Below are 44,577 nucleotides of genomic sequence, written 5' to 3' on the forward strand. Positions count from 1 at the left end.
GGATCGCGTTGTCCGGACGGGCCGTCGGCGCGCTTCTTCTGGCGCTTATGGCGCTGCAGCTGCTGCGGCAGCGTGTGCCTGTCGGCGAGGTCGGGCTGGGACGCGGCGAAGGTCCGGTGTTCGTCGCTTTCGGGGCAGGGCTCTGCATCGCTGCCACCAACCCGTTGACCGGCGCGTTCTTCCTGTCGCAATTCCTGGTCATGGCGACACAGCTGCCCGGGCCGGCGCAGACTTGCGTGCTGCTGATGGTGCCGCTGGAGGCGCTCGGCGTCGCCCTGCTGGCGGTATCGCTACTCGGCAGCTCCCGGGCCAGGCGCGCGGCGCGGTCTTGGCACCGGCCGATCCGCTTCCTCGCCGCTGGCGCGCTCCTGGCTCTGGCGGCACGGTCTTTTTATTCGCTCGTCGGGTAGGGGTGACCGGTCTTGGTGCATCTTCCTTCGGCCGGGCTGGCCGGAGGCCACCGGATCCATTGGGTTAGGGCGGTGTCCGCTTTGGAGAGCCGGGTGCGATGACCGCATTTGGCGCAATCCGGCAAACCCCGAGCCATTTCAGAGGGCAAATTTCTAAGAGTGCCAAGGCTGACGCGACTCGCGTCACGCGGCCGCCGGAACCTGCATCCCTTCTACGAGGAACTGCAGAAGAGGTTGTACCAGCGACTTCTCAGCATTGTCATCCCCGAGCACAATGATTTCGGTCATCGGCAGGGGCGGCCAATAGTCCGGCACCTTCACCACCTGCATGCCATCCTGAATGAAGGAGCGGCCGAGCAGTGTAATCCCGAGCCCCCCTGCGACGGCGGCCTGCACGCCCATCAAGCTGCTAACGGTGCAGGCCGTGACCCAGTCCTGCCGCGCCGTGTCGAGCGTGGTGAACATCAGCTCCCTGTAGCTGCAGGGGGGCCTGAGCATGACCAGAGGCAACGGCCGTTTCAGATCAAAGCGGAAGTCGGACGCAGCAAACCAGACCATGGGCTCGCGCCAGATGACACGTCCTCGATCGGAGGACTGCCTCGTCGCGATGACAAGGTCGAGGTTGCCTTCGTCGAACTCCTGCAGCAGATCGTGGGTGAGGCTCGTGTTGACGTCCAGATGGACGGCCGGATGCAGCCGCAGGAACCGGGCCAGCAGCCGTGAGAGCTGCAGCGGGACGAAGTCCTCGCAGATGCCCACGCGCAGCCGGCCGGCGGTCCGAGGCGCCTGCAGCGACCGAACGACGTCGTCGTTGAGGTCCAGCAGGCGTCGCGCCCCAACAAGAAGCTGCCCGCCCGCACCGGTCAGGGACAGGGAGCGACTCGTTCGATCGAAGACAGGATATCCGATTAGGTCTTCGAGCCGCCGGATCTTCTGGCTCACGGCGGATTGAGATCGGCCCACCACATCGGCGGCGCCGGTGAAGCTCCCGGCGTCCGCCACCGCGACGAAAGCCCGTAACAGGTCGATGTCGAGATCGGGCATGGGAGATCTAGAAGGCTTGCTACTGGGTCCATTCAAACTATGCGTTTTTCTTCATTTGGCCAAGCATCGATAGTTCCGCCGACCCGATGGATCGGTGTCGCCTGCTCTGGCCAGGCACACGGATCCTCAGGGAGACACGTCATCAGTCGGAATCGAACGCCATGCAGCTCCATCTTTGGAAGGGAGTATCAGTCCATCTCCTGGATCGCGGCAGCTCGATGACTGGGTTCTTGACCTCTACGTCAAATGCCGAAGGACGCCCCGTCGTCTGACGGCTGCGCCAGGCTTCGCATCGGACCGGCAACGGCCACCTCGAACTGACATTCCCATGATCGGCGTCCTGCCGACCAGACCACTCGCGTCGACGCCGTTTCGGCGGAAGGAGCGTTCATGTCGTCAACCAACGTCCCGTTGAAGCTGAAGGCCGTACGAAGCCGCGCCGTCCTCGTTCCGCTGCGACGGCCGGTCATCGCCGGCATCGGCCGATTCGATCTCTGGCCTCTCGTCCTCGTCGATGTGGAAACAGTCGGGGGCGTCGTCGGCAGCAGTTATGTCGCGCCATATCGTGCTGCCGCCGTTCCATCCGTCATCGCCGAGATCCGGGACCTCGCCACCGCGCTGAAGAGCACGGCGACCGGCCCGTTCGATGCCTTCGAAACGGCCATGAAGGGCCTCAACGTCATCGGCGTCTCCGGCGTGTCGACCATTGCCACCTCCGCCATCGACATGGCGCTGTGGGACGCTTTGGCAAAATCCGCCGGGCTGCCCCTGGCGGTGTATCTGGGCGGCTCGCTCGGGCCGATCCGCGCCTACAACAGCAACGGCCTCTGGCGGCACGCGGTCTCGACACTCGCTTCAGAGGCCAGGGATCTCCGGGCGGAGGGCGGCTTCTCGGCGATGAAGCTGCGCCTGGGCAACACCCATCTCGCCGACGATCTCGCCGCAATCCGAGCGGTTCGCGAAGGGGTCGGGGAGAGCGTCGATCTGATGGTGGACTTCAACCAGGCGCTCGGGCTGGGAGATGCCATCCGTCGCTGCCATGAACTGGATGACCAGGGCCTGTACTGGTTCGAGGAACCCATCGCCTACGACAACGTCCGTGGCTACGCGCAACTGGCGCATCAGGTCCGCACGCCACTGCAGATGGGCGAGAACTACTACGGCGCGCGGGACCTGTTCACGTTCCTCGCCGCCGGCGCCGTGCACTACGCCATGGCCGACCTGATGCGGATCGGCGGCGTCACCGGCTGGCTGCGGGCGGCAAGCCTGGCCGGGGCCGCGGGCGTTCAGCTCAGCAATCACCTCTATCCCGAAATCTGCGCGCACCTGATGCGGGTGACGCCGACTGCGCATTGGCTGGAATGGGTCGACTGGGCCAGCCCGATCCTGGCGGAGCCGATGCAGCCGGTGGACGGGCATCTGACGGCGCCGGACCGACCCGGCACCGGCATCGCGTGGGACGAGACGGCCGTCAGCAAATACGCGGTCGCGACGTAGCGCCGGTCGCGCCGGCTGCAGCGAGGCGGTGGAGCTGACTCAGGCCCGGCCGCCAGATCCGAGAACACGGAGACCGAGATGGCGTACCAGACAATCAGTCCGGCCACGGGAGAGATGGTCCGCACCTTTCCCGACATTTCCGATGCCGAGCTTGAGGCAGCGGTCGGGCAGGCCCAGGCCACCTATGAGACCGATTGGCGGCACCGCGCCGTCGTCGACCGGGCGCGCATCGTTGCCGCAGCCGCAGCGACGCTCCGCGAGCATGCGGAGGAATATGCCGGCTACCTGACGCTCGAGATGGGCAAGCTGATCGCCGAGGCTCGTGCTGAGGTCTCGCTATCCGCGGATATCCTCGACTATTACGCCGAGAGGGCGGAACGGTACCTGACGCCGCAGCCGATTGCGGAAGCCCCCGGCAGCATCGTGGAAACCCTCCCGCTCGGGCTCATTCTCGGTGTGGAGCCCTGGAACTTCCCATACTACCAGCTCGCGCGGGTCGCCGGCCCACAGCTGATGGTCGGCAATGTCGTGATGATCAAGCACGCCGGGAACGTGCCGCAATCTGCCCTTGCCTTCGCTCGCCTGTTTGAGACGGTTGGTGCCCCTGCCGGCGCCTACACGAACGTCTTCGCCAGCATCGACCAGGTCGCGCGCCTGATCGACGACCCGCGCGTCCGAGGCGTGACTGTCACGGGCAGCGAGCGGGCGGGTGCCGCCGTCGCCGAGCGGGCCGGGCGCAACCTGAAGAAGTCCGTCATGGAACTAGGGGGGAGCGACCCGTTCATCGTGCTCGAGGACGCGCCGCTCGAACCAACTCTCGACAATGCGCTGTGGGGTCGGATGAACAACACCGGCCAGAGCTGCGTCGCGGCCAAGCGCTTCATCGTCATCGGGAAGGAGCGCGGAGCGGTCTTCCTGAAGGGCCTGTCGGAGCGGATGAGTGCCCTCAGGACCGGCGATCCCGGCGATCCGGCCACGACCCTGGGACCGGTCTCCTCGGAGAGCGCCATGAACGGGCTGCTGCGGCAGATCTTGGCCGCGAAGGCGGCCGGGGCGCGGGTCGTGATCGGCGGAGGCCGCGTCGACCGCCCCGGCTTCTATGTCGACGCGACGATCCTGGCCGACATTTCCAGCAACAACCCTGTCTACACCCAAGAGCTGTTCGGCCCGGTCGCGAGCTTCTACGTCGTCGACACCGAGGATGAGGCGGTGGCCCTGGCGAACGCGACCCCGTTCGGGCTCGGCGGCTCGGTCTTCACAGGGGACCTCGACCGGGGCCGCAGGGTCGCGGCCCGGATCGACAGCGGCATGGTCTTCGTCAACCATCCCACCTGGACCGCCCCCGCTCTGCCCTTTGGCGGCATCAAGAATTCCGGATATGGCCGCGAACTCTCGGACCTCGGGTTCGGCGAATTCGTCAACCGACGCCTGCTGAGCGTTTCGCCCGTCGGCGCGCCGCCCCCCAGCGTCGATCAGGCCGGCTGACCCACATCCACCTGGAGACCCCCATGAAGACGGTTCAGGATGCCTTCTTCGACGTCGCTCGGCGTCTGAAGTTGACCACGATCTTTGGCAATCCCGGTTCGACCGAGGAGACGCTGCTCAAAAACTTTCCCAAGGATTTCCGCTACGTGCTCGCGCTGCAGGAAGCGCCGGCGGTGGCGATGGCCGATGGCTATGCCCAGGCGACCGGTGAAGCGGTGCTGGTGAACCTGCACACCGCCGCGGGCATGGGCAACGCCTTGGGCAACATCGAGAGCGCTTGGTACAACCGCGCGCCCCTGATCATCACGGCCGGGCAGCAGACGCGCGAGATGCTGCTGATCGAGCCCTACCTGACGAACACGCAGCCGCTGGAGATCCCGAAGCCCTTCGTGAAGTGGGCGTATGAGCCGGCTCGTGCGGAGGACGTCCCCGGCGCGCTCATGCGGGCTTATGCGATGGCGGTCCAGCCGCCGGCCGGCCCTGTCTTCCTCTCCATCCCCATGGACGACGTTGATAAGCCTTGCCCGGCTCTACCGGAGATTCGGACGATCGGCCGCCGGCTGGGTGCCGACCCGCTCTATCTCGCACCAGTGATCAGCGCTCTCGCCGCCGCGAGATCGCCCGTCCTTGTCATTGGTGGTGCTGTCGATCAGAGCGGGGGCTGGGATGATGCTGTCCGGCTGGCCGAGCGGCTGCGCTGCAAGGTCTGGGCGGCCCCGGCCGAGGGACGGCCAGGCTTTCCCGAGACACACCCCCTTTACCAGGGCATGTTGACGAGTGCCATCGGCCCGCTCTGCAACGAGTTGGAGGGGCACGACGTGATCGTCGTCATCGGAGCGCCGGTCTTCCGTTACTATCCTTATGTCGCCGGTAGCTACCTCCCGGCAGGCTCACGCCTGTTCCACATCACCGACGACCCCAACGAGGCCGGGCGCGCGCCGGTGGGGGAAAGCGTGCTGGCCGATCCCGGCAGGGCCTGCGCGGTGCTCGCGGAGCATGTCCCGACCTCCGATCGCTCGGGGCCGCCCATCCGGGCGAAGCTCAGCCCGCCTGCGGCCGGGCCCGTCATCACGGCCGAGCACCTCTACCATGCCATCGACGAATTGCGTCCTGCGGACAGCGTGATCGTCCAGGAGTCGCTGTCGACCCTCAAGTGGCTGCGGCAACGGCTGCCGACCAGCCGGTCGCGGTCCTTCTTCTCGATGTCGAGCGGGGTGCTGGGCTACGGGCTGCCGGCTGCTGTCGGCGTTGCCCTGGCGGAGCGCGACCGCGGCACCAACCGCAAGGTGATCGACATCGTCGGCGACGGTGCGGCCAACTATGTGATCCAGGCACTGTGGACGGCAGTCCAGCACAAGCTGCCCATCCTCTTCATCATTCCGCGCAACGGTGCCTACAACATCCTGAAGGCGTTTGCCCGCCAGCTCGACACACCGAATGTGCCGGGCCTGGATCTGCCCGGGCTGGACTTCGTGTCGCTGGCGGCTGGTTACGGCCTCACGGCCGAACGCGTGTCGGCCGCGGCCGACCTTCCGGCTGCACTTCGGCGCGGAATTGCCTCCAACGTTCCACACCTGGTTGAGGTCGAGATCGACCCGACCGTTCCGCCGCTGATCTGAGTCCTCGACAATGGCCTCCGCAGCACGATGCCGGACGGCCTGCCGAGAGCCGCCCGCGCGTATTAGAGAAAGTCCGATGTCCAAGAGACAAAAGTTCCAATCCCGCGGCCCGGCACTGCGCCGGGCCACAAGGGTCCATTGCCGGGGCCTGGCCCGTCTCTGCCTCCCCGTTGCACTCGCCCTGCTGGCGTCATCCGCCGGCGCTGCGGACGCCGTCGCGCCCGCACTCTCGGGGCCGCCGGCGGTTCTCGACGCCCCAGGGCGGGGAATCCAGGGCAGCGCCAGCGGGCATTCAGCTATCCTGCCGACGCTCTACCAACTCGATGCCCAGCCGATCGAACAGATCTCCCCGCTGGTTCAGCGGCAGATGCTGCATGGCACGCAATCCACGCTCGTCCGCTGGATCGTGAAGAAGGGTGGTGTCTTCCCGCTGCACCATCATTCGAACGAACAGATCACCTGGATCACCCAGGGCCGGTGCGAGGTCTATTCGCAGGGCAAAGAGTTCGTGATGACGGCGGGGACCGTCCTGGTCATCCCGCCGAACACGCCGCACGAATTCGTCTGCACCGAAGACACCGTCGACATCGATTTCTTCTCGCCGCAGCGTCAGGACTGGATCGACGGGGCGCCTTCGGTGGCGGCTGCTTCCAAATGACGGGTCGGGAGCGGGCTGACAGCCATCCACCGGAGACAGCCGAATGACCAGAATTCGCGTGGGGCACATCGACCTCTCGTTCCATGATGCCAGCGCCCTCGAGGTCGAGGCGGTCCTTCAACGACACGGCCATGCCATCGAACGCTCCGCGGCGCCCCACGAAGAGACGTTCCGGCGGATGGGACGCGGTGAGATCGACGTTCTCGTCTCCGCTTGGCTTCCGGCCAGCCATGGCCGCTATCTCGCGCCATTCCGTAGCGAGGTGCGCGAGATCACGGTTCTCTATGAGCCGTACTGCATCTGGGGTGTACCCGACTACGTGCCAGCGTCGATTGCAGGCGTGGCGGACCTGCTGATGCCGCCTGCACTCGACCGAATGGAGAGGCTGATCCAAGGAATCAACCCCGGGGCGGGCATCAGCCGCTTCTCCGAAGCCATGATCGTGGAGTACGGCCTGGCAGCCGCCGGATACCATTTCCGGACCGGCACGGAGCAGGATTGCTTCGGCCGGTTCGGGGACGCGGTCGCCGCATCGCGCTGGGTGGTCATCCCTCTCTGGCATCCGCAGGCGCTGCATCACCGTCATCGGATCCGGGCGCTGGAAGAACCGAAAGGGCTCCTCGGCGGCGTGGACAAGGCCACGCTGATTGTTCGGCGGGACGCCGAAGCCAATATAGGCCAAGCCGCGCTCGCGGAGCTGGCGATGCTTCATCTCGGCAATGATCGTCTGAGTGCGCTGGACGATGCCCTCCGCAGTGCGTACGGCCTCGACGCGCAACCGCCGGCGCCAGGCCGGCCGGCCGACACCGCCACAGACCTCTAGCCCATCACGCACGGGGACCAGATATGTCCACACCCTCCCTTATTCGGAACAGCCGGCAGCTGACCTACGCTGCCGCCGCCATCGCTATCGAAGCCGCGGTTGCGAAATCCCGGGAGCTGGCAGCTCCCGAATGCATCGCCATGGTCGATGCCGGCGGCAATCTCTTGGCATTCGCGCGGGTGGATGGCGCGGCCGTCCTGGCCCGAGATCCCGCGATCGCCAAGGCCGCCACCAGCGCATCCCTGGGCGCGCCCACCGGCGGAATCCCGTTCGAGTTCGGGGCCAATCTCGGCCTTGCCAGCCATGGCGGCATCGTCAACCTCGGCGGTGGGCTGCCGATCGTCTTCCAGGGCGCTGTCCTCGGGGCGATCGGCGTCGGTTCCGGAAGCACCGAGCAAGACGTCGCGGTGGCCGAGGCAGGGCGCGACGCCGTCCTAGCGGCGCTCGGCGCCTCGTCAGCATGACGCCCCGGATCGCCGGCAGGCGCCGGTCCGCCCGCTTTGCCCGGACAGTGGCCTGGAGCAGAATAGTCATCATCATTGCCACAGCCGCCGCCTTCGAGCCGGCAGCGGCCGTCGCGCAGAAACAGGGAGAGCCGCAATTGCCGTCCACCACATCATCGGCATCCGGCGCGACCGAGCGCCTCGCCAGCGACCGCCCGATCGGCCGGATCGAGCCGGTCTTCGAGTTCCACGAGGCGATGCCGACCGGCGTCACGGTCGCCGCCGGTGGCCGCATCTTCGTCAATTTTCCCCGTTGGGGCGACGAGGTTCCCTTTACGGTCGGCGAGATCCGAGCCGGCCGCGTGGTCCCGTATCCGGACGCGGCCATCAACCGGTTTGATCCGGGCAGGCCTGGCGAAACCCTCGGCAGCGTGCAAAGCGTGGTGGTCGACCCGGCCAACCGGCTCTGGATCCTCGACACGGCGGCACCCGACTTCTCGGCGCCAGTCGCCGGCGGCGCGAAGCTGGTGGCGGTCGACCTCGCGACCGACAAGGTGGTGAAGACCATCGTCCTGTCCGCCTCGACCGTCCTGTCGACGACCTACATCAACGACGTGCGCTTCGACCTCCGCCAGGGCAAGGCGGGCGTCGCCTACATCACCGATTCCTCGGTCAGTGGCCCGGGCGGCATCATTGTGGTCGATCTCGACAGTGGCGAGAGCTGGCGGAAGCTCACCGGACACCCGTCGACCTCCCCGGACCCGGCATTCATCCCGGTCGTGGAAGGCGAACGGCTTGCGGTCCGGCAAACGGGCAAGCCACCGGCGCCGTTCAACGTCGCCTCCGACGGGATTGCCATCTCGGCGGACGGTGCGACCCTCTACTACTGCCCGTTGTCGAGCCGGCACCTGTATTCCATTCCGACCGCCCTGTTGCTGGATCGCTCGGCCCCCGAAGCCACGGTCGCTGCGGCCGTTGTCGACCTGGGCGAAAAGGGCGCATCGGACGGCCTGGAAGCGGACGACAAGGGCCGGATCTACGCCGGCGACTATGAGCGCAACAGCGTTCGCCGGCGCGAGACCGACGGCGAGTGGACGACCATAGCCCATGACCCGAGGATCCTGTGGCCCGACACGCTGTCGGTGGCGTCCGACGGCTACATGTACTTCACGGCCAACCAGCTGCACCGGCAGGCCCAGTTCCACGAGGGCCGCGATCTGCGCGAGAAGCCCTACACGCTGTTCCGGGTGAAGATCGACGCCGGCCCTGTGCTCCTCAAGTGACCCAAGGCTTCACGTTCCACCAATCCTTCCGGAGGTTTTCGATGCAGTCTTGGTTCGGGCGTCCGATTGCACTGTCTTTCGCCGCGATGCTTGCCCTCGCGGCACCGCTTGCCGTCGCTGCCGACGGCACCGTGGTTCTGGTGCATGGCGCCTTCGCCGACGGCTTCAGCTGGAGCAAGGTCATCCCGCTGCTCGAGGCGAAGGGCCTGCGTGTGATCGCCGTCCAGCTGCCGATGACGTCGCTGGCCGACGATGTTGCCGTGACGACGCGCGCCATCGATCGCGCCTCGGGGCCGGTGACGCTGGTCGGGCACAGTTGGGGCGGCACCGTCATCACCGAAGCCGGCACCGCCGAGAAGGTCAGGTCGCTGGTCTATGTGGCCGCCTTCGCCAATGATCCGGGCGAAAGCGACCAGGATCTTCTCAAGGGGTATCCGGACGCGCCGGGCGGGGCCGCCATCCAGGTCGACCCGTCGGGCTTCGCCCATCTCTCAGATGACGGCGTGACAAAGGATTTCGCGCCGGATCTTCCTGCCAGCGAGCGGCGGCTCATTGCCGCCACGCAGGGACCTATCCGGGCCGCGAATTTCGGCGAGAAGACGACCGCTGCGGCCTGGGCCACCAAGCCGAGCTGGTTTGTCGTCGCCGCCGACGACCGCATGATCCCGCCGGCGCTCGAGGAGGCGATGGCCCGGAAGATCAAGGCCAGTATGACGACGCTGAAGAGCAGCCACGTGGCGATGCTGGCCCAGCCGGAGGCGGTGGCCAAGGTGATCGAAGCCGCCGCTGGCTTTCGGTAGGCCGGCATGCCATGTCCACCACGCTCGATGTTCCTCGTTCTCCTGCTTGCGGCGTGGCCCGCAATGGCGGACCAAGTGCCTGACCTGATGCCGGAATTCGAATCGGACACGCTGATCGTCAACGGCGTCGCGACGACAGCCGACGGACGGCGCTTTGCGGTCGTCCAGCCGCAACAGGCCGGTCAGCCCGAGGTCGTCGAAATCACCACGGGCTCGGCCAGGCCCTATCCAGACTCGCGTTGGAATGGTTGGCGGGACGGCCAGGACGGGCATGCCGCCTTCGTCGGCGTGAACTCGTTGCGGGTCGGCCCCGACGGCGGGTTATGGGCCGTTGATCGCGGTAAGCCCGGCATCGAAGGGACGCTGGTTGCGGGCGGCCCTAAGCTGGTCCGCATCGATCCTGGCACTGACCAGGTGACCCGCATCTACGATCTCTCCTCGGTCGCCCAGGGTGAGAGCTTCGTCGACGACGTTCGGTTCAACGGCGGCCATGCCTACTTCACCGACGCCGGCCGTCCGGGCCTGATCGTGCTGGACTTGGCGACGGGCCGGGCCCGCCGGGTCCTGGACGGCCATCCTTCGACGGTGGCGGCCCGGCCACTGGTGGCGGAGGGCCGGGCGCTCGTGGACGCCGCGGGAAAGGCAATCGTCATCCATGCTGATCAGCTGGAAGTTTCGAATGACGGGCGCTGGCTCTACTACCAGCCCTGTTCCGGTCCAATGTCGCGGATCGAGACGCGCTATCTCGATGACCCGTCACTCGCCGAAGCGGCGCTGGTCAGTCATGTCGAACCTTTCGCAGACACGCCTTCGACCGGCGGCACCGCAATCGATGCCGCCGGGACGATCTATGTCAGCGATACGGATCGGTCTCGGATCCTGGCCATTTCGCCGGATGGCCGGATTTCGATCTTACTCGCCGATCCTCGACTTGCCTGGGTGGATGCCATGTGGATCAGTGATGACGGCAAGCTGTGGCTGCCCGCCGCGCAGCTTAACCGCACTCCAGGCCTCAACCACGGCCAGGATGCCGTCTGGCGGCCCGTGACCGTCTACTCGATCGCTCTTGGCCTCAAGCCGGTAAAGCGGTGACAGCCCAGCCCGCGCTCCGGGCGGACGCCTTCGCCACCGCTTCTATTTTCTGGAATGGCACCGTCTGACGCATTGAGCATGGAAGGACAGATAGTGTCAGCGTCTGTTGTCCGAACAACTTGGTTCGGCAAGGGCGGTGTCCGGTTCGGGGAACCGCGTGAAAGGGCCGGTTTAGGCTACGGCTCGCCGGCCGGTTGGGCGGGAGATGGGCCGGCTTCCTCGGCTTCGGTCAATGTCCGGTATCAAGCCGCATCCGCACTGACCGCTTATGGCGCAGTCCAGTCGGCGTTTAGCCGGTCGGAATTGGTACGGAAGCTCAACGAAGCTACTCTACTGCCGGCTCTGCCACCCGATGCTGGCGCTGCCACAAACCGGCGTAGACTTCGCCCCGGGCGACCAGCGCAGCGTGGCTGCCGCGCTCGGCGATCCGGCCGCGCTCCAGCACCAGGATCTCGTCGGCGTTGACCATGGTCGACAGCCGGTGGGCGATGATCAGGGTCGAGGTGCCGCGCGACGCCTCGGCCAGCCGTTCCTGGATCGCCTGCTCGGTGGTGCTGTCGAGCGATGAGGTCGCCTCGTCGAAGATGAAAAGTCGCGGCTGCTTCAGTACGGCGCGGGCGATCGCGACGCGCTGCTTCTCGCCGCCCGACAGTTTCAGCCCGCGCTCGCCGACCCGGGTGTCCCAGCCATCCGGCAGCCCGGCGACGAAACGATCTAACTGGGCAATCCGCGCCGCCGCCTCGACTTCTTCGCGCGTCGCCTCGGGCCGGCCGAAGACCAAGTTGTCAAACAGCGTCTCGTTCAGCAGCACCGTGTCCTGCGGCACCACGGCGATGCCGGCCCGCAGCGACGCCTGGGTAAGGTCGCGCAGGTCCTGGCCGTCCATCAGAATCCGGCCGTCGGACGGGTCGTAGAATCGGAACAGCAGCCGGGCAATGGTCGATTTGCCCGCGCCCGAGGCGCCGACCACCGCCACGGTCCGACCGGCCGGCAGGGTGAAGGACACGTCGCACAGGATCGGCCGGCGCGGGTCGTAGGCGAAGGAGACGTGCTCGAAGACCAACTCGCCGCGGCCGGGCGGCAGCGGCCCCGCACCCGGCGCGTCCGTGACCTCGGGTCTTTCGTCGAGCATGGCGAGCATTTGCTCGACCGAAGTGAGGGAGTTTCGGATCGTCCGGTACAGCCGGCTCAGCTGCTCCAGCGGTCGGGCTAGGCGTAGGAAATAAGTGTTTAGCAGCACCAGGTCGCCGACCGTCATGGTGCCGGCTTCGACCTCCCGGCCGCCGAGGATGACGAGGATGGCGAGACCGACGCTTAGCACCATCCCCTGGACGACGGCGTTCAGGTTATGCAGCGCCAAGCTGCGCGCCGCCAGGAGCTCCACCGCCTCCAGCCGCTCATCGTGGCGGCGGCCGATCGCATCTTCGGCACCGAAGCACTTCACCGTCTCGTAGTTGAGCAGACTGTCGATGGCGACCGCCTGGGCGCCGCGGCGCTCCTGCTGCATTGCTTTCAGGGCGGTGCGCAGGTTTTCGGCGCCTATTCTCATCGCCCACACGAAGGCGGCCAGGGTGCCAGCGGTGACCAGGGCATAGAAGGGCGGCAGATGCGCCAATAGGATGATGCAGGTGACGGCAATCTCGAACGCCAGGGGCAGGACGCTGAAGGCGGCGCTGTAGATCAGCTCGCGGATGCCGGTCAGGCCGCGTGCCAGGTCGTCGCTGATTGCGCCGGTATGGCGGGTGAGGTGAAACCGCAGCGACAGCCCGTGCAGATGCCTGAAGAAGGTGCGGCTCAGCCTCCTCTCCAGGCGATGTTCGATCGGCACGTACAGCCGCATCTGCAGCATGCCTAGGAGGCGTGCGGCCCAGGTCGCGGCGGCATAGGCGGAGATGACGCCTAGCGCTCCGATCGCCCAGGGGTTGCCGTGGCCAGCATAGGTATCGATCGCCACTGAAAACAGGAGGGGCACGAATGCCACGGCGAAGGAGGACAGGAATGTCAGCCCGATGCAGGCCATGATGCGCAGCCGGGCGCCCCAGCCTTCGCCCTGCCACAGGAAGGGCATGACCCGGGCCAGTGTGGTCAGGTCGCTCCGCGCGCCGCTCTCCGCTCGAGGCGGTGTCCTCGACATGCCTCGGTTTCCGTTCCCTCCGACTCCGGCATTCCCGGTTGGGATAGGTTTCACAAGCACCCTCTGATCCCGGATCGACGCCTAGGCATCGCGGAGACGAAACGCCCTGGAACGCTGTGTCGATCTGAAAGACTTGGGAACGGCCTGGCGCTATCGGCTAGAGGCGTCCGCTTTCGCGAGGCGGGCGAGATGACGCATTTTACGCAGCCGAGCCACGTCAGGCCGACAGCGAAGGGCGGAAAGCGGCCCCGGCGACACTTTCGACTTCAGACTAAACGGGAGATCTTGGCCAGCACCCAGACGATTCCAAACCAGACGACCGCACCTGATATCAGCAGGACACCAGCTGAGATGCCCGCGTTCCTCTCGGACCAAAGATCTCCCATGAAGCTGCTCGGCTGATCTGCTGCGCTTGCCGAAAACCCGGTGGAGTCCGCGGATGAGGGCCGCGGCCGCCGTTAGGGCGAGAGCGACGAGGTTCAGGACGATCAGCCCTTTGGCAATACGCTTCAGGTTCATCAGGCCTTCCCGATCAACACTTCCATTGTGCAGCTATTGTGCCGCTGACGCACTGACTGCTTAGGATGGAGCCATCGATGCAGCATGGCTGCTCGGAAGGCCACAAGAGCGTCGAATGCGGTCATGTCCGCGCTGGAGGCATAATCGCGACGGGTCGGTGATGGCGCGTCTCCGACCCATTCGTAGCGGTCCGAGGAATGACGGCCAAGGCCTTGGCCGTGATCTGTTAGTCTAGGCCCATGGACGCGAAGCAAATAGTGATCCGACCGGCAATTGAGACGGACCTAGGCGCGATTGCGAGGGTCCTAATTGACACGTGGTGCACAACCTTTCGCGGCCGGCTTTCAGATGATTTTTTGGACAGCATGTCCTACCCGCATCAGGAGAGCCGGCACCGGCGAACGATGAGCCTGCCCGGAACTTCGTACGCTGTTGCCGTTGTTCAGCCGCAACAGGAGATCATCGGATTCGCGAATGGCGGGCCCAACCGACAGCAAACGCTGTCGCAAGCCGGCGAACTGTATGCGCTCTACGTCCGGGATGGCTGGCAGCGCCGAGGCGTTGGCACCCGGTTGTTTCGCGCGATCGTTACCGAGCACCAGCGTCACGACCGGCAGAGTATGTTTGTGTGGGTCCTCTCGGAGAATCCGAACCGTGCCTTCTACGAGAAGCTCGGCGGGCAGTCAGTTGCAGGGCGGCCGATTACCCTCGGACCAGCAAGGGTGACCGAGATCGCCTACGCCTGGGATGATCTCCGACTGTGCCCTGGAGCCAGTCTGCCAACTGCTCAGAATCGCTGAGCTGGTTCAGTGTGCATTTTGGCGGGTGCAGCCGACCCGGCATACGTCTGCTCTTGAGAAGGCGGCGCGACGTCTCCTATTGGCGCATCTGAGCCGGACCGGGCCGATCGAGAAGCGACGGTGAGCTGGCCCCTTCAGTTCCGGCCACTTCGCTTTCGAATCGTCGCTGCAATCCCTGCGGCGATTCCCAGCGTCCATCCGATCATGCCGATGTCACCGGCGATCCAGTACTGCCTGTCCAGCACCGATCCGATGAGTCCGATCGTCATCCCGATTATCATCACGAACCGAAGCGGATCCTGCCAAAACAGCGTCCGAGGCGGCGGCAATATTTTTGTCGGCCCGATATCGTCCATAACTGCTTCCACCTGATACCCCAGCGTATCGCAAGGTCAGCATGCAGATTATACTACAGAGCTGCTTACGCAGGCCTGCGTAGCTGGTTCAATCGATCGACTTGCCATGATGACCATGCAGGTCGGCCGGGGCCAAGTCCAGTTTGGAGGTGCCGGCGGAGAGTACGCATATGGCGCCTTCAGTCGGTAGCGATCGGCCGCTTTGAGAAATGGGACGCAGCCACTCAGGCTGTTCAGGCCTGATCAGGATGTCGGCGCAACAGCTCTGTTGAGCGCCCGCCACTCGCTGAGTGACATGACACCATGCTCCGGACGAGGTTCGTCCGGGAGCAGTGCTATGAACTCCAGCGAGTGCCCGTCCGGATCGTCGAAGAAGACGCTAGCAGCGGGCATCCAGGAGAAGACGATCGGTTCGTGAGCGGGCTGGCCAAATGCCGGCCTGGGCTCGATCCCGGCCTGACGGAGGGCTGCGATTGAGCGGTTCACAGCGTCCAGATCGACCCTGAACGAAATATGCAGCCTGAGTCGGAGAGGAGACGAGTGGATCGACCAGAGGCCCAGCATACTCCGCTCCCGGACGCCAACCCAGAAGAACGCGGCGTGCCGGGCCGGAACTCTGTGGGCGAGTTCGAGACCAAGGATGTCTCGATAGAACGCGATGGAGCGTTCGAGATCGCTGACGGTCAGATGCGTCTCATAGAGAGCCTGGATCGGAACAACACTCACGGTTGCATCACTCCCAGTGGCTGCTTGGACCGAGCTTCGCCCGATCAATGGATTAGCAAGGGTAGGCGAGCGCAGTATTCAAGGGAATGGCTGATTCGGGTCAGGGCGCCCGCCGGCATCGCCAGGTGGGCAATAGACCGGACTGCTGCGTGCTCCGGCAATGTCCGGTCCGGAGCGAGCTTCAGAGCTTTCGCTTATGGCGCGGTTAAGTCGGCCCCATCGACAGCAGAAGCGAAATCTACCGTGTGGTGCGGCCTAGCTAAACGACTCCGGTGGCCCAACAGCGCACATCCACACGGTAGCTCAGGATGGATTGGCGCCGGCGATCCGTCTCTTCTCGAAGCCGCGGAAGCTCTTGCGCGCCAGCGGCAGCAGCGTTGCCGCCAGATAGGCTAGCCCGGTCAGCAGCAGGGCGGCGGGAAGGCCGAGGCCGCTGACCAGCGCGCCGCCGAACAGCCCGCCGAAGGGGATCAGGGTCCAGCAGAAGGCCATGGCCATCGACGAGACGCGGCCGATCAGGGGCCTGGGGATCCGCTCGAACATCACGGCCGACAGGATCGGGTTGAGGAAACCGGAGGCAAACCCGCCGATCGCCAGGGTGGCGAAGACCAGGGCGAGTGGCACATCCACCGCGAGGACGAGGAAGCGCGGAAACCCGGTCAGGAGGAACGCGGCCGTATAGACGATGAGGCGCGGCATCCGTTCGCCGATGGACGCGGCAATGGCCGCACCCACCATGGAGCAGCCGGAGAACACCGCCAGCATCGCCCCCAGCAGTTCGGGGCCGTGGCCCGCATCCAATGTCCAGACCGGCAGCAGCACGGCATGAAAGGCCTGGTCCAGGAGATTGGTGACCGCCACCATGACGGCGATGCCCATCAGCACCGCATCCCGGCGCAGAAGGGTCCGGCCCTCCAGCAGATCTCGGCCATAGGACGCCGTCGCCGCGACCGGGATGTGGCGCAGTGCGGGAATGCCCACCCCGACGATCAGGGCGGCGACGGCAAAGGTGACGGCGTTGAAGACAAGGGCCTGGGCCGGACCGATCATGGCGATCAGCGCGCCGGCGCCGGCCGCCCCCACTGTCGATGCCAGCCTCTCGATGGTGCCGACGACGCCGGTCACCCGTTCCAGCGGCACCGCCGCCAACTCGGCGATGTCCGGAACCATCGCTTGCTTGGCCGCATCGGACGGACCGCGCAGCACGCCGATGACAAAGACGATCGGAAGCAGGACCGGGATGGTCAGCATGCCCAGCAGATGCAGCAGGGGCACCAGCCCGACCACGGCCACCGAGGCCGCATCGCAGAAGATGGCGATCCGCTTCGGGCCGATCCGGTCGATCAGCGGACCGCCCAGCGCTTTGGCGACGACATAGGGCAGCGTCTCCGTCATCGCCACCAGCCCGGTCGACACCGGGCTGCCCGTCGTGCTCAGCACCAGCCAGGGGATGGCGATCGTCGACAGCCTCGTGCCGGAAATCGAGAAGGTCTCGGCGACCGCCAGGGCGAGAAAGGGCGCGCGTGCGCTCATGGCTCGTCATCCTCCTCGCGGTGCGGGATGCGGCCCGGATAGGGAAAGGCGCGCAGCATGATCGTGAAGGGCGCCATGTCCGGGGGCATCGGTTCCCCCAAAGGCGGGGCGTCCCGCATCGCCTCCAGCATGATGTCGGTCAGCCGCCGGGTCAGGGCCTCGGCCTGTTGCGCCGTCAGCGGGACGGTGATGTCGCTGGCCGTGCTGGCCTTGCGCCATCGGGCCGGCAGCTCGGCATATTCCTCGACGGCCTGCTGCATCTGGCCGACCTGCAGGGACAGCGACGCCTGGGTGAAGGCGACGCCCGCATCCAGCTCCGCGCCTTCGGCATCCGTCTCGAGCACGGAGGTCAGTTCGTGACTGGCCTGCCACCAGCGGTCGCGGCGCGACGGCCTCGGCTTGTCCTCGATGAAGCCATACTGGGCCAGCTGACGGAGGTGATAGCTCGTGGCGCCGCTGTTGAGGCCCAGCCGCGCCGCCAGCTGCGTCGCGGTGGCGGGGCCGTCGACCCTGAGCAGGCCTAGCATCCGCAATCGAACCGGATGCGCCAGCGCCTTGAGGGCCGTTGCGTCGGGGACGACCCGCCGGAGGTTGCGGGGCGCGGTCGCGGGAGCCGAAGGGCGAGGCGATTTCATCCGCTCAGCTTAAGTTCGCATATATATCTTTGCAAATGTTTGTTTGCGGTTTGGATCTGAGCGCGCTGCGAGACCGAGGCTGATTGAGACCGCCCAGACCCCGCGGGTTATGGCTATGGCGCCGGTGGCGCCGGGCAGGGAAGGGCGGAGAGCGGAATTCGCGCATGGCCAGAGGGAGTGGAAGGACGACCCCAGGACCGTTTAGGATGACGCATGAAGGCGATGCTGCTGTTTGCTCTCTGCTGCTCGGTTGCGCTCTGGCCGCCGGAGGGGACCATCTCTGCCCGACCGAAACCTTCCCGACAGCAACTTGGGATATGTTGCCGCCGACCGAAAAGGCAAAAAGGAACCCCGACCGACTGCGCGAATCGCGTCAGTATTCGGAGATCCTCGATACCGCAGCTGTGGTCATTGTCCAATGCGGTGCGATCGTCGACGAGTGGGGAAAGGTTGACGCAAAACTTCGCATTGCCTCTGTTCGCAAGAGCCTCTTAAGCGCTCTGATCGGAACCTACATCGCTGATGGAACGATCAATTTAGAAGAGGATCTGGGATCAATCGGGCTGGATGACATTACTCATCTGACCGAATCGGAGATGAAGGCGACGGTTCTTGATCTACTCATGTCACGACCTAGTATTTATCTGCCCGAAGCCGCGGAAACAGAGAGGATGAAACGGGCGCGCCCAAGGCGCGGCAGCCATCCTTCCGGAGCATTCTGGTACTATAACAATTGGGATTTCAATGCACTTTGTATGATCTTCGCTGCTTTGACCCGCAGGGACGTATATAGTGCCTTCATCGAACGAATTGCCCGGCCGACGGGAATGCAGGACTTCGACGTTGGCGACTACCGATACCAATACCGGAAGGGATCGGCTTTTCCGGCTTACCATGCCGACATGACGGCCCGCGACCTGGCGCGATTTAGTTTGCTCTATCTCAGAGAAGACAAATGGCGAGATCGGCAGATCATCCCTGAATGGGGTCATGACACGAAAGTGATCAGATTGTCCGGTTCGTGAGAACACACGCGGAACCCGTCAGGTCGAGTGATCAGAGGCGTTCACGGTCTGCGCGCCAAGCGCCGCATACAGCGCGGTCTTGCCTACCCTGACCCGTGCCGCAGCCTCGCGGACCGTGAGGCCCTGGGCGATGAGCGTCCTAGCCCGGCGGAGCCTCTCCTCCGTCACCACCGGCTTCCGTCCGCCCCGGCGGCCGCGGGCGGCGGCGGCGTCAAGACCGGCGCGGGTCCGTTCTTGGATGAGGTCACGCTCGAACTGCCCGAGGGCGCCGAAGATGTGGAAGATCAGCCGGCCGCCAGATGTGGTGGTGTCGATCGCTTCCGTCAGGGAGCGGAAGCCGACGCCCCGGGTCTCCAACGCAGTGACGGTCTCGATCAGGTGCGGCAGCGAGCGTAAGCGTCAGCCGACCCACGCCTTCTCATGACGCTTTTGATCGGCATGCTGTCCGCTCAGCTTGAGCGGTGGGCGAATGGACGGCGTGTCGGGTATCGATAAGGAGGCGCTTCGAAGTGCTCATACGAGCGCTCCGGAGCTGCGCGGTGAGGTTCTAAACGGCCCGGAACGGCGGCGGCGTTGGAGCACCGAAGAGAAGCTGCGGGTTCTGGCGCAGAGCATGGCGCCGGGGTCGTCGCCGAGCCTCGCGTGCCGGATGCATGGCATCGGCACCGGCCAGCTTTCGACCTGGCGCAAGCAATTCCGGTCGGGAGAGCTGACCGGGTTCGTGCCGGTCTCGGTGATGGCCGACGCGGCGCTGCCCGAACCGACTGCCGTGCCGGACTTGGCCGATGGTGTGCCCACCGCCGTCGGCGCCATTGAGGTCGAGCTACCGAGCGGCGTGAAGCTGCGCGTCACCGGCGATGTCGGCGAAGCGGTCTTGCGGCGAGTCCTGTCGGCACTGTCGTGATTGGCATTCCCGGCAACGTCCGCATCTATCTGGCGTGCGGCGTCACCGATATGCGGCGCGGGTTCGACAGCTTGGCCGCCCAGGTCCAGACGATGCTGAAGCTCGATCCGCATGACGGCGCGCTTTACGCCTTTCGCGGACGACGCGGTGATTTGATCAAGATTTTATGGTGGGACGGGCAAGGCCTCTGCCTGTTCTCGAAGCGGCTGGAGCGCGGCCGCTTCGTGTGGCCCCAGGCCAGGGAAGGTTCGGTAGCGCTTTCCGCCGCCCAGATTTCGATGCTGCTGGAAGGGATCGATTGGCGGGCGCCGGTGCGAACCTGGCGGCCGGAAACGGCCTGCTGAATCGGCGCGGCAAAGTGACTCGGGGTGAGCCCGCCGACGTGCCGATGGCGCCGTTTTCGGGTAAAATCTTCCCCATGATCGATGCCGCCGGAGAGATCGCCGAGCTTCGCGCCCGGCTTGCCGAACGCGAGGCCGAACTGGCCACGGCGCGGGCGGAACTGACCGGTGCCCGCATCCTGATCGAGCAGTACAAAGCCCAGCTCGCCACGCTGCGCCGGATTCAGTTCGGCCGTTCGTCCGAGAAGCTCGACCGACAGATCGCGCAGCTCGAACTGATGCTCGAAGATCTGGAGGAAGGTGAAGCGGCCCGGACCGCCCCGTCGCTGAACGCCGAGGGCGAGACACCCGAACGGCGCAAGCGGGACCGGCGTCAGCCGGTGCGTCGGCCGCTGCCGGAACATCTACCGCGCGAGGAGATCGTCCATGCGGTGGGCGAGGTCTGCCCCGGCTGCGGCGGGACGCATTTCTCGAAGCTGGGCGAAGACGTGACCGAGGTGCTGGAGAAGATCCCGGCCCGACTCAAAGTGATCCGTCATATCCGGCCGAAGCTCTCCTGCCGAGCCTGCGAGACGATCATCCAGGCGCCATTGCCGAACCTGCCGGTCGAGAAGGGTCGCCCCGGCCCAGGCCTCCTCGCCAATGTCGTCGTATCGAAGTATCTGGACGGGCTGCCGCTCTATCGGCAATCGGCGATCCTGGCGCGCGAAGGCATCGAGATCGAGCGCGCGACGCTCGCAGATTGGGGCGGCCATGCCGCCTGGTGGGCGGCACCGCTCGCCGCGTTGATCGGTGCGCACGTGATGGCGGCGCCGGTCATTCATACCGACGACACGCAGATCAAGGTTCTGGCGCCCGGCAACGGCCAGACCAGGCTCGGTCGGCTCTGGACCTATCTGGTCGATGAGCGACCTTGGTGCGGCGAACGGGCGCCAGCCGCATTCTATCGCTTCAGCCCGGACCGCAAAGGCGAGCGGCCGCGCGACCATCTCGCCGGATTCAGCGGGGTGATCCAGGCGGACGCCTACAAGGGCTATGAGGCGCTGACGCGACCCTCCGGCCTCGTCCAACCCGGCATCGCCCATGCGGCCTGCTGGGCGCACGCCCGGCGGCACATCTACGACGAGTTCGAGAAGACCAAGTCGCCGATAGCCGAGGAGGCGCTGCGCCGCATCGGGCAGCTCTATGAGGTCGAGGCCGCGATCACCGGCCAGACGGCCGAACAGCGTGTCGCCGCGCGGCAGGAACACGCCGCCCCGATCCTCAACGATCTCAAGCAATGGTTCGAGGTGCAGCGGCGACGCCTCTCCTCGAAGAATACGCTCTACAAGGCGATTGGATACGCGGTGACGCGCTGGGATTCGCTCACCCTCTACGTCGCCGACGGGCGCATCGGCATCGACAACAATCCGGCCGAACGGTCCCTGCGCGGGATCGCGCTCACCAGAAAGAATTTCCTGTTCCTGGGCTCCGAGGCCGGTGGCGATCGAGCCGCCATCCTCTACAGCGTGCTGGAGACGGCGAAGTTGAATGGCCTCGATCCAGAGGCTTATCTGGCCGACGTGATCGATCTCATGGCCAAGGGGCATCCGATCAATCGGCTGGAAGAACTTCTGCCCTGGAACTGGAAGAGCCTTCAGGGCAGAGTGCGCGAGGCAGCCTGACTTGGTGCGCACTTGGGATTCTGGAGCCGCGCTGTGGGCAGTGTCTTAAAATCAATCGAACAGTTTATTGCGGCCCTCCCGCCAAGCGATGAGGCACAGGCAGCTCTCGCCTTTCTGAAGCAGCCCGGTCTGGCCCAGGTCGCCCCGTCAGGGGACCGAACGGACTACCATCCGGCCAGCCACTGGCTCCGGATTTATCGCATCAGGCACGACAGCACAGCCAAGGCCGGTGTCACCACGTACGGCTTTCCCTCGTTGCTGACTGCGCTGGAGAAGTTGCCGCCGTCGCAACCGCTCACTATGGCAGCGTTCGACGGGACTGGATGGCTCGGTGTCTTCTGGTCAGATCAGAACAACCAGCTCATCGGCTTCGTGCTGGTGGCAAAGCGGACCCCAGAGGAAGAGCAAGAGCGTCTGAACTGGTTCCACCAGAACTTGACTTAAGCGCGCTGCGGTCTCCGGCTGACGCTTACCAGCGAGCGGCCGAGGCGGTCCAGCTTCCACACCACCAGAACGTCGCCCTCCCGCACGAAGGCCAGGGCCGCCGTCAGACCCGGCCGGTCGGCTTTCCCTCCGGATGCCTTGTCCTGGAACACCCGGGCGCAGCCGACCTTGGCAAGTGCGTCGAGCTGCAATGCCGGATCCTGGTCGGCCGTCGATACCCGCGCGTAGCCGATCTCCGCCATCCCGCACCGGCCCTTGTCCGAAAACCCGTCCGGCAAACTATCTGTCCGGAAAGCCACCGTCAACCTGGGTTGGCGGACAGGTTGCGAGCCGGCCGTCAAACGGCCGTTGAACGGACGGGCACTAACGCTTTCACCATGCTGACCTTCCACCGGGGTGCGCTCCGGCCCATAGCGGACCACCGCAGGCGCTGCAGGCCTCTCCGGAGCGGACATCTCCGGCATCGAATCGTGCCCGAAAGCGGACTCGGCACCCTGAGGACGGATCGCCATTGATCCCGTTCTGACGGCGCCTGTGCGAGCATCAAGGGAGGGCTCCTCCTGCGGCGGCTTTCGACGCGATCCGTCCAGGCAGTCCGTCCGGGAAGGGCGGAAAGCAGACGAACGTCACAAGGCTTGCATAGCCGTGTGGGAATGTCGTGGTAGTGCAGCCTCCGAGTTCTGTGTAACCCTACCTTGGGCTTTCGGCATCAGGAGGTTACATGGTCGAGCGCAGTCCAATGGCCGCTCTTGCTGCTCGGAGCCATCCGCGCGCGCTGAAGGACTTTGCTCTTTCGCTCTTGCCGGGACAGGCCGGTCCGGCTGCCGAGATCACGGCCGACTTCCAACTCAGTTGTCCAAAGTGTGGGGGGGCGATATTTGAACTATACTCGCACCCCCTGGTCGTACCTAACCCCTCGCCGTACCATCTCGTAAATCCTGGCGAGACACTTTATCGACCCCCGCATAGCGCTGAGTGCGTACGGTGCGGTCACCATGCCAGCATCTTTGACGCCCGGACGGACGGTTTGGATGGGGTCCTCAATGGAGGATGTGCGTACGAGAGCGGCCTCGACGGAAAGGCCCGCTTTCCCGCCGAACTCAAGCTCAGGGTATCGCTGACTTATAATGTTGAGCCAGAAGATGTGCATGAACTCCATGAAATGGCGGCTGAGGCCGAGGTTGCGCCTGCCGACCTATTCGATTGGATTGCAATTGTCGGGACCACAGCCGATGGGGGTGCCGTTTTTTCAGTCGATTATGAGTGCGCTTGAATCCTGACGTCGGTCCAATAGCCTTGTCCGTTTCGGGTCGCGTGCGGTCAGGTCCGCTTTCCGGAGCCGAGCGCCACGGCCGCTTCCGGGCGCCCGTGATTCGGCTGGGCCGACGGCATTGGGCGGAAAGCGGAAGTCCCGCGCGGGCCGATGCAGGCGCGCAAGTGCGCGTCGTCAGGGGTCCATTTCAGGGTATGCTCGCACAACGAGGTCATAGTCCTCACCATTCATTTTGGTGCCCAACACGTGTCCATAAGAAACATAAATCGAGTCGTAGTCGGATCCGGGGTATGCAAAGTTGATTCTATCTGCGTGGCTATCGTTAAATTCCTCAGCGAATCTTCGCCCATTTGGTACATGAACGCAGTATATATTGCTTCCGATCTTGTCGGTATGATGCCAGATTCTCTTCGTAATGAGATCATATATCATGGAACGGTGACCAGTAACGGACAGGGTTGCGATTCCACGAGCCGCACAATCTAAGTACTTTCGTGGTAACTTAAGGCGGCAGCTTCGGGTCGGAGTCGATCACCGACCCGCTCGCAACGCAATGGTCATAGCATCGGCCTCCGCCAATCCCTCATCCTCGCTGTCCGTGTAGGTCGCAACCGTGATCGGAGAAGCCAGGTCAGGAAAATGGTAGACGGCGTTCGAGCTGTGAGGGCCGCCGCCGGAGTGGCCAATGGCTCTGCCCGCTTCGCCCATTCGTCCAGACATGAGCCCAAGGCCATAGCCGCAGGCGGTCCAGGGCCGACCCGGAATGGCGCCACCCAGTTCGTGCCGTTCCAGCATCGTGTGCAGGGTGGCTGGTCTCAGGATCTGCCCAAGGAGAAGGGCATGAAGCACCTTGACCGCATCGACCGGAGTGCCGGTGAGACAGCCGTGGTAAACCCATCTCGGGTCGTAAGTCCTGAGATCTGGCCAGAACACGTCGGCGAAGTCCGAGGGCGTCGCCGCAAGCCGAACCGACCGCACCTCCAACGGACCGAACAACAGCTCCTCAAGGGCCGCTCCCAAGGGAAGGCCCGTTGCGCCCTCGATTATCTCGCGGACGAACATGTAGCCAACATTGCTGTAGGCCCAGCCTGCCCCGGGCTGAAAGCTGAGGCGATCCGCGCCGACAGTGCTCAGAAGGCGATCGCGAGACCATGCAGCATCGTTCCGGGCGACGGCGTCTTGATAGGCCTTCAGTCGGTTGTAGTCCGGGACTCCAGATCGATGCTGCAGGAGTTGTCGGAGGGTGTAGGCCCTCTCATGCGGAAGCGCGTCCAAGTCGAGCCGGCCCTGCTCGACCAAGCGGAGCGCACAGATCGCCAGCACGGTCTTGGTGAAGCTCCACCAAGGGAACACGGAAGATGCCGCTCCCGCGGAATTCACCGCCCCGTCGCTCGTGATCCACGCCGAGTGGGAGGAGCGATATTTCATGGGGCAAGGATCACGGCATCAGACCGGCAGGTCAATGGCCGCTCAGGGTCGAATCCAGCCTTGTCCGGTTTCGGGAGCCCGGCGCCATGGCCGCTGCTCACCCCTTCTAGCCGGCCGGACCGACGGGTGCCAGGAGCGGCCAGTCGGGTCGCGATCCGTCAAACGGACCTGATCCGGACAGTGCCGCACCAACCGCTGAAGGAAAGGGAGACCACGCGCCCGCTGCCGCTATGATGGCCCGAACGATCGGAGAGGGCGATGGCGCGACGGCGGCTCCTGACCGGGGAACAATGGGCGAAGTTCCTGACTGTTCCGACCGACGAGCGCGACCTGATTCGATATTGCACACTCGGCCGCGACGATCTGGACGCCATCGCCACCAAGCGCACCACGCGCAGCCGCCTCGGCTATGCGGTGCTCCTCTGTTATCTGCGTCATCCCGGCCGGATGCCCGATCCCGACGAGATGCCGCCACCAGCGCTGTTGGCGTTCGTCGCCCACCAGGTGGGTGCCGATCCTGACGACTACACCGATTATCGGCGCAGGAGCCAAACCCGACGTGAGCAGATGGCCGACATCATGGAGCGGACGGGCCACCGGAGCTTCGATCGCGCGACGTTCACCGAGTTGGCATCGTGGCTCCTGTCGATCGCGCAGGTGAACCGGGATCCGATGGCGCTTGCGACCGCCCTGGTCGACGAGCTGCGCCGCCGGCGGATCCTGCTCCCGTCAGCAGGCGTGCTGGAGCTGATCCTGCACCAGGCGCGCAGCCGGGCCGAGCGGCTGATCCATCGCATCCTGGTGGACGCGCTCGGATCGGACGGGCGTGGTCGGGTCGAGGCACAGCTGGCGCCTTGGGCCGACACCGGCGTTGCTATGCTGACCTGGCTCCGTCAAGCGTCCCAGTCGCCGGCGCCGCGCAACCTGGTCGGGGTTGTGGACCGCCTCGTAGCGCTGCGCGGCCTCGCCGTCGATCGAAGCCTGCAGAACCAAGTGCCCGAGGCGGCCTTCGAGCGGCTAGCAGCCGAGGGCGTGCGCGCGACCGTGCAGCACCTCCGTGACCTGTCCCAGGTCCGCCGGCATGCGCTGCTGGCAGCGACGGCGATCCGCATGGAGGCGACTCTGACCGATGCGGCGCTCGGCATGTTCGACAAGCTCATGGGCTCGCTCGCCCGTCGGGCGGAGAATCGCACTGCGGAGAAGACCCTGAAATCGGTTCGGGAGACGCAGGGCCAGCTTCGGACTCTGGTCTCCGCCTGCCGCATGCTGATCGATGCACGCGAGGGCGGCCATGATCCGTTCGAGGCGCTGGACAAGAGCGTCGGCTGGTACAAGTTCGTGGCCAGCGTCAGCGACGCCGAGGCACTGGCGCGGCCGGACACCACGGACCCGCGGGCCGAGCTGCTGGGGCGGTACGCCACCATCCGTGCCTTCGCGCCGACTATGCTGAGCGCGTTCCAGCTCAAGGGCGGCCCCTCGGTCGCGTCGCTGCTGCGGGCGCTCGAGCTGCTACGGACCATGCATGCCTCGGGTAAGCGCGGCCTGCCGACCCAGCCACCGACCGGCTTCATCCGCCGGTCCTGGCGCCGCCTCGTCATGCCCGGTGGGGTGATCGATCGGAAGGCCTACGAGATCTGCGCTCTCTCGGAGCTGCGCGACCGGCTGCGAGCTGGAGATGTGTGGGTCGAGGGCAGCCGCCAGTTCCGCGACTTCGAGTCCTGCCTGGTGCCGCGACCGACCTTCGACGCCCTGCGCGATGAGGACGCCCTCCCCGTCGCCGTCGAGACGGACGGAGCCGCGTACCTGACCAAGCGCCGGCAGGCGCTGACGAACCGGCTTGCGGAGGTTGCCGGCCTCGCCGCCGGCGGCAAGCTCGAGGACGTCGACCTGTCGTCGGGCGAGTTGAAGGTGTCCCCCATCCGGGATCGGACGCCGGAGGCGGCCGCAGAGCTTGGTCGCAGCGCGTACGAGGCGCTGCCCCGGATCAAGATCACCGATCTGCTGCTGGAGGTGGATGGCTGGATCGGCTTCAGCGCGTGCTTCACCCACCAGCGCAGCGGGCGGTCGCCGGACGACCCGGCGGCGCTGCTCACGGCCATCCTCGCCGACGGCATCAATCTCGGGCTGACCCGCATGGCAGAGGCCTGCCGCGGCGTCTCGATGCGGCAGCTCGCCTGGGTGCACGACTGGCATGTCCGTGAGGAGACCTATGCCGCCGCGCTGGCCAGGATCATTGACGCCCATCGGGCCCTGCCGCTGGCTGGAGTCTGGGGCGACGGAAGCACCTCATCCTCGGACGGCCAGTTCTATCGTGCCGGCGGCCGCGGCGAGGCGGTCGGCGAGGTCAACGCCCGCCACGGCAACGAGCCGGGCGTGGCCTTCTACACCCATGTGTCCGACCAGTACGGCCCGTTCCACACCAAGGTGATCGCCGCCACGGCCAGCGAAGCACCGCACGTCCTCGATGGCCTGCTATACCATCAGACGGGCCTGTCCATCGAGGAGCACTACACCGACACGGGCGGCGTCACCGACCACGTGTTCGGGCTGTGTCATCTGCTGGGCTTCCGGTTCGCACCCCGCATCCGCGACCTCAAGGACCGCCGCCTCTACCTGTTGCCTGGCGACGACGCCCCGCCGGCGCTCCAACATCTGATCGGCGGCGCGATCGATGTCGACCACTTGGCGGCGCACTGGGAGGAACTGCTGCGCCTGGCCACCTCAATCCGCGTCGGCACGGTGACCGCCTCGGCAATGCTGCGGCGTTTGGCGGCCTATCCGCGGCAGAACGGCCTGGCCTTGGCGCTACGCGAACTCGGCCGCATCGAGCGCACTATGTTCACTCTGGATTGGCTGCGCGATCCGGCACTGCGCCGGCGGGCCAACGCGGGGCTGAACAAGGGCGAGGCACGCAACGCCCTGGCGCGGGCCATCTTTTTCAACCGGCTCGGGGAGATGCGCGACCGCAGCTTCGAAAACCAGGCCTACCGCGCCTCCGGACTGAATCTGCTCGTGTCGGCGATCATCCTCTGGAACACGCGGTATCTGCAGGCTGCCCTGGAGGATCTCAGCCAGCGCGGGACCGACGTGCGCCTGGACCTGGCCCGCCATGTCGCGCCGCTCGGCTGGGAGCACATCGGCCTCACCGGTGACTATGTCTGGGGTGCCGATCCCGTGCCGGCTGATGGTCTGCGGCCGCTCCGCCGGCCACTATCCGTGCTCGCGGCCTAGTTTCTGGTCCGTTCCAACGAACCGGACAATCTGATCACTTTCGTGTCGTTACCCCAATGGGCCGCCGATCACACGACGACCCTGGCTGGCGGGCGGCCCGTGCTCGTCCTCGACATGTACGAACACGCCTATCACATGGATTACGGGGCCAAGGCGGCCACCTATGTCGATGCCTATATGGAGGCAATCCGCTGGGACAATGCCGTGAAGCTCTATGAGCGCTACAGCGGCGAGGCGTGATCTTCAGGTAATGGCACGAAGCACGGAAGGCATGTCACCCATGATGCATCGGAAGACCGCACGTGGACGGCGCGCCCTGCTAGCTGGATTGGTGGTCGCGGGTGGAGGCATGGCTTCTGTGCCGGCGCCCGCGGCACCTCCTCTTTCCGCGTACCAGCTGTTCACGCCGGAGCGCGATGTGCCGCTCGGACCGAAGATCGACCGGCTCGACTATCAAAGCCTAGACCCCAGCACCAGCCGCCTGTTCATCTCAGGCATGAGCATCGGCCGATTGCTGGTATTCGACACCAGCGCCAACAAGCTGCTCACGGAGCTGGACGGGTATCCCAAGGTCACCGGCGTGCTCGCTGTACCGGAGTTGCATAAGGTCTACGCCAGCGTCCCGGGCGACGGCGTCGGTGCCCTCGTATCCGCCGCGTCGGGTATGGTCGGCATCGGCAGCGGCAGTGGTCAAGTTGTCATCCTCGACAGCCGCACCTTGCATGAAATTGGGCGCGTCCCCGGTGGCGTGTTTCCCAACGGAATCACCTATGATCCAGACGATCGTACGATCTTTGTCACTGATGAGTTCGGCAAAGGCGTGACCATCATCGATGGCGAGGCGGATCAAACGATCGGTCGGGTCGAACTGGGCGGTCTCGTCGGCAACGTGCAATACGATCCGACGACGAAACGGGTCTACGCGGCGGTAAAAAGCACCAACGAGCTTGTCGCAATCGATCCCAAATCGCACGTGGTCGCGGCGCGCTATCGGCTGCAAGGCGGCAGACATCCGCACGGGGTAGCGATCGCGCCCGGATCAGCAATTGGGTTTGTCGCCTGCGACGAGGACGATCGGCTATTGGTGGTTGCCCTCGACACCGGACGCGTCGTCAACAATCTGCCGATCGCGCACAAGCCTGACGTTCTCGCGATCGACCCGGCCCTGCACCGTCTCTACATTGCTTCCGAATCCGGTGCGCTATCGGTGCTCGACATCAAGGATGCGGCCTCGCCATTGGTAATTGCCACGTTCCCCTTCGCCGAAAACGCGCATTCGATAGGCGTTGATCCGAACTCACACCATATATTTCTGCCGCTCCGCAACGTCGACGGGCGCGCCGTATTGCGGATGTTGCAGCCAAAGACGTAGCAGCAGCGTGCAGGAACGCGGGGAAGCGAAAGACATTCCATCGATGTTGCGCTCGAAGACATTCGGGATGCGGATTTTGCTTGTAATGGCCGGGATGTCGGGGCGCGCGACGGCCCTCATTCCTGACGCCGCAGCCTCGATCTACAAGCGGGTCTTCTGGCTCCTGGTCACCGACGCGATCGCTTGGGGCTGGGTCGGCGCCAATCCGCCGGTGGGCATCTACGTCCTCGTCGGCCGTGCGGCGACGCTCTACTACTTCGTCCATTCCTGATCCTGTTGCCGCTCCTGGGCAAGATCGAGCGACCGCTGCCGCTCCCGACCAGCATCGGCACGGCTGTCCTGCCAAGGCCGGGGTGGATCCTGCCGCGGCGTCGGCGGGGATGCAAAATCCATGAGAATCTGTGCCCGGAAAGTTCGGGAGGCAAGGGGCGAGACCGACACCCGCCTGGGTGAGTGCGGGCCGGCCTGCGATGGCTTCCGCGAGCACCTTTCGCGAGGCAGAATGGCGGCAGTATGGGAGGCAACCGATGTGCAACCTTTATGCCGTGAACTCGACGCAGGACGAACTGCGCAGGCTGGCGGAAGCCCTGGATGTCGACCTGGGAAACTTCTCTGGGATGTCCGCGGTCTTCCCGGACTATCTGGCTCCGGTGGTGCGCATGGATGAGGGCGGCAATCGTCGGCTCGAAATGATGCGCTGGGGTTTCCCACCGGTCGGGCCCAACCCCTCCTACGTCACGAACGTCCGGAATCTGTCGAGCAACTTCTGGAAGGGGTGGCTCAAACCAGAGTGGCGCGTCGTTGTGCCGGCCACCGCGTTCAGCGAGTACATGCCCGAGCCCGACCCGGTGACCAAGAAGAAGCCCGTGGCGTGGTTCGCGGTAAAGGACGGGGCCGCGGAGCCGCGGCCGACTTTCGGATTCGCGGGGATCTGGCGCCCCTGGGCGGGGACCCGCGGCACCAAGAAGGACCCAGTCGAGGGCGAGCACAAGCTGTTCTCCTTCCTGACGACGGAGCCGAACAGCATCGTCAGGCCGATCCATGAAAAGGCGATGCCGGTGATCCTGTCGCCGGATCGGTGGCAGGCCTGGCTGACGGCACCGGTCGAGGAGGCGATTGCCATGCAGCAACCGCTGCCCGACGACCAGCTCCATGTCGCTCGCGTCGGCCCGAAGGGCGACAGCGATGAACTGCAAGCGGCCTATGATCTGGAGTACCAGCAACTGGCGGCCGGTCGGAGCTCCGCGGCAGCCCGGCTCATCTGATTTTTCCTGGGGAGGAGAGTATGACCTCGATCAGTCCCATCGACGTGACGATTCATGTCGTGGAGGCCGCGTACGGCCTGTCCTACAACGCCGGTGGGCTTAAGCTGCAGTGCAAGGGTGACCTGCCAGGCATTCCACCCGGTGCCATGACGATCAGGGGAAGCCTGCTCTTCAGCGCGATCCCGAAGAACGGCAGTCACAATACGATGTGCGACGGTCGTTTGTGGAGCAACGGCGAGGGCAAGATCGTTTTCGACCTCGACGATGGGTCGACGGCAACGCTGACCGTGACGTCGACCGTGCCCCCTCCGCCCAGCCAATTGATCGTGGCTGGGCCAGGCGTTTGGCACGTCGACCAGAGCTGATTGCCGACCACGCTGCCGAACTCGTAGGCACGATCCGCTACCGAAAATCCCTCGGCGCCGGGATGGCGTCGTACGCCTCACGCTCGGTCAGCTCCGGCTCGGTCTCGCCGGGGCCATCGATCCGCCCCAGCTCGCGCAGCAGTTCGGAACGGTCGATCACATGCCGGGCGATCAGGTGGATGACCAGCCCCTCCTTCTGCAGGCGCCCACGGACTTCCAGGAGACGGCCGCCGATCACAGCGCGGCGGTAGCGCTCGTAGACGTGGGGCCAGACGATGATGTTGGCGATGCCGGTCTCGTCCTCCAGCGTCGCGAAGATCACCCCGCTCGATGTCCCTGGGCGCTGGCGGATCAGCACCTGGCCGGCAGTGGCCACCCAGGTGCCGTTCTTGGCGGCGCGCATCTCGGCGGTGGAGAGGATGCCGTCGCCGGCGACGTGCCGGCGCAGCAGCGACATCGGGTGCGCCTTCAGGCTAAGCCTCAGCGACTGGTAGTCCTGCACCACCTCCTCGCCGAGGGTCATCGCCGGCAGCAGGACCTGCGCCTCGCCGGCGAGCTCGATCGACGGGCGGTTGTCACCGGGGCCGCGGAGGCGATCGGCCGCCTCGAAGAGCGGCAGGGGGATGTCTCCGAGGCCGCGGATCGCCCATAGGGCTTCCCTGCGGCCGAGGCCCATGGAACGCCAGGCATCGGCCTCGGCCAGGCGCTCCAGCGACGCCACGGTGATCTCGGCGCGGCGCCAGACATCGCGGAGCTCTCGGTAGCCGTCGTCGCGTGCGGCCGCGATCCGCGCCGCCTCGACCTCGCGCAGGCCCTTCACCTGGCGCATGCCGAGCCGGACGGCGATGCCGCGGGTGCCCGATTCCAGGCTGCAGTCCCAATCGCTGTGGTTGACGTCGACCGGACGGACCTCGACGCCATGCTCCTTGGCATCGCGCACCAGCTGCGCCGGCGCATAGAAGCCCATCGGCTGGGAGTTGAGGATGGCAGCCGCGAAGATTGCCGGATGGTGGCGCTTGAGCCAGGCGCTGACATAGACGATCAGCGCGAAGCTCGCGGCATGTGATTCTGGGAACCCATATTCGCCGAAGCCCTCGATCTGGCTGAAGCAGTGCTCGGCGAAGGCCTGGTCGTAGCCGCGAGCAACCATGCCGCTCACCATGCGGTCGCGGTACTCGGCGACCCGGCCGGTCCGGCGGTAGGCGGACATCGAGCGGCGGAGCTGGTCGGCCTCGCCCGGGCTGAAGCCGGCGGCGACAATCGAAATCGCCATCGCCTGCTCCTGAAACAGCGGCACCCCGAGGGTCTTGCCGAGCACCTGGCGAAGCTCCTCCTTGGGGTACTGCACCCGCTCCAGCCCCTGCCGGCGCTTCAGGTAGGGATGGACCATGTCACCCTGGATCGGACCGGGCCGGACGATCGCGACCTCGATCACCAGGTCGTAGAAGCATCGCGGCTTCAGCCGCGGCAGCATCGACATCTGCGCCCGGCTCTCCACCTGAAAGACGCCGACGCTGTCAGCCTGGCAGAGCATGTCGTAGACGGCCGGATCCTCCGGCGGCACGTCATGCCAACGGAAGGGATGGCCCGTTCGCGCCTCGAGGAACTCGAAGGCCTTGCGGACGCAAGTCAGCATGCCGAGCGCCAGGATGTCGATTTTGAGCATGCCGAGGGCGTCGAGATCGTCCTTGTCCCACTCGATGCAGGTCCGGTCGACCATCGCCGCATTCTCGATCGGGACGCTCTCGTCGAGGCGGCCGCGGGTGATGACGAAGCCGCCGACATGTTGGCTGAGGTGGCGCGGGAAGCCGTAGAGCTGCCCGGCCAGGGCCAGGGTGCGCCGGGCGGTGCGGTCGCGCGGATCGATGCCGGCTTCGCGCAGCCGTTCGGCGGTCAGGTCCTGGTCCCAGCCGGGTGCCGAGCGGGCGAGGCGGTCGATGGTGTCGGAAGACAGGCCGAGGGCCTTGCCAACGTCGCGGATGGCGCTCTTGCTGCGATAGGTGATGACGGTCGCCGCCAGGCCGGCGCGCTCGCGGCCGTAGCGCCGATAGATGTACTGGTAGACCTCCTCCCGTCGCTCGTTCTCGAAGTCGACGTCGATGTCCGGCGGCTCCTTCCGCTCGGGCGAGATGAAGCGCTCAAACAGCATGTCCGAGCGCGCCGGGTCGACCGCGGTGATGCCGAGGACATAGCAGACCGCGGAGTTGGCGGCCGAACCGCGGCCCTGGCAGAGAATCCCCTCGCCCCGGGCGAAGGTCACGATGTCGTGGACCGTGAGGAAGTAGGGCGCATAGGCGAGCTGGTCGACCAGCGCGAGCTCATGCTCGATGATCCCTCGCACCTTGTCGGGCACCCCGTCCGGATACATCCGGGCGACGCCCTCCCAGGTCAGCCGCACCAGGTGCTGCTGGGCGGCGACGCCGGCCGGGATGGTGTCGATCGGGTACTCGTAGCGCAGCGTGTCGAGATCGAAGCGGCAGCGCTCCACGATCTCGGCCGTGCGGTCCACGGCGCTGGGGCATGCAGCGAACAGCTCGCGCATCGTCGCCTCGTCCTTCAGGTAGCGCTCCCCATTGGCGTGCAGCCGGCGGCCGATCGCCCGGAGGGTGGTCCGCTCCCGGATGCAGGTCATGACGTCCTGCAGCGCGCGGCGGCCGCGGGCGTGGGCGTGCACGTCATTGGTCGCGACCAGCGGGATGCCCAGCTCCCCGCCAGTGTCGATCGCCCAGGCCAGCCGCCTGGCGTCGTCCCCGCGCAGCAGATTTTGGACACCAAGATAGAGCCGGTCGCCGAAGGCGGTGCGGAGAACGCCGAGATGCTGCAACTGCTGCTCGGCCGATGCCCGGGTGATCCGGCCGTCCGGCGGCGGTGCCACGGCCAGCAGGCCTTCGGCATGGTCGAGGACGTCGGCCAGTTGCAGGGAGCATTCGCCCTTGATGGTCCGGCGCTTGCCGGTGGTGAGCATCCGAGACAGGCGGCCATAGGCGGCCCGGTCGGTCGGATAGACCAGGAGGCTGGGCGCGTCGACCAGATCGAGGCGAGCGCCAATGACCGGCCGGAGCCCGGCATTCTTGGCTGCCTGGTGGAGCCGGACCGCGCCGGCGAGGGTGTTCCGGTCGGTGACGGCGATCGCGTGATGGCCGAGCGTGGCCGCCTGGAGAGCGAGCTCGTGGGCGTGGCTGGCGCCGCGCAGAAAGCTGAAGTTGGTCGCCACCTGGAGCTCGGCGTAGCTCATGCGAAGAGACCATGCATGAACCAGGCGAGCGTCGTGCCGTCGGAGGTCAGGAAGATCCAGTATCGGCGGCCGGAGTCGTCCTCGACCTGGTAGTAGTCGCGGGTCCGCTCCGGCCTGTCCCAGCCCCATTCCGGCTCGATCCGCTCGGGCCCAATGACACGATGGAGGAGCCGCCGGCGGCCGCGCCAGGAGAAGGCGCGCAGCGCCGGGCCTTCGGTCTCGGTGCCGATCGCCTCGGGATGGTCGAGCAGCACCACCGGGCGCGGCACGGGAAGCGCCCAGTTCCCCGACACAGATATCGGCAGCGTCGCCGGCACCTCGGCGGCCGCGGCCTCGGGCCAATGCCGGTCGGCGGCGATCAGCCTGCGGATGCTTCCGGGGCCCATGCGGATCTCGATCCGGTCGACCAGATCGGCCAAGCCGGCGCCGACATCCCGGGCGCCGGTGAGGTCCCTCTGCGTCGGTGTCGCGCGATCGGTCTCCGTCGCCTCCAGCACCATGGCTTCGATCCCGAAGCCCGGATCGATGTCGGCGATCCGGTCGCGGAACAGGCGGAGCAGAGCGGCCGCGTTGGCCAGTGGCCGGCTGGTGCCGATTGCCACCCTCTGTGCCGTGGCGTCGACCCGGCAGACGGTGAGAACCAGCGAGCGGGCGCCCCGGCCGGCGGCGGCAAGCTGGCTGCACAGCGGCTCGAGGAGGGCACGAAGGGCGATCTCGATCGCCTCGGCCGTCGCGATGGGCTCGACCAGCGAGGCGCGGCTGCGCCAGGCGCAGGCCTCGGCCTGGAAGGCCACGGGCGTTGCCTGCCGGCCGGCGAGGGCGTCGATCGCCGCCACCAACTCGGGCCCGAAGCGGCGAACCAGTGGAGCGCGGGGCAGGGGAGAGACGTCCCCAACGCGGCGCAGACCCAATTGCTGCAGGCCGCCAAGCAAAGGGGGCGGCAACCGCAGCGCGGCGACGGGAAGGGCGGCGAAGGTGTCGATGCCGGCGCCGGCCGCAACCACACCGCCGCCGGCGAAGCGCGACCAGGCCCAGGCCTGCGCTGCGGTGTCGGCAATCGCTCCGCGGGCCTCGAGCCGGGCGCGGATCAGCCGCCGGACCGCATCGTCCAGCAGCGAGGCCTCGCCGCCGGCGAGATGGGCAGCACCGGAGATGTCGACGAGGATGCCATCGGCACCGTCACCAGCGACGAGGGGCGAATAGCGCCGCGCCCAGTCGACCAGGTGTCCGAGGTCCGCGGCATCGCCGTCCAGGTCGGCTGCAGCAGCGATCAGGTTGGGGACGAGGGCCCGGGCGTCGGCCAGCGCCTGGCCGGGGCCCAGGCCTTCAGCGGCGGCCGCGGCGTCGACGGCATGGATCCGAAGCGCCTGGTGCAGTTCGACATAGAGCACCACAGGGCCCAAAGCCGGCTCATTCCGCTGCCGCCGCCATCGATCCGTCGGCCATCTCGGCAGCCAGACTGAGAGCCACCGTCTCATCGTCCCATTCCACACACCAACGGGCAGGGGTGCCACCACGACACCGCTGCAGATCCAGATTCCATATCGGCCGACCTCCGGGGCTGGGCCGGGACGTAATCCGCCAGCGGGTCAGCGCCACCGACTGTGGCGCCGGCGCCGTCGGCGGCAGCAGAATGATCGCCGGCGTCCCGGCAGCCTCGGCAGCGAGCTGCAGGCGCCGGCTGGCGGTCAGGTCCGGCACGACGCCATCACCGACCGCCGCGGCCACGGCGCCGCTGCGCAACCCCTCCTCGATCTGCCACAGCACGTCCTCCGGCCGGCGCCCGCGGGCCAGCACGAGGTCTGCCGGATCCCAGCCGAGGGCGGCGAGACCGTAGCCATAGAGCCCGGGCCGCCGGATGCTGGACCAGAGGACCGGACGGCCGCGGCCGAGGCGCCCCAGGATGGCGGCGATGAAGGCGATCGTGGCCCCGTCACCCGGCGAGCCGACGATCTCGTGCAGCCCGGGGAGTGCCAGACCGCCCCACGGTAGATGGCCGTCGATCGCCGGCACGCCGATCTGCAGGGCCGGCAGGTCGGGATCGCTGCCCGGATCCAGGCCGCGGATGGCGGCGCGGATCCGGGCGATGCGCGCGGCCTGCGCCGGCGCAGGCCCGTCAGCTGTCGAGGCGGGGAACGGTTCCGGTGGCGGCCCAGAATTCGCGCTGTCGGGATTCATGGGTGCGCAGCCGCTGACGGGATGGACGGGGATGGCCGCGGTCCGGATCGAACCAGTAGGCATAGAGATGGACGACATCGAGGATCTCGGCCCGACTGAGGCTGGAGCCATCCCACGGGAAGTCCGCCGGAAACTCCTTCTTCGTCGGGTAGTCTGTCAGCTCGGTTACGACATGCTGGTAGCGTCGGCGGAGTTCGGCCTCGGGCAGTGCGATCGCTTCGTCCAGCGTCAGCCTCGGCGGCTCGTCGTTGTCCTCGGGGCGCAGCGCGGCGAGATAGGAACGCAGCTGGTCGACATGCACCCCCTCCGGAAACTCGAGCTCGTCCGACCAGGTCCAGCCTCGATAGTCGATGGCATAGACATGGGCCTGCAGGTCCTCCGGGATCGGGCAGGTCGGCAGCGTCGCCCAATCGGGCCGCCGCCGCTCGGCATAAGCCCGATGGACCAAATCCATCAACACGGTAATCGGTTGGGTTTGCGGGTCATAGTGGCCGAGGACCTCGCCGGTTTCTTCCTCGAAGATCTCGACATGGCCGGGCGCATAGGCCTGGCCGTCGCTGACATCAGCCAGGTCCCGGGGGATGGCTAGGATCGGTCGACCGACCATGTCAGGCGGCCTTCCGGCTTGCCGGCTGGCCGTCAGCGTCGGCCAGTCGTCGGGCCAAATCGAGAACGACGTCTGCCCAACTTCCGGGCTCAAATTCCATCGCGCCGACCACGACGATCCGCCCCTGAGGGTCGTCGCAGCGGAGCTCGACGCGCAACGACATCACCAGCGTGCTGTCGACCTCGAGGGAGAGGAAGCCCTCCCCGTGGATCTGCACGTCCGTCGTGCCGTCGGCCTTCTCGCTGGTGAACGGCCCATACATCAAGAGGCTCAACGAGAATGTCTGGCCATTGCAGCCCCAGCCTGCCCACCACCAATCCGAGCCATCGTTCTCGGCGCCGCCCGGCTCGAAACGGGTCCGCAGGAGGGACTGGATCGCAGGAGATCTATGCCTCACGAGCCGCATGATGTCGCAAGCGGCCTGGCTGGCGGGGCTCGAAGCGGCTAGTTCGGCGGCTCGGTGAAGTTCAGCCCGAATCTGTTCGGCGTCGAACTCGATCTCGTCGGCCTTGGGCCTGGTGGTGATTTGCATGTCCATCGATACCTCCATGGTGGCCGCCGAGGCGGGCTCTAGCGGCGATGAGGAGAATGAGAACAAAGATAGAACAAATCGGCTTGCTGTCGAGTCGATTCATAAAATGCTATCTATAGGGGTCGGCTGTGCGACCCGCCACAAGATGTGGGAACTGCCATCGGTGGGTCAGGGCCGCGGTCCGAACAGATCCGGCTCGGGATCCGGTTGCTGCTCCTCGACGACCCTAGGCGGACGCTTGGATTTGGCGGGCCAGCGAATCATCCCCTTGGACGGGAAGGGGCGCAGCAGCGCCTGCACCTCCTGCAGCGGCATCTCGACCTCGCCGAACCAGAACGGCAGCTGGTCGATGGTCAGGATCGCCGGCATGCGGTCGTGGATCTGTCCGACCAGATCGTTGGCCTCGGTCGTGATGGTGGCGAAGGTCCGGATCCAGGTCTCGGTGCCCGGCACGCGCCAGGCGTCCCAGATCCCGGCGACGAACAGATCGGACTCGTCGGCATTGCCGAAAGCGAACTCTCGCCCTTTGGGCTCGCCGATCGTGCGGCGCTGGGTGAAGAGGTGGGTCGAGATGATGCAGCGCCGGCTGGCGAACGACTTCGCGAAGGTCCGGAGCTCGGCCACGGTCTCGGCCCTGGCGTGGAGATGAGGGCTTGCTTGATCCGGCGCCCAGTTGGGGATCAGCCCCCACTTCAGCAGGTCGAACTGCCGGCGTTTGGTCTCCGGATTCCGGCGGACGACGATGATATCGGCACCGGCCACCATCTCGCCAGGCTTGTGGCCGTTGGCACGGGCGCGCTGCTCCTGCAGCCGCATCAACTCGGCGAGACGCTCCGATGTCGTGCTCTTGGATGAAGCCATGACGATCCACATAGGCCGAGACGTCAGATTGTCACCGATCGCAGGACCTTCGGAAGCTGCAAGGATCGTTGGGCTAGGGTTTCTTCCGGAACCAGGTCAGCCAACGACGAAATCGTGGTCTCAGGCCGTAGACCCCCAGCGATATTCAGGAGCGAAAGAATAAGGATCGCTTTTCCCAGGCTTTAACCATATTTAACCGGCGCGGCCGGCATTTTTGCAATAGAACGAATTTACCTCAACACCGGAGTCGTTTGATGAGCGAACTGGGATCAATAGCCCAAAATGCAAACACCGATGAAGCGCGCCGTCTTACCGCGCAGATCGTCTCGGCGCATGTCGCGCACAACAATGTCGCGCAGACAGATCTGCCGGCGCTGATCGCCCAGGTCTATGGCGCCCTGACCGGCCTCGGCCGGGCGGCAGAGCCGGAGGCACCCTCCCGGCCAGAGCCGGCGGTTTCCATCCGCAAGTCGGTGACGCCGGAATTTCTCATCTGCCTCGAGGACGGCAAGAAGCTAAAGATGCTGAAGCGGCATCTGTCTTCAGCTTACGGAATGACGCCGGACCAGTACCGCGAGCGCTGGGGTCTCCCGGCGGAATACCCCATGGTGGCACCGGCCTATGCCCTGCAGCGCAGCACCCTTGCAAAGGCGATCGGCCTCGGCACACGCCGGACCGCACCGGTCCCGATGCCTGCTCCGGCCAAGGCTCCGCGCGGCCGCAAGCCGGCCGTGGCGAAGAAGGTGGCAACCGCCTGAGATCGGGATCCGTGTCGAGTTTCGGTTTCACCCCGCACTCAGGGGCGACGCCTCGCCTGGGTCGAAGACACAAGGACGTCAGAACCTGAGGCGCGGCGACAGCGGCGGTGGTGTCGGGTCGTGCGATTGGGCGGCCCGCCACTTCGGCGACTGCGACCCGATGCCATCGTAGGGGTCATGCTTCTTGCAGAACCATTCGATGCCGCTGCCCTTCGTGTGCCCGAACCCACCCCATTGGTCACAGCCAGGGTACTCGCAATAGTGCACCCAGCCTGGGCTGGCCAGGTTGGGAGCTTGGTAGATGGGATCGGCCATGGCGGCTCCTGCGGCACGGGGGGCGGTTGTTCGGGTCAATGCAATGCGGCGTTGACCGGTCGGCGTTCAGACGAGTTGCCGCAGTCGCCACCCGGATTCTGTTGCATTTCCTGCGTGTCGAACTCCCCTGTAGGTCAGACCATGGTGCTTCGGAAACAGGTGATTTCCGACAGGGTAGCCGCCTCACCTGTCGCTGCCGGAATGAGCGGCGCAGGTGTTGCCGAAATCGGGGAAGATCAGATTGCTCATCAGCCCGCCTCATGGCAAGTGCGGACGAGAACATTAGCAGAACAAATCTGCAAAATCGAGTCACGGAGCGGTCAGGATGGAACCCGTGTCGCGTTCGAACGAGGGCCGCCAGCGACGGCGGCCCTCCCCAGTTTACTCAGCCAAGTAGGGCTTCGATCAAGTCGCCTTAAGCCGCGAGCTGCTTCTGAGCGCCGCTGGTGATCCTCACGGTGCGAGGTTTCTGAGCCTCCGGCACCTCACGCACCAGATCGATGTTCAGAAGCCCCTTAACGAGCGACGCGCCGCTGACCTTGATGTAGTCGGACAGCTGGAACCGGCGCTCGAAGGCCCGCCCGGCGATGCCGCGATGCAGGAACACCCGGTCCTTTTCCTCGTCGTCCGAAGTCGCTTTCGCGCGGACGATGAGCGTGGCCTCAGAGGTCACGATTTCGAGGTCATCTTCATCGAAACCGGCAACCGCCATCGTGATGCGATAGGCGTCCTCGCCCGTCCTCTCGATGTTATAGGGCGGATACGACTGCGCTGCCGTGTCGAACTGCAGTGCGGAATCGAAGAGCCGCGACACGCGGTCGATGCCGATCGTCGAACGGAACAGCGGAGACAGGTCAAACGTGGGCATAGATATCCTCCATTGAGCGATACCAGGACGGCGCACCAATGGCCGCGCCGTCGCTTGCGGATGTGGCGACCCCATTCCGGGCCCCGCCGCAAATCGATTTAGGAAAGCCGATTTTGGCTTCAAGAGGGTCTGACGCTCATTTTTTTGGGATAATTCCTGCACATGCGCAGCCTCTCCCTGTAGCGACCGCTAAGGGTGAACAGCGGTCATCGCGCCGGGAACCCGAGAGCGGACAAGGCCGGATTCGACCCCTAGCGGTATTAGGACGAACCCTGGAAACGTCAGTGGCTATGATGAGACAGGTTGGTCGTGCCAGGATGGCTTCCTGATGAGGTTCGGAGACGATTCTTGGATAGGCAGGGTTTTGTCGATGCGGTCCGGCTGGCAGTTAAAGATGCTGCTGTGACAGGTACTGTTTCACAGCTGGCACGGCCGCCCGGCCGGAAACCAGATGAGAGTCTTCTTGCACTATCCGCTTGGTTCAATCAACTTGCTTCTCAAGATCGGAATAATCTGGAGCAGGTCATTGATCTAGCAGCCAATTTGACAGTATTTGGCTTTTTATGTGTGTTGGATGGAACTAGAGAAATCGAAAATGGTTCAACGAAAGGCACTCTCCAACTTCACTACTTTCTAGATTCTGAGGATATTATACTTAACGATGATCGTGGCGAGATGTTGCATGATCTTCTTTAGATATCGCCGCGGCAAAATGAGAAACGACCGCTCTCCACCCTAAGGAGTCGTCGTTATGGGGTGTCATGACAAAAGTTGTCTTTTGGTTTGGTCTTGCGTTGCAATTCTGATCGTGGCGGCCCCCAGCCGGGGCGGTTCCTTATCCGATCCATCGACAACATATTCAGGAGAATTGAAGGAGGTGCACTCGCAAATGGATAAACCGGACTACGACGCGATCGCCGCTAAGCAACTCGCGATGAATGCTCAAACATGGAAGCTATTGCTTGCAAAAGGAGTGACGGAGCAAACAAACCTCAAGCTAGATTTCACTTTCGTGGCGCCAAATAAGGAAACAGCCGACGGGTTGATGTCGCTGCTGAAAGAAGAGACAGATTATAACCTCGAGTCTCAGCCGGCGGGATCATCCCGGGAAGGGAATTGGCTCGTCCTTGGTTCGACTCAGGTGACCAAAATTTCTCATGAGATCCTTGATCAATGGGTAATCTGGATGATCCTTGCCGGCAAGCGTGGTAACGGGTGCGTCTTTGACGGTTGGGGAGCAGCGATCCCAAAGTAGGCGGAGAAAGTTGTCGGATCAAAAGGTCCGCTAGCCGCCCTTTGCCGTCGGCCCGGCCGAATCGCAGGCGCCCGGAACCGGCCATCGAGATAGGCTCTGGAAAGCGGACATGACCGCATGCGACCCCAAGCGGACGGTTCGAGCCCCGATCGGCTGCTCCGAAGCGGACATCTCCAGCGACCCATCTAGGCCCGACAGATGACCCGCCGACTGCAAGGGTCCATCGGCGATTCCCCGGTTGCAGCGTGTTCGAGCATCGAGCGAAGCCAAGCCCCTGGCGGCTTTCGGCGCGATCACACTCGTCGCGCCGACGCATGGGGCGGAAACGGTCAACGACTGTTTGGTCGTTCTCGAACCAGGCCTGTTCTCACGCCTCGATCAGATCGTCGGCGAATACCTGGAAGCGCGTTTCGCCATCGACAGCCTCGATGAATATGGGAACCGTGATGTCGACCTCGGCGATCTCTCGTCCCGATTGATCTCGGGTCCTGGAGACGACGGTGCAAGGAATGCTCCCCGGTTGCGGATAGCTACTGCCTTGATCGAGCTGCGCCTCGGAAACGATCGGAAGCTTATCGATGATCATCCGTTCTCGGCCGGATCGGTCGATGAACCTGCATTCGACGAAACCGGGCTGGTGGTCATCCACCCAACGAATGATCTGGACACGGACGGCCGTCATGATCCCCCTGCTGCGCGAGAGTGGATATCTCACAAGATGCCATCTTCTCTGGTCGTCCGCATAGGCTCGAATCGAGCCGTGTCCGCTCTGCGGAGTCGACCAGGACGGCCGCTTTGGGGCGCCGCTGGTCGGTCTGGCCGACCGGGTTGGGCGGAAAGCGGAAGCTCGCCAATTGATCGGCAAGCCATTGTCTTCGGCCTCTCATCCTCCAAAGCGCAACAAGTAGTCGTCGATCTCCTGGTCGGTGGCGTGCCAATGTTCGCCCCGAAGCTCGGCCATCGCAATTAACCCAAGAAGGGTTATCGGGTCATCTGCTAGAAACGCGTCGTCGCCTCTTGTCGCAATGAGGTGACTAGGTTCGCTACCTGGTTCAATTTTATAGCCCTTTGATAGAATCGCCAAATACGCGGGCACGGCTACATTTGCGGCTGCCGAGATGTGCATCGAGTGCCTCGTCTGCTAATGGCGGCCTAGACTAACGCTTCTTACGTCCGCTCGATAGTCCGCTTGGGGTCGAATCCCGTCATGTCCGCTTCGGGGATCTGGGAAGGATGGCCGCTTGCCGCCCTTCTCGGACGGTCTGGCCGGATGGATCGCGCCAGAAGCGGCCTCGGATTGGCCTTCTCCGGATACTCGCACACACGCCGCTGGGGTGGGATCAATTGAGATCCAGTCGCCGGGTGCCGCGTCCGCTTTCGGGCATGGTCGGATCGCAGGAGATGTCCGCTTCGCGGAAGCCAGCAGCGCCAGCGATCGTCTGCAATGAGCCGAATCCGGACCGTGGCAGGTGCACGGCGAGAAAGCCGCTCCCGCTGTCCGCTTGGAGTCGAATCCGGTCCTCCGCATCCGAGCTGACGAACATCCGCGAAGGGCGGAAATCGGTCGCGAGATCGCCCACGCCAGCAGCGACTACAGCACGAAATCCGCCGCGGTGAGGGCGTGGTCGGCGTGGACGTTGATGGCGAGATCGGCGATGCGGTCGCCATTGGTGTCGGCGTAGACCACCTGGACCGCCCCTGACGTCACGATCCGCAGCTCGCCGGCCTGGCCGGTGAAGGCCCCGGTGCCGAAGCTGAAGGCGGTGTCGCCGTTGTTGGCATTGCCGTCCGCATCGATCGCCGACAGGTCGATATGGTCGCCCGTCGAGAAGTCGAGGATCACATCCTTACCCGCCGACGCCACCGTGCTGTCGGCGATGCCGGTGTAGGCGAAGATGTCATTGCCGGCCCCGCCCTGCAGCAGGTCGGCGCCGATGCCTCCCGTCAACACATCGTCGCCGGCCCCGCCCGACAGGGCGTTGGCAGTCTCGTTGCCGGTCAGCGTGTCGTTCTGGGCCGAGCCGGTCAGGTTCTCGATCCCGGCCAGGGTGTCGCCCTGGGCATCGCCGCCCAGGCCGGTGCCGGTCGCCAGGCTGACCGTCACGCCGGCGGCCGAGCTGGCGTAGCTGGCGGTGTCGCTGCCGTCGCCGCCGGTCAGGGCATCCGCCCCGGCCGCGCCCTCGAGCGTGTCGTTGCCGTCACCGCCGTCGATCTGGTCGTCGCCGGCGCCGCCATAGAGGCTGTCATCGCCGGCATCGCCGAAGATCATGTCGTTGTCGGCGCCGGCATCGATCGAGTCGGCGCCGATGCCGCCATGGATGGCGTCGATGCCGTCGCCGCCGACGAGGCGGTCGGCGCCGTCGCCGCCATCGAGGATGTCGTTGCCGTTCTCGCCGTTCATGGCGTCGTCACCGCCATTCCCGACCAGGGTGTCGTTGCCGTTCTCGCCACCGATGGCGTTGGCGCCATTGTCGCCGGTCAGGTGGTCGTCGTTGCTGGAGCCGTACAGGTTCTCGATGCTGGTCAGCACATCGCCCTGGGCGTCGCCGCCCGAGGCGGTGTGGGCCAGCAGGTCGACGGTGACCGCCGCGGCCGAGCCCTGGTAGTTGGCGATGTCCGACCCGTCCCCGCCGTCGAGGGTGTCGGCCCCCGCGCCGCCGCGAAGCTGGTCGTCGCCGCCGCCGCCGCTCAGCGCATTGACGCTGCCGTCGCCGTACAGCCGGTCGGCGAAGCTCGACCCGATGATGTTCTCGATGTTGGTCAGCGTGTCGCCCTGGGCGTCGCCGCCCGTGCCGGTGC

Annotated in this window: 46 protein-coding genes; 25 read left to right on the forward strand and 21 right to left on the reverse strand. The window is 65.5% G+C overall.

Going from position 1 to position 44,577, the window contains the following annotated elements; genetic code table 11:
* On the forward strand, positions 1–410 hold a 410-nt coding region (locus tag AB4112_RS33465; protein ID WP_441726366.1), incomplete at its 5' end, for a hypothetical protein.
* A 183-nt stretch (positions 411–593) separates the two neighbouring features.
* Here AB4112_RS33465 and AB4112_RS33470 read toward each other — a convergent pair.
* Positions 594–1,454 carry a LysR substrate-binding domain-containing protein gene (locus tag AB4112_RS33470; protein WP_309795678.1) on the reverse strand — a complete coding sequence of 287 codons (861 nt, stop codon included), beginning with the start codon at positions 1,452–1,454 and terminating at the stop codon, positions 594–596.
* Positions 1,455–1,844: 390 nt separating this feature from the next.
* Here AB4112_RS33470 and AB4112_RS33475 point away from each other — a divergent pair, with 390 nt between their 5' ends.
* From AB4112_RS33475 to AB4112_RS33515, 9 genes are all read left to right on the forward strand, one after another.
* Positions 1,845–2,951: an enolase C-terminal domain-like protein gene (locus AB4112_RS33475; protein WP_441726370.1), complete on the forward strand. Its 1,107-nt coding sequence runs from the start codon at positions 1,845–1,847 to the stop codon at positions 2,949–2,951.
* Between the two features lie 78 nt (positions 2,952–3,029).
* Positions 3,030–4,436, forward strand: coding sequence for an NAD-dependent succinate-semialdehyde dehydrogenase (locus tag AB4112_RS33480; protein ID WP_441726373.1), 1,407 nt, complete (start codon positions 3,030–3,032; stop codon positions 4,434–4,436).
* 23 nt (positions 4,437–4,459) lie between these two features.
* The gene (gene mdlC / locus AB4112_RS33485) at positions 4,460–6,055 is read left to right on the forward strand and encodes a benzoylformate decarboxylase (protein WP_441726376.1); all 1,596 of its coding nucleotides are present in this window, start codon (positions 4,460–4,462) and stop codon (positions 6,053–6,055) included.
* Positions 6,056–6,131: 76 nt separating this feature from the next.
* On the forward strand, positions 6,132–6,713 hold the full coding sequence (locus AB4112_RS33490; RefSeq protein ID WP_441726379.1) for a cupin domain-containing protein: 582 nt from the start codon (positions 6,132–6,134) through the stop codon (positions 6,711–6,713).
* 43 nt (positions 6,714–6,756) lie between these two features.
* Positions 6,757–7,536, forward strand: coding sequence for a glycine betaine ABC transporter substrate-binding protein (locus tag AB4112_RS33495; protein ID WP_441726382.1), 780 nt, complete (start codon positions 6,757–6,759; stop codon positions 7,534–7,536).
* Between the two features lie 23 nt (positions 7,537–7,559).
* Positions 7,560–8,000, forward strand: coding sequence for a GlcG/HbpS family heme-binding protein (locus tag AB4112_RS33500; protein ID WP_309795690.1), 441 nt, complete (start codon positions 7,560–7,562; stop codon positions 7,998–8,000).
* Entirely contained in the window at positions 7,997–9,262 is a 1,266-nt protein-coding gene (locus AB4112_RS33505; protein WP_441726385.1) for an L-dopachrome tautomerase-related protein, read from the forward strand. Before AB4112_RS33500 ends, AB4112_RS33505 begins: the two co-directional genes overlap by 4 nt.
* A gap of 41 nt (positions 9,263–9,303) precedes the next feature.
* Entirely contained in the window at positions 9,304–10,062 is a 759-nt protein-coding gene (locus tag AB4112_RS33510) for an alpha/beta fold hydrolase (RefSeq protein ID WP_441726388.1), read from the forward strand.
* Positions 10,063–10,137: 75 nt separating this feature from the next.
* Positions 10,138–11,154, forward strand: a complete 1,017-nt coding sequence (locus AB4112_RS33515; RefSeq protein ID WP_441726390.1) for an SMP-30/gluconolactonase/LRE family protein — start codon at positions 10,138–10,140, stop codon at positions 11,152–11,154.
* Between the two features lie 325 nt (positions 11,155–11,479).
* Here the strand turns inward: AB4112_RS33515 and AB4112_RS33520 are convergent, their stop codons facing one another.
* Complete coding sequence (locus tag AB4112_RS33520) at positions 11,480–13,288, reverse strand: ABCB family ABC transporter ATP-binding protein/permease (RefSeq protein WP_441726393.1); 1,809 nt, start codon at positions 13,286–13,288, stop codon at positions 11,480–11,482.
* Positions 13,289–14,046: 758 nt separating this feature from the next.
* On the opposite strand from AB4112_RS33520, the gene AB4112_RS33525 reads away from it, so the two are divergent.
* Positions 14,047–14,607 (forward strand): GNAT family N-acetyltransferase, encoded by a 561-nt coding sequence (locus AB4112_RS33525; protein WP_441726396.1) that lies wholly within the window; start codon positions 14,047–14,049, stop codon positions 14,605–14,607.
* Between the two features lie 134 nt (positions 14,608–14,741).
* Here the strand turns inward: AB4112_RS33525 and AB4112_RS33530 are convergent, their stop codons facing one another.
* From AB4112_RS33530 to AB4112_RS33545, 4 genes are all read right to left on the reverse strand, one after another.
* Positions 14,742–14,963, reverse strand: a complete 222-nt coding sequence (locus AB4112_RS33530; RefSeq protein WP_441726399.1) for a hypothetical protein — start codon at positions 14,961–14,963, stop codon at positions 14,742–14,744.
* 243 nt (positions 14,964–15,206) lie between these two features.
* The gene (locus tag AB4112_RS33535) at positions 15,207–15,689 is read right to left on the reverse strand and encodes a VOC family protein (RefSeq protein WP_441726402.1); all 483 of its coding nucleotides are present in this window, start codon (positions 15,687–15,689) and stop codon (positions 15,207–15,209) included.
* A 303-nt stretch (positions 15,690–15,992) separates the two neighbouring features.
* A complete protein-coding gene (locus tag AB4112_RS33540; protein ID WP_441726405.1) occupies positions 15,993–17,222 on the reverse strand; it encodes an MFS transporter in 1,230 nt (409 codons plus the stop codon).
* The gene (locus AB4112_RS33545; protein ID WP_441726408.1) at positions 17,219–17,857 is read right to left on the reverse strand and encodes an ArsR/SmtB family transcription factor; all 639 of its coding nucleotides are present in this window, start codon (positions 17,855–17,857) and stop codon (positions 17,219–17,221) included. The genes AB4112_RS33540 and AB4112_RS33545 overlap by 4 nt, the downstream gene beginning before the upstream one ends.
* 206 nt (positions 17,858–18,063) lie before the next feature.
* Between AB4112_RS33545 and AB4112_RS33550 the strand changes: the two genes are divergently transcribed.
* Positions 18,064–18,882 (forward strand): serine hydrolase domain-containing protein, encoded by an 819-nt coding sequence (locus AB4112_RS33550; RefSeq protein ID WP_441726411.1) that lies wholly within the window; start codon positions 18,064–18,066, stop codon positions 18,880–18,882.
* Between the two features lie 18 nt (positions 18,883–18,900).
* On the opposite strand, the gene AB4112_RS33555 is transcribed toward AB4112_RS33550, so the two are convergent.
* Positions 18,901–19,239, reverse strand: a complete 339-nt coding sequence (locus AB4112_RS33555) for a recombinase family protein (protein WP_441726413.1) — start codon at positions 19,237–19,239, stop codon at positions 18,901–18,903.
* A gap of 112 nt (positions 19,240–19,351) precedes the next feature.
* Between AB4112_RS33555 and tnpA the strand changes: the two genes are divergently transcribed.
* From tnpA to AB4112_RS33575, 4 genes are all read left to right on the forward strand, one after another.
* On the forward strand, positions 19,352–19,786 hold the full coding sequence (gene tnpA / locus AB4112_RS33560; protein WP_441726416.1) for an IS66-like element accessory protein TnpA: 435 nt from the start codon (positions 19,352–19,354) through the stop codon (positions 19,784–19,786).
* The gene (tnpB, locus tag AB4112_RS33565) at positions 19,783–20,130 is read left to right on the forward strand and encodes an IS66 family insertion sequence element accessory protein TnpB (RefSeq protein ID WP_441726419.1); all 348 of its coding nucleotides are present in this window, start codon (positions 19,783–19,785) and stop codon (positions 20,128–20,130) included. The genes tnpA and tnpB overlap by 4 nt, the downstream gene beginning before the upstream one ends.
* Before the next feature lie 74 nt (positions 20,131–20,204).
* On the forward strand, positions 20,205–21,791 hold the full coding sequence (gene tnpC, locus AB4112_RS33570; RefSeq protein ID WP_441726489.1) for an IS66 family transposase: 1,587 nt from the start codon (positions 20,205–20,207) through the stop codon (positions 21,789–21,791).
* A 33-nt stretch (positions 21,792–21,824) separates the two neighbouring features.
* Positions 21,825–22,235, forward strand: a complete 411-nt coding sequence (locus AB4112_RS33575; protein ID WP_441726422.1) for a hypothetical protein — start codon at positions 21,825–21,827, stop codon at positions 22,233–22,235.
* Here the strand turns inward: AB4112_RS33575 and AB4112_RS33580 are convergent.
* Together AB4112_RS33580 and AB4112_RS33585 are read right to left on the reverse strand one after the other, a co-directional pair.
* On the reverse strand, positions 22,232–22,747 hold the full coding sequence (locus AB4112_RS33580; RefSeq protein ID WP_441726425.1) for a recombinase family protein: 516 nt from the start codon (positions 22,745–22,747) through the stop codon (positions 22,232–22,234). The two genes, AB4112_RS33575 and AB4112_RS33580, sit on opposite strands and share 4 nt — an antisense overlap.
* Positions 22,748–24,039: 1,292 nt before the next feature.
* Positions 24,040–24,936 carry a serine hydrolase domain-containing protein gene (locus AB4112_RS33585; protein WP_441726428.1) on the reverse strand — a complete coding sequence of 299 codons (897 nt, stop codon included), beginning with the start codon at positions 24,934–24,936 and terminating at the stop codon, positions 24,040–24,042.
* A 258-nt stretch (positions 24,937–25,194) separates the two neighbouring features.
* Between AB4112_RS33585 and AB4112_RS33590 the strand changes: the two genes are divergently transcribed.
* The 6 genes from AB4112_RS33590 to AB4112_RS33615 all read left to right on the forward strand — a co-directional run bounded on the left by AB4112_RS33590 (position 25,195) and on the right by AB4112_RS33615 (position 31,169).
* Positions 25,195–28,167 carry a Tn3 family transposase gene (locus tag AB4112_RS33590; RefSeq protein WP_441726431.1) on the forward strand — a complete coding sequence of 991 codons (2,973 nt, stop codon included), beginning with the start codon at positions 25,195–25,197 and terminating at the stop codon, positions 28,165–28,167.
* Between the two features lie 42 nt (positions 28,168–28,209).
* The gene (locus tag AB4112_RS33595; RefSeq protein ID WP_441726434.1) at positions 28,210–28,407 is read left to right on the forward strand and encodes a Fe-Mn family superoxide dismutase; all 198 of its coding nucleotides are present in this window, start codon (positions 28,210–28,212) and stop codon (positions 28,405–28,407) included.
* Positions 28,408–28,516: 109 nt separating this feature from the next.
* On the forward strand, positions 28,517–29,539 hold the full coding sequence (locus AB4112_RS33600) for a hypothetical protein (protein WP_441726437.1): 1,023 nt from the start codon (positions 28,517–28,519) through the stop codon (positions 29,537–29,539).
* 43 nt (positions 29,540–29,582) lie between these two features.
* On the forward strand, positions 29,583–29,810 hold the full coding sequence (locus tag AB4112_RS33605; RefSeq protein ID WP_441726440.1) for a hypothetical protein: 228 nt from the start codon (positions 29,583–29,585) through the stop codon (positions 29,808–29,810).
* A 256-nt stretch (positions 29,811–30,066) separates the two neighbouring features.
* On the forward strand, positions 30,067–30,804 hold the full coding sequence (locus tag AB4112_RS33610) for an SOS response-associated peptidase (RefSeq protein WP_441726443.1): 738 nt from the start codon (positions 30,067–30,069) through the stop codon (positions 30,802–30,804).
* Between the two features lie 20 nt (positions 30,805–30,824).
* Entirely contained in the window at positions 30,825–31,169 is a 345-nt protein-coding gene (locus tag AB4112_RS33615) for a hypothetical protein (protein ID WP_441726446.1), read from the forward strand.
* A gap of 37 nt (positions 31,170–31,206) precedes the next feature.
* On the opposite strand, the gene AB4112_RS33620 is transcribed toward AB4112_RS33615, so the two are convergent.
* The 6 genes from AB4112_RS33620 to AB4112_RS33645 form a co-directional block, all read right to left on the reverse strand.
* Positions 31,207–34,404: an error-prone DNA polymerase gene (locus AB4112_RS33620; protein ID WP_441726449.1), complete on the reverse strand. Its 3,198-nt coding sequence runs from the start codon at positions 34,402–34,404 to the stop codon at positions 31,207–31,209.
* Positions 34,401–35,798 carry a Y-family DNA polymerase gene (locus AB4112_RS33625; protein WP_441726492.1) on the reverse strand — a complete coding sequence of 466 codons (1,398 nt, stop codon included), beginning with the start codon at positions 35,796–35,798 and terminating at the stop codon, positions 34,401–34,403. The genes AB4112_RS33620 and AB4112_RS33625 overlap by 4 nt, the downstream gene beginning before the upstream one ends.
* 16 nt (positions 35,799–35,814) lie before the next feature.
* The gene (locus AB4112_RS33630) at positions 35,815–36,582 is read right to left on the reverse strand and encodes an ImuA family protein (RefSeq protein WP_441726452.1); all 768 of its coding nucleotides are present in this window, start codon (positions 36,580–36,582) and stop codon (positions 35,815–35,817) included.
* Positions 36,521–37,189: a hypothetical protein gene (locus AB4112_RS33635; RefSeq protein WP_441726455.1), complete on the reverse strand. Its 669-nt coding sequence runs from the start codon at positions 37,187–37,189 to the stop codon at positions 36,521–36,523. Before AB4112_RS33635 ends, AB4112_RS33630 begins: the two co-directional genes overlap by 62 nt.
* A gap of 1 nt (position 37,190) precedes the next feature.
* Positions 37,191–37,727, reverse strand: a complete 537-nt coding sequence (locus AB4112_RS33640) for a hypothetical protein (RefSeq protein WP_441726458.1) — start codon at positions 37,725–37,727, stop codon at positions 37,191–37,193.
* 162 nt (positions 37,728–37,889) lie between these two features.
* Positions 37,890–38,582 (reverse strand): SOS response-associated peptidase, encoded by a 693-nt coding sequence (locus AB4112_RS33645; RefSeq protein WP_441726461.1) that lies wholly within the window; start codon positions 38,580–38,582, stop codon positions 37,890–37,892.
* Between the two features lie 254 nt (positions 38,583–38,836).
* Here AB4112_RS33645 and AB4112_RS33650 point away from each other — a divergent pair, with 254 nt between their 5' ends.
* The gene (locus AB4112_RS33650; RefSeq protein WP_441726463.1) at positions 38,837–39,340 is read left to right on the forward strand and encodes a MucR family transcriptional regulator; all 504 of its coding nucleotides are present in this window, start codon (positions 38,837–38,839) and stop codon (positions 39,338–39,340) included.
* Between the two features lie 78 nt (positions 39,341–39,418).
* Here the strand turns inward: AB4112_RS33650 and AB4112_RS33655 are convergent, their stop codons facing one another.
* Positions 39,419–39,655, reverse strand: a complete 237-nt coding sequence (locus AB4112_RS33655) for a hypothetical protein (protein ID WP_441726465.1) — start codon at positions 39,653–39,655, stop codon at positions 39,419–39,421.
* Between the two features lie 415 nt (positions 39,656–40,070).
* Positions 40,071–40,523, reverse strand: coding sequence for an Hsp20 family protein (locus tag AB4112_RS33660; RefSeq protein ID WP_441726468.1), 453 nt, complete (start codon positions 40,521–40,523; stop codon positions 40,071–40,073).
* Positions 40,524–40,871: 348 nt separating this feature from the next.
* Here AB4112_RS33660 and AB4112_RS33665 point away from each other — a divergent pair, with 348 nt between their 5' ends.
* Together AB4112_RS33665 and AB4112_RS33670 are read left to right on the forward strand one after the other, a co-directional pair.
* Entirely contained in the window at positions 40,872–41,219 is a 348-nt protein-coding gene (locus AB4112_RS33665) for a hypothetical protein (protein WP_441726471.1), read from the forward strand.
* A gap of 193 nt (positions 41,220–41,412) precedes the next feature.
* Positions 41,413–41,778: a ribonuclease E inhibitor RraB gene (locus AB4112_RS33670; RefSeq protein WP_441726474.1), complete on the forward strand. Its 366-nt coding sequence runs from the start codon at positions 41,413–41,415 to the stop codon at positions 41,776–41,778.
* Between the two features lie 367 nt (positions 41,779–42,145).
* Here the strand turns inward: AB4112_RS33670 and AB4112_RS33675 are convergent, their stop codons facing one another.
* From AB4112_RS33675 to AB4112_RS33690, 4 genes are all read right to left on the reverse strand, one after another.
* Complete coding sequence (locus tag AB4112_RS33675) at positions 42,146–42,460, reverse strand: hypothetical protein (RefSeq protein WP_441726477.1); 315 nt, start codon at positions 42,458–42,460, stop codon at positions 42,146–42,148.
* A gap of 201 nt (positions 42,461–42,661) precedes the next feature.
* Positions 42,662–42,904 (reverse strand): hypothetical protein, encoded by a 243-nt coding sequence (locus tag AB4112_RS33680; RefSeq protein WP_441726480.1) that lies wholly within the window; start codon positions 42,902–42,904, stop codon positions 42,662–42,664.
* A gap of 214 nt (positions 42,905–43,118) precedes the next feature.
* Positions 43,119–43,358, reverse strand: coding sequence for a hypothetical protein (locus AB4112_RS33685; RefSeq protein ID WP_441726483.1), 240 nt, complete (start codon positions 43,356–43,358; stop codon positions 43,119–43,121).
* Positions 43,359–43,369: 11 nt separating this feature from the next.
* Positions 43,370–44,577 (reverse strand): calcium-binding protein (locus AB4112_RS33690; protein WP_441726486.1); only part of this gene is annotated, 1,208 nt, incomplete at its 5' end.

Source organism: Inquilinus sp. 2KB_23, assembly GCF_052115705.1.
Lineage (GTDB): Bacteria > Pseudomonadota > Alphaproteobacteria > DSM-16000 > Inquilinaceae > Inquilinus > Inquilinus ginsengisoli_A.

Excerpts from the sequence above, each read along its gene's own strand:
- AB4112_RS33680 (WP_441726480.1), bottom strand. The coding sequence starts at position 42,904 with ATGCACATCTCGGCAGCCGCAAATGTAGCCGTGCCCGCGTATTTGGCG.
- AB4112_RS33480 (WP_441726373.1), top strand. The coding sequence starts at position 3,030 with ATGGCGTACCAGACAATCAGTCCGGCCACGGGAGAGATGGTCCGCACC.
- AB4112_RS33675 (WP_441726477.1), bottom strand. The coding sequence starts at position 42,460 with ATGACGGCCGTCCGTGTCCAGATCATTCGTTGGGTGGATGACCACCAG.
- AB4112_RS33600 (WP_441726437.1), top strand. The coding sequence starts at position 28,517 with ATGGCTTCTGTGCCGGCGCCCGCGGCACCTCCTCTTTCCGCGTACCAG.
- AB4112_RS33585 (WP_441726428.1), bottom strand. The coding sequence starts at position 24,936 with ATGAAATATCGCTCCTCCCACTCGGCGTGGATCACGAGCGACGGGGCG.
- AB4112_RS33650 (WP_441726463.1), top strand. The coding sequence starts at position 38,837 with ATGAGCGAACTGGGATCAATAGCCCAAAATGCAAACACCGATGAAGCG.
- AB4112_RS33630 (WP_441726452.1), bottom strand. The coding sequence starts at position 36,582 with ATGAATCCCGACAGCGCGAATTCTGGGCCGCCACCGGAACCGTTCCCC.
- AB4112_RS33500 (WP_309795690.1), top strand. The coding sequence starts at position 7,560 with ATGTCCACACCCTCCCTTATTCGGAACAGCCGGCAGCTGACCTACGCT.
- AB4112_RS33475 (WP_441726370.1), top strand. The coding sequence starts at position 1,845 with ATGTCGTCAACCAACGTCCCGTTGAAGCTGAAGGCCGTACGAAGCCGC.
- AB4112_RS33655 (WP_441726465.1), bottom strand. The coding sequence starts at position 39,655 with ATGGCCGATCCCATCTACCAAGCTCCCAACCTGGCCAGCCCAGGCTGG.
- AB4112_RS33540 (WP_441726405.1), bottom strand. The coding sequence starts at position 17,222 with ATGAGCGCACGCGCGCCCTTTCTCGCCCTGGCGGTCGCCGAGACCTTC.
- AB4112_RS33640 (WP_441726458.1), bottom strand. The coding sequence starts at position 37,727 with ATGGACATGCAAATCACCACCAGGCCCAAGGCCGACGAGATCGAGTTC.
- AB4112_RS33620 (WP_441726449.1), bottom strand. The coding sequence starts at position 34,404 with ATGAGCTACGCCGAGCTCCAGGTGGCGACCAACTTCAGCTTTCTGCGC.
- AB4112_RS33530 (WP_441726399.1), bottom strand. The coding sequence starts at position 14,963 with ATGGACGATATCGGGCCGACAAAAATATTGCCGCCGCCTCGGACGCTG.
- AB4112_RS33505 (WP_441726385.1), top strand. The coding sequence starts at position 7,997 with ATGACGCCCCGGATCGCCGGCAGGCGCCGGTCCGCCCGCTTTGCCCGG.
- AB4112_RS33580 (WP_441726425.1), bottom strand. The coding sequence starts at position 22,747 with ATGGCGATCCGTCCTCAGGGTGCCGAGTCCGCTTTCGGGCACGATTCG.
- AB4112_RS33645 (WP_441726461.1), bottom strand. The coding sequence starts at position 38,582 with ATGGCTTCATCCAAGAGCACGACATCGGAGCGTCTCGCCGAGTTGATG.
- AB4112_RS33615 (WP_441726446.1), top strand. The coding sequence starts at position 30,825 with ATGACCTCGATCAGTCCCATCGACGTGACGATTCATGTCGTGGAGGCC.
- tnpA (WP_441726416.1), top strand. The coding sequence starts at position 19,352 with ATGGACGGCGTGTCGGGTATCGATAAGGAGGCGCTTCGAAGTGCTCAT.
- mdlC (WP_441726376.1), top strand. The coding sequence starts at position 4,460 with ATGAAGACGGTTCAGGATGCCTTCTTCGACGTCGCTCGGCGTCTGAAG.
- AB4112_RS33490 (WP_441726379.1), top strand. The coding sequence starts at position 6,132 with ATGTCCAAGAGACAAAAGTTCCAATCCCGCGGCCCGGCACTGCGCCGG.
- AB4112_RS33545 (WP_441726408.1), bottom strand. The coding sequence starts at position 17,857 with ATGAAATCGCCTCGCCCTTCGGCTCCCGCGACCGCGCCCCGCAACCTC.
- AB4112_RS33470 (WP_309795678.1), bottom strand. The coding sequence starts at position 1,454 with ATGCCCGATCTCGACATCGACCTGTTACGGGCTTTCGTCGCGGTGGCG.
- AB4112_RS33525 (WP_441726396.1), top strand. The coding sequence starts at position 14,047 with ATGGACGCGAAGCAAATAGTGATCCGACCGGCAATTGAGACGGACCTA.
- AB4112_RS33605 (WP_441726440.1), top strand. The coding sequence starts at position 29,583 with ATGTTGCGCTCGAAGACATTCGGGATGCGGATTTTGCTTGTAATGGCC.
- AB4112_RS33495 (WP_441726382.1), top strand. The coding sequence starts at position 6,757 with ATGACCAGAATTCGCGTGGGGCACATCGACCTCTCGTTCCATGATGCC.
- tnpC (WP_441726489.1), top strand. The coding sequence starts at position 20,205 with ATGATCGATGCCGCCGGAGAGATCGCCGAGCTTCGCGCCCGGCTTGCC.
- AB4112_RS33660 (WP_441726468.1), bottom strand. The coding sequence starts at position 40,523 with ATGCCCACGTTTGACCTGTCTCCGCTGTTCCGTTCGACGATCGGCATC.
- AB4112_RS33610 (WP_441726443.1), top strand. The coding sequence starts at position 30,067 with ATGTGCAACCTTTATGCCGTGAACTCGACGCAGGACGAACTGCGCAGG.
- AB4112_RS33550 (WP_441726411.1), top strand. The coding sequence starts at position 18,064 with ATGACGCATGAAGGCGATGCTGCTGTTTGCTCTCTGCTGCTCGGTTGC.
- AB4112_RS33670 (WP_441726474.1), top strand. The coding sequence starts at position 41,413 with ATGGATAAACCGGACTACGACGCGATCGCCGCTAAGCAACTCGCGATG.
- AB4112_RS33510 (WP_441726388.1), top strand. The coding sequence starts at position 9,304 with ATGCAGTCTTGGTTCGGGCGTCCGATTGCACTGTCTTTCGCCGCGATG.
- AB4112_RS33635 (WP_441726455.1), bottom strand. The coding sequence starts at position 37,189 with ATGGTCGGTCGACCGATCCTAGCCATCCCCCGGGACCTGGCTGATGTC.
- AB4112_RS33590 (WP_441726431.1), top strand. The coding sequence starts at position 25,195 with ATGGCGCGACGGCGGCTCCTGACCGGGGAACAATGGGCGAAGTTCCTG.
- AB4112_RS33520 (WP_441726393.1), bottom strand. The coding sequence starts at position 13,288 with ATGTCGAGGACACCGCCTCGAGCGGAGAGCGGCGCGCGGAGCGACCTG.